Source organism: Streptomyces sp. NPDC057950, assembly GCF_042887295.1.
GTDB classification, from domain to species: domain Bacteria; phylum Actinomycetota; class Actinomycetes; order Streptomycetales; family Streptomycetaceae; genus Streptomyces; species Streptomyces kaempferi.
This window is the reverse complement of sequence record NZ_JBHVPP010000012.1, coordinates 1-41908: the sequence shown is the minus strand read 5'-3', so window position 1 is coordinate 41908 and position 41908 is coordinate 1. Positions and strand designations below refer to the sequence as shown.

Genomic DNA, 41908 nt, shown 5'->3' with positions numbered 1-41908 from the left:
CGCCCCCCCCACACCCCCCCACTGTTCCGGTTTCCGGGTCTGGGCGTGGGGGGGGGGGGGTGGGTGGCCCGCGGACATCGAACCGGACGCCCTGACGTCGACGGCGACATGCCCCTCAGCGCCGACAACAACGAGAGCGCGAAGGCGGACCGCTCTTCGCCCAGCTCAGTGACAGGCGGGCGGCACACAGGCGGTGCCGTCCGCCGGCGGGTCGGACTGTTTCGCGCACAGGTCAGCGGACCGTGGGACGTCCCCCGTCATGAAACAGCTGCCCGTCAGCAGACGACGGTCTTCTGGTAGCGGCCCCAGTTGATCGTGTGGATGAGGCCGTGCTTGTTCGTAAGGGCCTTGCAGCCCATGTCACCGCCGGATTTCACGACGATGTTGACGTGCATCGTCTTGCCGCACGTGTTGTAGAGGGAGACCTGCTGGAAGTCGGGCTGGCTGTACACCGTTCGGCTGATGCAGGCGGGCGCGGTGCCGCCAGAAGCCGCGCTCGCGGCAGGGGCCATGGCCGCGGCGCCGCCGACCAGTGCCGCCGTCGCCGACAGTGCCGCCAGATTCCTATGGATTCCCATGGATGATCTCTCCTTCGATCGGTGAGGGCGGCACGGGGTGGACCGCGCCGCCCGGCTTGCACGATCGAGATTGGCGGCCGGTCACGCTCGGCTGCCAGCCTCGACGGCCAATTGGGGTGTTCGTGAGCCGTCCGCTGGGCTGACCTGCTGGGACAGAGCTGATTGTGAAGGGGTTCTGGGCCGAGGTGGAGCCATCGGATGAGCTGGCCGAAAGGCCCGCTGCGAACGAACCGTTGGGAAACGATGATTTCGACGGGCCCAGGAAAGCCCTTACGGCACAGCCACGAGCCCGCAACGGGCTCAACGCGTATGGGGTGGAACATGTCGCGTTGGAAAGCGCTACCGGCGTCGCTCGACGATCGGGCACAGAAGCTCGTCATTCAGCTGCGCTGGATGAAGGACCGAAGCGGGCTGAGTCTGCTATCGCTGCAGACCAAGACGGGGTACAGCCGATCGTCCTGGGAGCGCTATCTCAACGGAAAGGCGCTGCCGCCGCGGGAGGCGGTGGAGGCCTTGGCGCGTGTGAGTGGTGCGGATGCGACGAGGATCCTGGTTCTGCATGAGGTGGCCGCAGCGGTTTGGCAGCCGTCGCCGACACATCCGTTGGTCGGAGCAGCAGTTGAGCCCTCCGTGTCTTCTGAGCCCAGGCGGGTCCGTCGCGGTGTACTGATCGGCGCCGGCACTGCTGTAGTTCTGGGCGCGCTACTCGCAGGGCTGCTGGTCACCGCTCCTTGGAACGGCGGCTCCTCGGGCGAAAACACGACGGGGACGGCACGCGCCCCCTCCTCGGCTGCGCCGTTCGTGTACCACCCGGGCAAGACGTATCCCTGCCCGCTCCAGCGCCAGAAGGGGCAGTTGTACGCGGGCCACAGCACCGCCCGCGTCAAAGTGCTCGGGCAGGGTTCGCAGGGCTGGGACGTCGTGGAGGTTCAGTGCCTGCTGCAGCACGACGGATTTGATGCCGGCGGCGTGGACGGGGTCTACGGCGCGAACACCGCGCGAGCCGTCAAACTCCTGCAGAAGAAGGCCGGTCTGTACACGGATGGCGTGGTGGGGCGGCACACGTGGCAGGTCCTGAGGAAATGACAGACTCCACGCGACCGGCCTGTGCCCGGCTGGCGCAAGCGCTGCAGGAACTCAAGGCTCGCACCGGGTTGAGCATGGCGGTGTTGGCAGAGCGTACCCAGTACAGCAAGTCGTCCTGGCAGCGCTATCTCAACGGCAATCAGCTCGCCCCGAGCAAAGCCGTCGTTGCCCTGTGTGCCCTGGCGGGGGAGTCCCGGGGGCGGTTGCTGGCCCTGTGGGAGCTGGCCGACCAAGAGTGGAGCGGTCGCGCGCAGCCGGCGGCGCCCACGGTGGTGCCAGAGGAGGGGGACAGGCGGCTGGACACTCGCAGCGTTTCCGCGGATTCGGCTGCTGCCGACCAGGAGAAGAGGTGGAACCTCGGTTGGCGTTGGTGGGCCTTTGCGGCGGCGGTCGTGCTGGGGCTCGCTGCGGCGACAGTGGTGACGGCCATGCCCGGCCCAGGCGCGAAGGCTCCCACCCGGCAGTCTGCGTACTCCGTGCCGCCCGCTCATAGCTGCCAAGGCCAGACGTGCGCGGGTCGAGATCCGTTGATGACGGGCTGTGCGGCGTCCGGAGAGGTCGAGGACATCGGCTCGCGGGAGCCGTACCGAACTTCTATGCGCGCATTGTTGGGCTTCCGGTACAGCGCGCAGTGCCGCGCAGTGTGGGCGATGCTCTGGCGGGCGGACGTCGGAGACGTAATCGAGCTTTCCGGTCAGGGTGGCGGCTCGCAGCGAGGGCAGGTCCACGACATGGACGAAGGCTCCGTCACGACTCCCATGCTCAACGGCAGCGAACTCGGCCGTCTTGAAGCCTGCTATGAACCGTCGGGCGGGCATCCAGAGTGCTTTCGGCTAGGACCTGTCCCTTGATCTCCGCTGTTGGGGATGAGAAAGGACGGCCTCCCACAACAACCACGCGCAGTGCCAGGGTTGTTGGATCTGTTCGAGTCATTGTCAGGAACGATCCTGAGCAGAACTCGCCGGGGGTCCGCCCGGGCCGGGGTTCGGAGAGGTACTCAGCCCGCCGTCGCAACAACCGACCTGGTCAGACCGTCGTGCTCGGCTATGGCCTGAGGTTGTCGAGGGCCGCCCTCGTGATCACGGCGGTTCGTTGGTCCACCCACACCGCCCATCGGCCGCCAGCCATCGACATCAGAGGAACTTTGAGGGCACTCGTCGCGCACGAGTACTTCCTGGGGCACACGTGGCTGTCCCCGTATTCGGATCGGCAGGCGGCGCGGACGAACGAGAGCCAGCTCCGGCAGAAGTCGGCTGTGTCGTCGGCTACCGGTGCCCGCTGGGATTCCCTAGTGCCGCCGGTGCGTCGTGCCTCGCCGACGTCGGCCGTTCCGGACCCCGGATCGAGCCGGATGGGTACCGGCTCGCCCCGTGGCGTCTCGGTCGCGCTTCAAATACAGCACTGTCCCAGCAGGTCAGAAGGCGAGCTGTCCCACGAGGTCCGCGATTCATTTCCTTTCGTGGGCAGTTGGTGCGGGTTTCCTCGAATCTGGGTGACGCAAGCCGGGCGGCCTGGTCCACCCCGGGCCGTCCCCGACCATCAAGTGTGTCGCTGCGGTGTCCGCAGTGGCGGGAGGCCGCTGGGCTCGGTGGCGTGGGTCGGTGCCGGTTCGGCATCCGCTGCGCCCCGCCACCGCAGTCAAAGAGGAACTCTCACAATGCGTCGATCCAGTTCGAACCCCTCTCATCGTTCAGCCTTCGTCCAGCACCGTCCGGATCACGTGACGAGCGTTGTGTGCCATCGCCGGATTCGTCCTCCGGTAGTACGGCAGCGCGATCAGTGCCTGCGAGAGCGTCCGTCCCCGCCCGCGGATCCAAGTCGCGTCGTCCACGCCCAGTCGGGTGCGAAAGACCTCCCTCGCTTCGGCCGGCAGCAGATTCCACGCCGGGAACAGATCGCACGCCGGATCGCCCACGCCCAGGCATCCGAAGTCGATTACCGCGATCAGCCTGCCGTCGGCCACCAGCAAGTTGCCCGGCATGAGGTCGGCGTGCAGCCATACCGGCATGCCGTCCCAGGCCGGGGCCCGCAGCGTCTCCTCCCATACAGTGGCGGCAGCGTCGCAGTCGACGTCCTCCCACGGGTTGCCACGCAGTTCCTCGATCGCTGCCCGGGTCTCCGCGTCGAGGGAGACGACCGGTCCGCCGCGATGGGCCCGCGGCGCGTCCGGCAGGGTCATGCTCCGCATCGCCACCACAAACCCGGCCAGATCCTCGGCCAACAGAGCGGGTTCACTCAGTACCCCCGCCTCGGGATTCTCCCCCGTGAGCCACCGGTACACCGACCACGGCCACGGATACCCCTCGGCGGGCTGCCCGTCTCCGAGGACCTCGGGGATGGTTGTGGGCAGTTGGGGCGCGAGCCGTGGCAGCCACGTCCGTTCCACCGCCACGTCGTTGGCCCCGCCCTTCAGCAGAGGAAGCCGTACCACCATGTCATTGCCCAGCCGGTACATGGCGTTGACGGTGCCGGCGGACGGAAACCGCTCTACCGGCAGTTCGGCCCACTGCGGGAATTGCCCGGCGATCAGGCGCCGCACAAGGGCGTCGTCGACGGGATGCATGCCGGGATGCATGTGCGCTGTGTTCATGGCACTTCATCCGACCGGCCGATGTCGACGGGCGTCAAATGCTTTTGCGGCAGGCACCACGCCCCCAACCCGCCCTGGTCCTGGTCGCGACGACTGACGTCATCAGCGTAGGCGGAACAGTCTCCGGCGCGCGCCTGCTGCCACGGGAGCAACTTGGTCGATGACGGTCACCGGCACCGTCAACGCCCCCTGGCCACGCCGCACCCGCCACCCAGCACATGTCCTACGCCGGCACCGCCGTGTCACACCGCCATGAAGTCAGCGGCGGTCAGGCGGAGTTGCCAGCTGCGCCGGCACCTCGGCGACTACGCCCGGCCGCGGGCAGTCGGGCGGCGGACCCACCAGGGGAACGGTCTGCGAGATCCGGACCGGTCTCTCCTGGCGCGATCCACCAAATCGACACAGTCGTGGCATACGGATCACAGGCTTGGAACTGTCCCTGTCGGCGGCACCCGGTGAAAGCCGCGATGCCGGCCCCTCACATGATCTCCCGGGGATAAAGTCGGCGCTGGCGTAGCGGTGGTCGGCTGAGGGGAGTTGGCGGTGGGTGGAGGGGCCCGTAAGGGTGCCGGTCGGCTCCCGGCGCTGTCCGCGCCGCGGTTCGTAGGCCGGGACGGTGAGCTGGATGCGCTCGGATCGGCGCTCGAACGTACCCCCGCGGTCGTCCTGATCGACGGCGAAGCGGGCATCGGCAAGACCAGGCTGCTGCGCGAGTTCCTTGCGTCGCAGGCGGAGCGGGGGTGTCGCGCCTTGGTCGGTGCCTGCCTGGAATTGCGGGTGCCGTACACGCTCGGGGCGGTGGTGGACGCGGTGCGCGACGGCGTCGACAACGTTGTCGGACTGCGGCTGAGCGGTCTGGGCGGTGCGCTGCGGCCGTTGTTCCCCGAGTGGGCCGATGACCTGCCTCCGGCTCCGGAGACGTTGGAGGACGCCACCGCTGCCCGGCACCGGCTGTTCCGTGCGTTCGTCGAGGTCCTCGGCCGGCTCGACGTCGCCCTCCTCGTGCTGGAGGACGTCCACTGGGCTGACGAGGCGACCCTCGAGTTCCTGCAGTTCCTCGTCTCCCGTCGGCCGCAGCCGGTGAGCTTGGTGCTCACCTTCCGGCGGGACGAAGTGCCGTCGGCCTCCCTCCTGTTGAGGCTGGCCTCGCGGCTGCCCTCCGACGCCCGACTGGTCAGGCTGACGCCGGGACCGTTGGACGTCGCCGAGACCGCCTCGTTCGTCTCGTCGATGCTGGACGGCGGGTATGTCTCGAACGAGTTCGCGGCGTTTCTGCACGCGCGCACCGAGGGCGTACCCCTTGCCGTGGAGGAATCGCTGCGGCTGATGCACGACCGCGCCGATCTGATCCGCCAGGACGGCGGCTGGGCGCGACGGCGGCTGGACCGCATCGAGGTCCCGCCGACGATCCGCGACGCCATGCTCGAACGCGTCCAGCGGCTCCACCCCGATGGCCGCACCGTCCTCTACGCGGCCGCAGTGCTCTCCGGGCCGGCCGACTTCGTGACCCTGCGTGCGGTCACCGGTCTGCCGGAGGAGCGGTTCGCGGCGCAGGCGGCCGAGGCGCTCGGCAACGGCCTGCTGCGCGAGGCCAAGCCCGGTCAGTGGTCGTTCCGGCATTCGCTGGCGTGCGACGCCGTGTACGACGCCATCCCGACCGGGGAGCGGCGGGACATGCACCTGCGGGCGGGCCGGACGCTGGAGCGGTGGCCGCTGCCGCCGGTGGCACAGCTGGCGCGGCACTTCCGACTGGCCGGTGTCAGCGAGGCCGCGTGCCGGTACACCGACGAGGCGGCCGACCTCTGCGTCCAGTCCGGGGACATGGCCACCTCGGCGCTGCTGCTCCACAGCCTGGTCGCCACCGTCCCGCTCCCCGCCGGGATCCTGGTACGACTGGTGACGAAGATCCAGTTTCAGGCGCTGTCCGGCTCCGACCCGTACTCGGCGATCATCGAAGCGTTGCGTTCGGCTCTCACCGGCCAGGCCCTCGCGCCGGTGGGACAGGCGTCCGTCCGTTTCCAAATCGGCCGGGTTCTCATGGTGGCGGGCGAGATCGAGGCGGGCCGCCGCGAGATCCTCACGGCGCTGCCCGATCTGCCGCCGGGGTCCCCGGAGACGGCGCGCGCCCGCGTCCTGCTGGCGCTGCCCCTGGGGAACGCGCGGCCGGTCTCGGAACACCTGCGATGGCTCCAGGAGGCGCCGCCGCTGACGCAGTCGATGGCGTCCCTCGACCGACTGCGCCTGTCCGTGGAACGCGCGTTCGCGCTGCTCATGCTGGGCGAGGAGGCCGGGTGGTCAGCGGCCCGCGAAATCCCGGACGACGTCCTGGATCCGCGGGAAGCGTCCATCGTCGCGATAGGGCATACGAACGTCGGTGAGGAGGCGACGCGGTGGGGACGCTATGACGAGGCCGGTGCACGGCTGGCCAAGGCCCGGACCCTCGCCGAGCGCCATCAGCTCGTGGACTACCTCGACAGCATCGCCTCCTCGCGGGCCCACCTCGACTGGTTCACCGGCGCCTGGTCGGGACTCGCCGAACGGGCCGCGCGTCTGGTCGACGACGACAACGGGGTACGGCTCAAGGACCGGTGCGAGGCGGCGCTCGTCGCGGGCCTGCTACAGGCTGCGGCGGGAGACCGGGAGGCAGCGAAGGAGCGGCTGCGTTTCGCCGGCGGAGACGACCAGCAGCGCATCGAGGCCGCGGCCGCACTGGCCCAGGTGTGCCTGCGCGACGGCGATGTCGACGAGGCACTGCGTCTGACGGACCAACTCGCCGAGATCGTCGTCGGAGGCGGCCTGTGGTCGCGCGCCGTCGAGTTCGCCCCGGCACGCGCCGCGGCCCTGGTCGCCGCCGGCCGGCTCGGGCCTGCCGCGGACGTGGTGAACGCTCTTGAGAGGGCGTTGGGCGACAGAGACGCGGCGGCGCCACAGGCGTCCTTGATCCTTTGCCGTGCGATCCTGGCGGAAGCCGACGGCCGCATCGCGGATGCCGCCGCACTGTTCCTCCGTGCGGCTGCCGCGTGGGAGGCACTGCCACGCCCGTACGACGCTCTGCTCGCCCGGGAGAGCTCCGCCCGCTGCCTGCTTGTGGAAGGCCGGGACGAAGCCGGGCTGTCTCTGCTGTCGGCCGTCACGCGGGCGCTGTCGGAGCTCGGCGCTCACAACGACTCCGACCGGATCGGCCGGTTCCTGGCCGGGCGGGGAGGAGATGTCGTCGCGGTGGCGCGCGGCCGGGGGCGTCCCGGCTACGGCAACCAGCTCTCGCCGCGCGAGCTGGAGGTGGCCCGGCTGCTGACCGATGGGCTGACCAACCGTCAGATCGCTGACGTACTGGTCGTGTCGGCGCAGACCATCGCCAGCCAGGTGAAGTCGGCGATGCGCAAAATGGACGTGAGCTCGCGCACTGCCCTCGCGGTCAGGGTCGTCGAGTCGGGCCTCGTGGGCGAGCTGAACCAACGGACTTCGAGCGACGAGTGAATTCCGCGGAGCGCTCGCGGGACGAAGAAAAGTCGAGGAGCGGGCGGCCGGATTAAATCCCGCATCTGACCGATCGCACGGACAGTCGGCCCTCCCGCACACTCGTCGCCATGCTGCCCGCTGAGCCGCCGACGCCCCTGCCGGAAGAGGACCCGTCCGAACCGGAACTCCGTTCTCGAGCCGAACCGGTGCCGGCCGGACCGCCGCCGGACCCAGCGGGCGCCGCCCCTGCTCACAGCGGCGCCGACGACGTCGCCGAGTACGAACCGCTCTAGGGCCTGCCTGACGATTCCCGTCTGCCCCGCGACGCCATGCACGCACTCGTAACGCACCTGGCACACACCCGAGTACGCCCGGTACGAGGGTCCGAGCCCGGCACGCCGAGGCACGCACCTGACGCGGCGGGGCCGCCCTCAGGGCGACGACGGGGATCGTCAGCCAGGCCCTGGCGCGCAAGCCCGTGGCGCCAGGCGCCGAGTGATCCAGTCCGATGGAGGGGGCCGGCGTTCTCGTGTGCGCGGGCCCCGATCGCCCGCGCTCCGCAGGCCAACACGTCGAACCTCTCCCCAAGTTTCCCGCTGTTCCCTTCCCCTCACAGGAGGCCCATAGATGAGGTCAAGCGCACGAAAGGGCACCGGCAGACGCTGGGGCGCGGTGACCGTCGGTCTGACCGTCTTCGGCATGTTCGTGCCGTCGACGGCGACCCACGCCGCCGAGCCGGTCCGGCAGACGACGCCAGCCGGTCTTGCACAGACGAGCAAACCGAAAGCGGTCGCCGACGAAGGCCTGGCCCGGATCGTCTCCGCGTCCGGCGGATCCGTCCCGGTCACGCTGATCACCGGCGACAGGCTGCGCGTCGGTGTCGACGACGACGGCAAACCGGTCGTCCGTGATACCGAGAGCGCGCCACGGCCCGACGGACTGCCCGTCGTGTTCCACACCCTCACCCGCCAGGGCAAGATGTACGTCGTGCCGGACGATGCCCTCGCGCTGGTCGGCAAGGGGATGCTGGACTGGAGTCTGTTCGACCTGAGTCAACTGGTGACGCTCGTCCAGGCAGGCAAGCGCGACACGGTGCCGGTGCTCGTCACGTACACCGACACGACCGCGGCCGACAAGACGCGCAAGGTCGCAGGGGCCTCCGGCGGGCGGACGCTACCGAGCATCAACGGCCGCTCGTTGAACATCGCCGACGACGGGCGGTGGTGGCAGGAGGTGCGGGGCAAGACGGCCTCCACGCCGGCCGCCGCCCGCTCCGCCGGTTCCCTGACAGGGGTCAAGAAGGTCTGGCTCAACGGCCTGGCCCACGTCGACCTCGAGCAGTCGGTACCGCAGATCGGCGCGCCTGTCGCCTGGGAACGCGGCTACGACGGCACCGGCGTGACCGTGGCGGTGTTGGACACCGGCATCGATGCCACCCACCCGGACGTGTCCGCGAGCATCGCCGGACAGGTCGACTTCACCGGTAGTCCCACGGGCGCCAAGGACGGGCACGGGCACGGCACCCACGTGGCGTCCACGGTCCTGGGCAGCGGAGCCGCTTCCAAAGGGCTGCGCAAGGGCGTCGCACCCGGCGCCAAACTTCTGGTGGGCAAGGTTTGCGACGACAGCGGGCAGTGTCCCGACGACGGAATCATCGCGGCCATGGACTGGGCTGCCCACTCGGGAGCCAAGATCGTCAACATGAGCCTGGGAGGTGACCCCACCGACGGCACGGACCCGATGAGCCAGGCGCTCAACGAGCTCAGCCGTGCCACCGGGACCCTGTTCGTGGTCGCGGCCGGCAACTCAGGCTTCACCCCGCAGAAGGTGGTCGCCCCGGGCTCAGCCGACGACGCCCTGACCGTGGCGGCCGTCGACAAGTCCGACGAGATGGCGTCCTTCTCCAACCGCGGACCCCGAATCGGGGACGGCGCCGCCAAGCCGGACATCGCGGCTCCGGGCGTCGACATCGTCGCGGCCCGCGCCGCCGGTACGACCATGGGCACTCCGGTGGACCAGTACTACACCACGGCCAGCGGGACCTCGATGGCAACGCCCCACGTGGCCGGCGCCGCAGCCATCGTCGCCCAGCAGCATCCGGAGCTGACCGGCCAGCAGATCAAGGCGCTGCTGATGAGTACTGCCACCGATCTGGGGCACGACCTGTACGCCCAGGGCGCCGGCCGGGTGGACCTCGCGACCGCGACCGATCCGCAGGTCATCCCGAAGGGGAACCTGAACTTCGGCCGCTTGACCTACCCGCACTCGCCGGTGACGAAGAAAATCACGTACACCAACCACGATGACAAGGCGATCACGCTGCATCTCGCGGCGCCGGTCTCCTTCGCCGACGGCCGGCCCGCCGCGGCAGGCATGTTCACCCTCGGCACGGACAAGGTCATTGTTCCCGCCAACGGGTCCGCCGAGGTGTCGGTGACACTCGACGGCGGTGTGCTGGGCACCGACGGAGCCTACGGTGGATACAACGGGATGCTCAAAGCCCGGGACGATTCCGGCAAGATTCAGCTGAGCTCGGGCATTCACACCTTCGTCGAAGCCCAGAAGTTCCCGTTGACCCTGCACGTAGTCCCTCCGACCGGTGCCACCGACGTGCGTTACGGCAGCGCCACGTTCACGCCGGTCGACGACCAAGTACACCTGCACGCGGGCCCGACCTACGAAACCGGCGCCGACACCGTGACCGGACAGCTCTTCCGCGGTGTCTACGCGGCGCAGATACCGGTCACCTGGCGCAACGCGGCCGGTGAGTGGCAGCAGGCAGAGCCGATGGCACCGGAGGTCAGCCTCACCAAGGCCACGACGGTCAGCCTGGACCTGCGCAAGGCCAAGCCGCTGAGCGTGCAGTACCCGGAATCGACTGAGACCTACATGACGTCCGATTCCGTCAACCGGGTCTCGGCGACCGGACAATGGGAAACGGGCACGCGGGTCTCACTCGGCTACAGGGTCAGCGAATCGAACTGGTGGATGCTGCCTACGGGCAAGGTGAGCATCGGCACCCTCACCCACGACCTCTACAGCTCGCGGACAACCCCGGTCGTCACCCTGCGGACCACCGGCCGCGGTGTCCCCGCCACCCTGTCCGCCCGTTACGGGACCCCTGACGCCGCGCTGGGCGAGACGCAGATGTGGCTGAACGACGACGGTGATCCAAGCTTCCGCGAAGCCTCGATCCCGGTTCCCCGGCTGCCGGTCAAGGGACACCTCCCGGTGGTCGAGGCGGGCACCGGTTCCGCCGCCGAGCTTGCGAACGTCGACGCCCGGGGCAAGCTCGTGCTTCTGACGCCGACTGACATCTGCCAGGCGACCTGCGACTTCACAAGGCTCCGGGACGAGCGGGTTGCGGCCGCTGCCGCCGTCGGCGCCGCCGGCGTGCTGGTTGCCGCACCGGATCTCACCTCGCTGGGCCGTCCCACGGAGCTCGACCAGTGCCCGGACGGGCCGAAGAGCTGCCCGGCCATCCAGTCCTACGGCCCCCTGCCCATCGTGACGCTGCCCTACGACCAGGCCGAAAGCCTGCTCAAGCGGATCAGATCCGAACGGTCGCCCGTCGAGCTCAGTGTCGGCGGCAGCGTCGTGCCGAAGGTGTACGCCGCCAGGTACCACGACGAGGGACAGATCAAGCCGGACGGCTACCGGGTCGCCAAGGACGATCTCGACCAAGTCGACCTCCACTTCCACGCGGCACAGCCCGGAGACGTCCACCAGCTGGCCTGGATGCAGTTCCTCCGCAACACCCCCACCGCGTCACAGGTCACTCTGCCCAGCCTGCCTACGCGGCAGACCCTCACCACGTTCGTCAAGCGGCAGCACGACGCGATCAGCCGGTTCACCGCATCGTGGGCCGATCGCGGAGCGGACTCCTTCCTGGCGCACAACCGCTCTGAGGCGAACGACCTGGTCCTCACCGGCAAGGACGACATCCACTGGAACGCGGGGCCCTCCGTACCAGGGGCCATTCCTCAGGTGCAGACCAAGTCCGGCTTCTCGGTCGGAGCGGGACCGTGCTCGGGCTGCCGACAGGGCGACACGTTCTACCCGACCATCTACCTGACGGACAGCAGCGGTGGCCGCCAGGCCCTGATCGGCATCGTCAACGACGAATTGATCACGCACGACTTCGCCGATATCCCGGCGTGCGGACCGACTCCGTCGTCCACGTCGCCGAACCTCGACTACACCTGCGACCTCGATCTGCTGAACGCGTCCGGTCACGAGATCGAGCGCCGCACGGAGCATCTCCCCGACGAGAACTACATCAGCCAGTGACGGCACTCGAACCCGCTAAGGAGACCAACACGATGAACACCGGTGTGCCTTCGGCACGGCGCCGCAGAGGATCCCTCATGGTGCTCGTATCCGCGGTGATGCTGGCGCTGGCCGGCTGCAACGGTGGTGACCTCATCGCCTACGACCTGCCGGCGAAGTCCGCCCGGTACACGTTCGAGGCGAAGACCAACGACGTCAAGACGGTCTGGGAGTACACCTCGGCCAAAGCGACCAAGGGGGACGCCCCCAAGGTGAGTCCGTGCATGGGTGACGTGACCGGCAGCAACAAGGCAGCCTGCCGCCCGGAACCGCTGATCTTCCTGCGCTACGACTTCGATCTGGCCCTGGACAACTCCGTCAAGGCCGGGGAGAACCACGACATCACCGTCGTCGGTTACTACCAGCCACGTCTCTCCGCCCTGCCCAAGGTGACCTCCCTGAAGGCTGAGACCACCTTCGACGGGGGCAGCACCTGGCACACGGCAACCACGAGAGCCACTGGGAAGAACACCTTCACCACGACGATAAAGAACCCCCGGCGGAACCAGGCCCCCAAGGGCATCGGACTGAGAATCAGCGCGACCGACAGCCAGGGCAACACCGTCAGGCAGACCATACCCACGGCGTACACGCTGCGCTGACGGCAGCCGCCGCACACGCCTGACAGGACGGGGCGAGACCAAGTCTCGCCCCGTCCGCCCGTCCCCGCCCGGGGCCCACCGGATGAGCGCAAGCCACGCACGCGCCTCGGGGTGCTCTCTGCGACAGGGGGCCGGCGTCCAGTGAGCATCGCGACGATCCGTGCGTACTCGACGGTGTCGCGGACGGGGCGCCGCTGCGGGCGTGGCGGGTGTGGAGAGGAAGCCGATCGCGGCGGGCGGCGGCCTCTTCGCCCGCGACCGCGGCCGCTTCGACCGAGCGAGGCCGGGGGAGTCGCCCGATCCCCTGCGGCCGGTCCACCCACGTGATGCGCTTCAGCCTCTTGCGGAAGCCGCCCGCACCTTCCTGGGTGCCGGACGCGGACCTCGCGGAGGACCTCCCGCAGATGGTGGTCGTCACAGTCGTCCGGCCGGGAGTGGTAGACCATTTTCAGCACTCGCGTCCGCCGGGCTGACGGATCCTCACCGACGTCCGAGTACAGCGGAAAGCGCCACGTTCACCTGCTCACGCGACGCGTCCCCGAAAAGCGACGTTGCGTTGTCGGACGGGAAGACCTCCTCGGCTCGGAACAGGGTCATCAACTGAGGTCTCTCCGCGTGAACTGTTCGCCCCGCACACTGCACCCCAGCTGGGAAGCCTGCGGGCCTCGGCACTCAGACGGCGTAACGACATTCACCGGAGGCGCCACCGGGCGGCGGTGACACAGTGAGCTGTACGTGCTTCCCTGGCAAGTCACCGTGTTGACCCCGGCGTGATCACGGAGCACTCGCCCCTGATGTAACAGGTCCGAGAGGGGAGGGGAGGTGGTGCACGGCCACCGACACAAGGTCTTCTGCTTTCGCGGCTTCGCCGAGGATCGTGCCATCAAGGAGACTGTCGCTGAGGGTGTACCGACCGCCGCGATGTGCGTCCAGGAAAAGCCCGAGGTCGGCCAGGCCCGGGCGCGTACAGGTGGAGAACCGCAACGTCCACATGCTGGTGAACGGGTACAGCGCTCGCAACGCCGGCTCCCGGTATGCCGCCTCGATGAGCGCCTGGAACTCCGGCGCGTCTGCCTCAGCAGCCCGAGTCCGGAGGTGCTGCCACTCGGATTCCGCCAGCTGCGCCGGATCGTGGTCGGGCACCTCGAAACGGCCCGACAGATGCACGAAAGGCGCGGTCCGGCGGATCTCGGTCAACTCGGTTCCTCCATGCCAGGCCTGCGCAGCCCTGACGATCTGCGCGACATCATCGGTGTCCCCGCCGATGAGTTCCATGCCCTGACACGACTCCTCGCCGCGGATCGACCACCTCCGCTTCCAGGTGTACGCGCTGACGGTCAGCCTGTTCCGGAACGGAACGCTGCTCGCCACTGTGGCGCCGTACAGCGGGTTGGACTCTGACACCGCAACGGGGACTGAGAGGCCGTCCACATCCGCGGCGGCTTGGAGGACCGCCGCGAGGCTTCCTTCTGCCAGAACGTCGGGGTAGAACGCAGCTCGATCAGCGGGTGTGGTCATGAAGGAGATACTGCCGCAGCCGCCGCCATACGAGCGCGTGGGTTACCTTCTCTGCCACCGTACCGGCGCGTGGCCGGCTCGCAGAGGTATTGATCGGGTGTCGGGCGCCGTTGTCGTAGCGGGGTGCCAGACTGCCCGCCATGACGTCAATTGATCAAGGTGCGGTGCGGGAGTCGTGGGATCGGATCGGTCTCTGGCTGAGTACCCGTGTCCGGTGGGTTCCACTCAGGCCGGCGGTAGACCCTGGCCGTCTGGAGGCCGTTGAAGCCTCACTGGCTGTGTCACTCCCGGTGGACCTGCGGGAGTGGTGGGCCCTGACCGACGTCAGCGCCGACTACTGGATCCCTGAGTCGTTCGCCCCGGTCTCCTTGGACGAGGCCCTGGAAACCCGGGAGATCTGGCTGCTTGTCGCAGAGCAGGAGGGGCCTGCATTCGACGCGAACGGGGCACCGGAGCCTCGGTTCCTGGCGGAATTCATGCCGATCGCGATGAGCCCGGGTGGTGACGGCCTGATCGTTGACCTTCGGTCTGGCGGGTCTCACGGGGCTGTATTCCTCTGGGACCACGAGCGCTGGGGACTGGGGGTGCCCCTGTGGGACTCAGTCGGCTCGATGCTCCGGGATGTCGCTGCCGCACTCGAAACGCAGACGTCGGTGTTGCTGCGGCATGCTGCTCTCGGCGGCGCCGAGGCGACCTGTGTGGGCGAGGTCGACGAGCAAGGCGACTTGAACTGGAAGCCTGCGGGTTGAGCAGGAACTGGTAGATCAAGAGAACATGACCCGCAACTTGGAAAAGGAACTGCCGGACGGATCATGGCCTCTTATCATCGGCACCGTGATGTCACCTAGGACGGATGCCGCGTAAGTCCCCGCGCCTGGTGCGCGCCAACCGCAGGGATCGCCGGGGGCACGACTCAGTCAGCACGCTACTGATCACCGCCTGCCCGGGGCCACCCACGTGCGGGGCCGTACACACGTACCTCTTTGTCGACGCCCTCGACCTGATCGCGCGCACCCACAACGGCGCAACCGGCGGCCATCCGGGTCGGCTCCTCAGGCCTGGAGGTCCGCTCTGTCCGACCGATCAAGCCAGGAGCGTGGACGTTGCGACCTACGGGCAGGGCTCCGACCCTGTCTCGGTGGTCGGAATCCGGATCCGGCTTCGGAAGCAGACCGTGATCTGGGGCGATCTGATGTACCCAGGGGTCGAGGACCGTGTCGTCGAAGAAGTCCGCTTTGACCTGGCCCAGTACCTGGCTGAGATCAAGCGGGGCTACGCGCGATGGGGCCGCAGTACGTAGGGCGTCGGGGCTGAATTGCACGGTTTGGGCCTGAATTACTGTCAGCGGACCGGCCCGGACCGCAGTGGCGTGACGTTGGCGGCGGTTCCGCTGAGCACGTCGCGCAGTTCCTGGTTCTCGAGCGTGAGTCTGGTGTTCTCCGCGAGGAAGCCGTTGACGTCGTCTCTGAGCCGGGTTATGTCGGCGTTCTTGTTCGTGATGGTCGTCTTGAGGGTGACGATTTTCGTGCGGAGGCGGGTCTCGACCTCGCTGGTGCCGCACTGAGCGGTCCGTTCCGGAGCGGAAGGCACGGTCGACGAATTCGCCCGAGGACACGGCATGCGCCGCTGCCGCTACCGAGAACAGCCGAAAGCACACCTGCAACACATGTTCACGGCCATCGCCGTGAACATCGAACGACTCAGCGGCCGGCCAGCGACCGAGGAGCCCTCTCCGCCGAGACCACCAACCACCTTCCAGATCTTCCTGGACCAGCAGGGGATCCCCCGCTCAAAGTCCTGGCGCACCCTCGGCACCTGACCTCAACCATCCAAGATCCCCGACGGAGTCAAGCTTCAGCGATCGGCGGCTTCGGCCGATTCTTGTTCCATGGACATTTTGCACACGGACCTGCTGGTGATCGGCTTCGGCAAGGGGGGCAAGACGCTCGCCGCCGCCATGGGACGCTCCGGAAAGCGTGTCGCGATGGTCGAGCAGTCCGCCCTGCTGTACGGCGGAACATGCATCAACATCGCCTGCGTACCGACCAAAGCGCTCATCCATCGGGCCTCGCAGCGCCCGGATGACGCCGATCCCAGCGCCTGGTACGAGGCTTCCGTAGCGTCGACGGACGCGATGACGGCAACGATGCGCGACAAGAACTTCCGCATGCTCGACACCCTCGACACGGTAACCGTCGTGACCGGTACGGCGTCCTTCCTCGACGATAGGCGGGTCGAGGTCGTCGCTGGTGAGGATCGTCTGGAGATCACCGCGGAGACGATCGTCATCAATACCGGCGCCGAACCGGTAGTGCCCGACGTCCGGGGACTGCGCGAGAGCGCATACCTCGTCACGAACGCGGACCTGGTGCGCTCACCCACGATGCCGCGCCGCGTGGCCGTCATCGGCGGTGGCTACCAGGGGCTGGAATTCGCGGCGCTACTGAGCCGCTACAACGTCCCTGTCACGGTGCTGGAGAGTAGCGACCGAATTCTGCGCCGGGAGGACGACGACATCGCACAGGCGGCGGAGGCGATCCTGCGTGAGGACGGCATCAACTTCGTCACTGGCGCCCGCGTTACCGAGGTCGTCGATGGAGACGGCGTCGCGACCGTGACCTACCGGACGCATGAGGGCCAGGAGGGAACCATTGAGGCGGAGGCCGTGCTCGTTGGTACGGGACGTTCACCGCGGACCGCCGAGTTGCGCCTGGAAGCCGCTGGTGTCAGTACGGACAACCGGGGCGCCATCGAAGTGGACGAGTACTTGCGCACGAGCCGTCCGCACATCTACGCCGTGGGCGACGTGAACGGTGGCCCCCAGTTCACTTACATCTCTCTCGACGACTACCGCGTCGTCGCCGACCAGATCATGGACACGGGCAAGGGAACTCGGACCACCACCGACCGGGTCGCCGTCCCGTACACCCTCTTCATGACCCCGCCGCTCGGGCGAGTTGGCATGACCGAGAAGGAAGCACGTGCCGCGGGCCGGTCCGTGCGAATCGCGGCAAAGGACGTCGCCGCGCTGATGGCCATGCCCCGCGCGAGCATCGTCGGCGACACTCGCGGAATGATGAAGTTCGTAGTCGACGCGGAGACCGACGAGATCCTCGGCGCGGCTCTGCTCAGTATCGATTCGCAGGAACTGATCAACACTGTGGCGCTGGCAATGCGCACCGGCCTGACCGCCAGCCGACTGCGCGACGGCATCTGGACCCACCCGAGCTCCACGGAGGCGTTCAACGAGGTCCTCGCTGACGTTGTGCGGTGATCTTCCCCTTCCCGGTTCGGGGAAGTCCAGCGGCCCTCCACGCGGCCGGCAGGCCGGCCCGCAACAGGGACACCCACCGCGCCGTGCTCGAGGTGGTCGGGGAGTTCTTCGGACTCTCGCTGCCCAAGGAACAGTTCGTCAGCGGGACGCTGCCCGCCGTCCTGCTGGAGCCGGCGTGATCCGCCGATCACCCACGCACCCCGGATGGACTGCCTCGTCGTCTCCGGCGTCCCTGAGTGAGACACACGTGGTCATGCCGGCCGCGGGCCAGCCTCGCGGTCGGCGACCGGGAGGGAAGACAATGCGGACGCCGGCGTAGCGGGCAGTGCTGGTCTGTCGTCTGACATGCCGGTGATCGACCACGAGTTGGCGTCTCGAAGCCGGTCCCCATCATCGTGAAACGGGCTTATATACCGCGTCGAGGTGCATGAGGGGAGATTCATCTCAGCCGATCCCGCGGCAAGGACAGAACGCCCGGACGTGGGGGCCGGATATGGTTTCCGTTCGTCGAAGTCCTCGCGGAGGGTGTGGGAGAGGGGCTGGGAGAGGCTGTGGCGCACAGGTCCGAGGGCGATCAAGTGGGTGAGGGTGAGCCGGACGCGGCGCTCGTTGATCCTTCGCGGCTGGCGGCTGTGCGTGAGACGGGCTTGTCGGCCGCCGCGGACGCGGGGATGGACCGGTTCGCGCGTCTGGCGGCCGATCTGCTCGGAGCACCGGTGGCGCTGGTGTCCCTTGTCGATGCTGACCGGCAGCTTCTCCCCGGCATGATCGGGCTGGATGATCCGTGGGCGTCGGCGCGGCAGACCCCGCTGACGCATTCGCTGTGCCGACATGTGGTGGGCGGCGGCAGGCCGTTGGTGATTCGCGACGCACGGGCCGATACCCGCACCCGGGAGAGCCTGGCCATTCCGGACCTGGGCGTGGTCGGGTACGCGGGTGTGCCGCTGACGGACAGCGACGGGTATGTGCTGGGCTCGCTGTGTGTGATCGATACCCGGCCGAGGGTCTGGAGCGACCATGACCTGAGTGTGCTGGAGGACCTGGCGGCCGCGTGTTCGGCGGAGCTGCGGCTGAGGGTGGTCTCCCGGCAGCGGGAGACGGCGCGGGCGGAGGCGCGAGAGCTGGCCGGACAGCTGCGTACGGCCTTGGATCGCTCGCAGCTCCTGCTGCGCGCGGCGTACGCGCTGGCCGACACCACCAGCCTGGCCGAGGTCCGCCGGCAGGTCGCCGATCTGGTCACCGGTGGACTCGAGCCACTGTATGTCGGTTTGGTACTGGCCGAGGGCCGTCGACTGCGGCGACTGATCGACACAACCGGCGGCGTGCCGATGGAGAGGGAGTACGAGAACTACCTGCTCACCGACGACTGGCCGACCGCCCGCGCGGCCCGGGAGAACCGCACCGTGATCGTGGCCAGCAGGGCCGAACTGGAGCGTGACTACGCTCCGGAGACGGTCGAGGCATTCTCCAGTCTGGGCCTGGTCAGCGCGGTGTGCGTGCCGCTTCCGGGGACCGACGGGCCGCTGGGCACCCTGGTGCTGGGCTGGGACCACCGGCACGAGATCGACGTTCTGGAGCAGGCCGTTCTGACGGCACTGGCCGGCTACACCGCCCGCGCCGTCGAGCGGGCACTGTCCGTCGATAAGCGGGTGAACGCCGCGCGTCTGCTGCAGGAGGCGATGCTCACCGACCTGCCGGACGTGCCCGGGGTGGAGCTGGCCGCGCTGTACCGGCCGGCCGCGGCGACCGACCTGGTCGGCGGAGACTGGTACGACGCCTACCTGTTGCCGAGCGCCGCAGAGGGAGGCGAAAACTCCCTCGCACCGGCCACCCTGGCGGTCTCCGTCGGGGACATCACCGGCCACGACATGCATGCCGCCACGCTGATGGGCCAGGCCCGCAGCATGCTCCGCCAAGCCGACCTCGACCACCCCGGCCAGGGCCCTGCCCGGTCCGTGTCCGCCTTCGAACACGCCAACGCCCACCTCCGCCTGGACGCCAGCGGCACCCTCATCCACGCCCACCTGCAACGCCGCCCCGCGCCCGACCAGAACGCCTGGGAACTGACCTGGACCAACGCCGGCCACCCGCCCCCGCTCCTGATCGATCCCGACGGCACCGCCCGCCGCCTCGAACAGCACGGCGTCATGATCTACCCCGGCCTGAAAGCCGCGCCCCGCACCGAGCACCGACTGGTCCTGCCGGCGGGCAGTCTGCTGCTGCTCTACACCGACGGCCTCGTCGAGCAGGACCGGCACGACATCGAGCAGGCCACCGGCCGGACCATGCAACAACTCACCGCACAGCGCCACGACCCCCTTCCCACGCTGCTCGCCCGCCTCGCGGACGACATCGCCGGCCCCGCCGCCGCCGACGACATCGCTCTGCTGGCCCTGCGCGTGCCCGGCAGGCCTGGCAGTAAGGCCGGGTCCTGACGCAGCGTCCCTTGGCCCGCGCCCGGCACCGGGACGCGGGTCGGCCCGACTCCCTGCTCCCCGCAGCCGCTGACCCGGATCCTCCTGTTGGTTGGGCCGGGGCGCTGTGTCTTGGGCAGGCAGCCCGGCCGGCGTGCACGACGGCAAGCGATGGGCTGGCTGTCGATGCGATGCTCCCGGGCGCAAGAGGATGGACGATGAGCGGGCGGGGTCCCGGGCCGATCACCGGGCCGGCCCGGGTGCCTGTCTACGTTCCTGGAGAACCAGCAGGCTCACCGTCTGGCAGGCGGCTGACGAGGTCTCCGTGCCGCTGCCGCGGAGAAATACAGCAGGCTCAGTGGTTCGTCTCGACCGATGCTCCCCGCAGAGGTCTATTTGGGAGTCGGAATGACCGTCGATTCCCCGATGCATGTCGAGCTACACGGCGAGACGGAGTCGCGGAACCCTTGCTGCGGAGGGTCAGCCGGCTTCGGGTCCCTGCTGTGGCTAGCCCGCCGCGGCGGGCTCCTGAGCGTCGACGGCGGTGTAGAAGACGGACGACCCCTGCTTCTTCCGCTGGGCATGGTTCTTGGCGACCAGCCCTTCGAGAGTGGTGCGTACGACCGTGGCCTTCACCGTGCGCTCGGGATGGGCTTGGGCCAGCGCGGTGGTGATCTCGGCGGCGGACCGCGGTTCGCTCTGCTGCTTCAGGTATCCGCGGATCACCTCGACGAGAGTCGGCCCAGTGGCGGGCTTGGACGCCTTCGCGGATGAGGCTCCAGCAGGGGACGACTTCGATGACGCCTGCTTCGGCGCGGTCTTCTTGGACGTCGTGGTCTTCGTGTTCGTGGCAGCGGTCTTCTTCGGCTTGCCGGACTTCGAGGCGGCAACGCCCTGGTGAGGTACGGGAACCACGCTTACGCCGGCTTCCTGGGGAACGGGGCTCGCGCCGCCCAGGGCCTGCCGCAGGTTCACCAGCACCGTGTGGTCATGCTGCAGTCCGGCCAACTGCTCCTGCAGTGCCTGGATCTCGCCGCCGATGCGGTCCTGCTCCTTGGTATTGCGTTCGAGGTCGCCCGTGACCTGGGCGGCGTACTGCGACGTCAGTTCCGTGGTGGGGTTCTTGACTTCAGACATGGCTCGAGCCTTTCTGTCAGTCTGCGGGCACAGCAACCGAGGAGGGTGCCGTGTTTGCAGACAGAGAGGTATCTCATCTGAGGTGACTGAATCACCGGCAGGGTAAAGCTACTGCGGTGTGCAGCGGTCCCAGTGATAGTACGCACGAGTGAATGCGAATGTTCGCAGTGAGTGATACTTCACCCACCCGTTCACCGGGAGGAGTTGGATGATGCGAACCGCGTGGCACAGGAACCGCACCCGCGAAGCTGCGTCTGGGGCCACGATCCGGGTGGGTGAACTGGTTGCTTTCACCTCGGCACAGAAGTGGGCCGACCGGGAGGGACGTTCACCGAACCATTGAGGTTGCAGCCCACCACGTCCGTGCCCCGTGCAGGGACGGGCGATTGCAGGACCGTTCAGCAGGCCGGGCCGGCCGACATCTGGACCCTCTTGAGGCGGGCGGAGGATTCCGTGACGGCGGTGTAGCCCGGGTTGTCGCTCGCTCACGCCGCTTGCTGGCAGTTGCCGGGTTCCGTCGGGGAGGCTCGCTCCAGTCACGTGAACGGGGACTCGCTCGTCGCCGAATCGTAGTTCCCCAACTCCTCCGCGTCGGCGAGGACGCCAGGCACTTTCTCCCATGTGCGAGCCCCAGAAGGGGACGAACACTCTGTCGTGATGTCCGAAAGGGCTGAGTCAGAAATGGTGATTGACCTGCGGAGAAGGCCGATCGAGACGCTCGATGACTTCTGGGACGCCGTGGCCGAGCCTTGCGGATTGCCGGAGTGGTTCGGTCGGAACACGGAAGCCTGGCGGGACACGATCCAGACGCGGGGCATCTCCGAGGCCATCGACGGCTACGACGTCCTGGTCGTGCATGTGGACAAACGGGGGGGTGCCTGTCTCCTCGGTCAAGGTGGACGGGGGGGCTGGTCCGGGCGACTGGAACGATGTGCCTGAGCATGCTGATGATCAGGTTGGCGAGGGTGTCTCTGCGGATCTCGCGGTGTTTTTCCGGAACGCTGACGACGGTCGTCCGGTGAAGATCGCTGCTTTCGTGTGTGGGTGCGGCGGCCGGGTGTTCTTCGTGTCGGTGAATGCGTCCGGAGCGCAACGGAAGTGCTCTGGCTGCGGCAGCGGTGCGTTCATCGCGGATGGCGAGGAGTACGGGAACGAGGAGTCCTGATCTGACCTACCACCATGATCTGGAGCTCGTCTTCGGCGATCCAGTCTTCGTCCGATGGCGGTCGAGCTTCCAAGATCCGGCGTTCCGTGCCCGTCGCCGGCCGAGTTGCTGGACGTTGCATGTCATTTGACTGCGCTCGCGCAAGAGCGCCCCGCGGCGCGTGGCTGCGGGGCGCCTTGTGGAGCTCTAGTCGATCGCCTCCCCGTTGCGCGTACCGCCATTGCAGGTGTTGCTGACGAGATCGGGCATTCCTCCGCCCTGCTTGCATTCAGAAGGCGTCACAAAGGAGTGGGCGCCCTGCGCGGTGGCAGTGACGGCGCCTGTGAGGCCGAGTCCGGCGAAGGCTGCTGTGGCGATGACGGTGGCGAGCGTTCGTCGAATGCGCATGTGGTTTCCCTTTCGCGGATTACCTCGATTGGGGCACTTGCCAGCTTGATCTTCACCCATGTGGGTGGCACGCCATGTTGAGCCATTCGGGTGACAGTGCTGTCGGGTGGCGCCGGTGACGTAACCCGCCGGGCGAGCCCCGATGGGCGGTGACAATGCGCCCCGGTCGCGGGGTGCGAGGGCTACAGGCGGAACACCCCCGCCTGTGCGGGGACCACATCCACGCCCTTTGCGGGCCGGAGTCGGCGCCCGGATCACTCCCGCCTGCGCGGGGATGGTCCCCGAGTCCTGAACATGGGTGCTGAAGGGTGAGCCGGCGGGCGTGGACGGCGAGCGCCGCGTCCGGCTGTCTGGGAAGCTGCAGCACTTCGGGGCGGTCACCATCGGCCAGCAGGAAGGCCGCCTGGCCGGCGTCACCGACACCGCCGCCCGCATCATCGGACAGCCCCTTCAGACGGTCGAGAACTTCATCGACGAGCACCGCTCACGGTTCGAGCTCCCCTACGCCGTGCCGACGGTCTGAGGCAGTGTCCCGCGTCGCGGTGCAGCCGATCGAGGATTGCGCCGTCCGTTACGACACCCGTGACGATCACTGTGGTGACGGCAGTTTCCAAGGCGTGCCGCTGAGGCGGGTTGAGTACCGGAACCGGCCGCGACACGTCACCGCGCTGCGCACCTCCGGCCACTTGATCGCCTGCACCGTGTCGCAGAACGCCATCGGGCCCGGGGCGCTCATGGTGCTGGCCTGGACAGTGGATCCGGACCGGTCCGCAGGCCAGCCGCACGCGGCGACATATCCGAATTGCACATTCAGTCGATGTCACGGGTGCCACCCGAAGGAGGAACTCGCGGTGGGCCGGAAGCACCGCATGCGCAGGCAGCCTGCGGTTCTGCCGTCCGCGCGCCCCGTTGTGACGTGCAGGGCCCTCGCCGATGGCTCGTGATCAGCTAACGGTGGCCACGCCCGCCTGCCGCGCGGGAGGAGACGGGCGGATCGGCTTCGAGTGCGCAGATCCGCTCAACGTCCGCACCCTCCCGAGCCCGACTCCTGGCCACCCGGCGCCCTTCGCGTTGCATAGTCATAGCCCACACCCGTGTCGGCGCCAGCGACTGATGGACATGGCGAGTCAGGGGGCTGGGTCGGATTGTGCCCAGCCGGCGCGGTAGGGATGGGTGCCGAAGTGGTCGGCGAAGTCCTGGTCGGCGTGCATGCTGTCCCGTCCGCCCTGGATTCGCGCGGACGCCCAGGTGAGCACCTGCGCCCAGAGCCGGCCGTCGGGGTGCCGCGACCGGCCGGCGGCAGTACTGAAGTCGTGCAGTACCTGTGAGGAGTTGAGCTCGCGGGCGGCGACGGCCGCGCGGATCTCGCGATACTCGGCCTCGGTGCGGAGGCGGTGACACGGGCAGCAATGACCTGCCGGGACCGACCCGCACAGTCCGGCGTCTGTGCCGCTGGCGGTCTGGCCGGTGCATGCGGCGGGATCGGCGTCCGAGCACGTGCACCGGAGGAACGTGCGGACGTTGTACCACTCGAGGTGTTTCCGGTCGCTGCGGCAGAGCAGAGGGGATCGCTCCATGGGCTGCGGCCTCCTGGTCGTACTCGGAGATCTGGGCAGGTCGAACGGCAGCCTTGGCCAACATTCGCGGTCCAAGCACTGGTGTGGTGGGTGCGGCCGTCTGGATGGTCAGGGGTTCAGTGGCGGCCCGGGGCGATAACCCCGTGCGGGTCTAGGGCGCGCTCGAGCCGACCGCGCAGTAGTGCCTCCGGCTTCGTTCCGGTTGGCGTCGTGGGGTGGTCGATGTCAGTGCGGTAGACGGTGAATCCTTCGCGTGTGAAGGCCTCGTGCAGGCGGTCGAGGGTGCGGTGGGCGTCCCGTACCGCCGTCGGGTTCTCGGGTGGGAAGCCGAGGGTGACGACGTGGTCGAGGGCATCGGGGTCGAGCACGTTCATCGTGATCCCCGGCGGTGTTGTCGCTCCCGCGAGGCACTCGCGGGTCAGGGCGGCCGCCCTGCGTACCGCGGTGCCCTCGAACGGAACGATGGGCAGGAACAGCAGCAGCCCGCGGGCCCGGTCCAGGCAGCGCGCACAGTGCCCTGTCTTCCGCAGGAAGAGCGTGTCGTGCGGGTCGGCACCACCCGCGTAGGCATGCTGCACCCATCGGTCGGCGGCCGCGTCCGGCCCAAGGGCCAGCCCCCTCTCCCTATTGCGCAACCGATCGGTGATGATCTCGGTCGCCGCCCGCACCAGGTCCTGGTCCCCGGCCAGACAGACGTGGGCGAGGTAGCGGCCTGGCGTCCCGTACGTCCGTGCGGCCACCGGGTCGTAGATCTTCGCGTTCGGGGGGATCAGTCCCTGCTCGGTCCACTTCCTCAGGGTGTCCACCCCGCGCTCGGGTTTCCGCTCGTCCAGGAGCAGCGGCAGGACGCGGACGGCGGCCGGGCGGGGCAGGAGGCGGACGACGGCCGCGGTGACGACCGCCCAGGAGGACTGGGTGAACAGATGGTTCAGGGAGGGGCCCCGCCCGTGCGGGCGCACCACCGCCCCCGCGGTGCCCGGCCACCAGCCCGTGCGGGCTGTGGTGCCGTCGGCGAGGACGAGTTCGAGGCCGGCCAGGTCCTCCGCCCGCCCCTGTTGCAGGCCGACGCCCCGTTCCAGCACCCCGCCGATCACCGACGTGTGCTGGGAAGAACCGGTGAGGTTCACGATCCGGGAGGTCCCGGTGAGGTGCGCGGCGAGCCGTCCCTGGGTGACGCCCGGTTCCACGATCGCGTATCCGCGGCGGACGTCGGTCTCTCGGATCCGGTCCAGTCCCGAAAGATCCAGGACGATGGCGCCGTCGCGAACCGGAGTGCGCGAGCCCAGTCCCCAGTTGAGACCGGTCGAGACAGGATGCAGGGCGACATCGCCCGTGCCGGCGGCCCGCACCGCCGCCACTACCTGGGCGACTGTCGTGGGCCTGGGCGCCGTGGCGACCGTCCGGGCCTTGAACCGTCCCGTCTCCACATCGGGCCCCTGCTGGAGAGGGACCACGTCGCGGCCCGTGCCCGCGGAGCCGGTGGCGCAGGAGGCACAGACCGCGGCCCGCGCCGGCGCGGGCGCCTGCGTCTGGGGAACACCGGCGGGATGCGGCTCGTCCGCGACGCGGACGCGGGGGTCGGACTCGGAGAAGGACACCGGGGGCTCCTGGATCGTGGGAGTGAGCTTCTCAGCCGCTCGCAGGCCAGCCTTGGACGCCGAGCCGCAGGGCCCAGGTGCCAGAGGGGTGGCGAGAACAATGCACCCACGCGGGTGGCACCAGAGGCTTGGGAGGTTTCCGGGCGAGCCGGCCGTCGAAGTCCATCATGCGTACCGCGGGGCCGGCTTTCGACCTGCGGGGGAGCACACGGCTGGGTATTGGTCAACTTGTGCAGTCCGGGCCGGGTGCGAGTTGCCGCAGCCGCTGGTCCGCGAGTTTTCGTGCCGCCACGACACCGCTCTCGGGCGCCGTACTCTCCACGGACTGAGTACGCGACGTCGGGTCTTCGGCCCGCGTGCGCGGTACGGCCGTCCCGGTACGGGAATCCGGTGCTGAGGGGTTTTGGCCGACGGCGGGTCGGCCGGCACCCTGCCGGGACTGGGCCATCAGGAGGCTGGGTTCGGTGGAGCCGCCGAACCGGTCGCAGACCCACACGTGAGCGTCGTAGAGCTGGCTCACGCCCGCGTGGACGGCCTCGGCCGACCTCGGTGCCATACGGTCCAGCCCGCCGCCGTTCTTCAGCGCGCGCATGACGGACACGAGATGCTGGTGGTCGCGGGTCTGCAGGCCGCTGAATCCGGCGTTCACGGCGGGCGGCACCATCGTGTCCCGAACCTCGCCGTACCAGTGCGGAGGGAAGTCGGCGGCATAGCGCATGCAGGTAGAGGCGCTGCGGCACAGCCAGGTGAATTCCCGCACCGCCTCTTCCTCCCGCGCGGTGCCAGCCGCCTCGTCCACCCCCGACAGGGCCGAACTCAGCAACTGCAGTACGACGAAGAAGCGCTGATGCCCGATCAGCCAGCGCAGATGTGCCGCCGCGGAGGCATCGGCGGGCGCCCACTCGCGGCTCTTGACGGACAGTGACAAGCCGCCGGTGAGGAAGGCGGTGACACCCAGCAGCTCTTCAGGTTCACCGCCAAGTGTGGTTCCGGATGCTGCCAGGTCCATCCGTACGAGCAGATCGCTGACGAGGACAGCCGTGGCAAGGAGAGCGGTGCTGTCCCCCTGGACCCGCTCCACCGCGAAGTGCCGGTCGTGGATGCGGCTGCCGGCCGGAGGCTCGAGGACAACCTGGCCGCCGCCCCTGTGTCCCGTCGCCCAGTCCAGCAGCCTTCGCCGGGCTTCCGCTGCACTTGTGTCGTCGCTCATGGCCGCTTCGTACGTCATGGGTGCCCGTTCGAGCAGGGCGGTCAGGGACCGCCCGACAGCGGCCGTGCCGGCGGACAGTTCGTTGGGGAGCGGGAGCCGAAGCGTGGTCGACTCGTCGAATTTTGTACCTCGAGGCACGGAATCTCCCACAACAGAGTGTTACGTCACGCATTGACGGCACTACTGTAAGTGGTCGCACGGAGTGCTTTGATCCACCGCCTTCCTTGATCGGAAACCACGATGTCGACCATGCCCCTGGCCCCCGGCCTCGCCCCGTCCGCCACCACGCCCGTCCCCACACCCATCCCATTGATGGAACTCACCACCGGGTTCTGGCGGTTCAAAGCGCTGGCCGCCGCTGTCGACCTCGGCCTGTTCACCACGCTGTCCGGGCTCCGCGACGCCAACGCGGCCGAACTGACCGCGGCCCTGGATCTCGACCCCAGGCCGGCCCGCATGCTCCTGGCGAGCTGCACCTCTCTCGGCCTGCTGGTGCGCGAGAACAGCCGCTACCGCAACAGCGACACAGCGGAGCACTTCCTCGTCGAAGGCCGACCGCACTGGTTCGGCGGCTTCGTCCGGTACTCCGACCGGCACGCCTATCCCGCCTGGCACCAGCTGCAGGAGGCCCTGCGCACCAACCGCCCCACCACCTGGGACTCCGCCGCCCAGGAGTCCGCCTTCGTCACGGCGGACCCCGCGATCCTCGAGGACTTCTGGGGAGCGATGTTCACGCTCTCCTCCTTCACCGCCGACGCCCTTGCCGATGCCCACGACTTCACGCCGCACCAGCGTCTCCTCGACGTGGGCGGCGGCACAGGTGCCTTCCCGATCGGCCTGTGCCGCCGCCATTCGCACCTCAAGGCAACCGTCCTGGACCTCCCACGCATCACCGCGATGGCCCGCGAGAGGATCGCCACCAACGGCCTCAGCCACGCTGTCGCCACCCACGACGGCGACTTCCTCACCGACCCGGCCCTCCCTACAGGCCACGACGTGATCCTGCTCAGCATGATCCTGCACGACTGGGACGAGGCCACAGGCCGCGCCCTGCTCGCCAAATGCCACGCGGCCCTGCCGCCGGGCGGCGCGGTCATCATCTGTGAACTCGTCCTCGACGACGACGAGACCGGACCGGCTCCTGCCGCGCTGATGGGCCTGAACATGCTGATCGAGACCCGATCCGGCCACAACTACACCCACGGCGAATACACCGACTGGCTGACCGGTGCTGGATTCACCGACACCATCACCGTGCCACTCGTCGCGGCCGGGGCGAACGCCGCCATCATCGCCCGCAAGCCGTAGCGGCCCGTCGAAGTACGAGTGAGGGGCATGCGATGAAATTGCTACCCAGCAGGCTCCTGGATTCGATCGAGGATCAAGGGCGGAAGACTCCCCCCTTCTTCGCCGGCAGTGGACGGCAGCATGCACGGTAGGTTCGTGTTCTCCGAGGAGGTTCCGGAGAGTGGAGAGGTCACTCATACCGTGACCTTTTTCATCCACTGCTCGAGTGATCAATTTCTGTTTTGGCTTCGCTGTATCGGAGTTGAACAGGTGGGGTGGAGCGGTACGAAGTATGGCGCCGGCATGGGCGTATGACTGACCTGATCACCAATGAGCGGTGTGCATCGCGAAGTCGCAGGTCGCGGGTCTGGTGTGAATGACGAGTGAGGTACTCGCGCCGGTCGGCGGCCAATGACCTCGGTGTAGACCACTGGGTGGGTCCGGTTCCGGTGGGATGCCTGGTTCGGCTGCGCCTGCAGCTTGCCCCCGCCTACGATCCGTCGCCAGGTCGGCACGCCAGGTGATCGTGGGAGGGCGCGGGATGCGGGAGCGGCAGTGGACCACCGCTCGCCGGTGCGAACTGGACGCCCTCGCAAAGGAGTTGGTCAGGAAGATTCAGGAGGTCCAGGTCGAGCGGGACGAACTGGCGATCGCAGAGCGGGTGTTGAACCGCCTGGCTGAGCAGGTCCAGGCCGACGCCGGGACTGTCACTCCGGTATCGGTGAAGGTGGCCGGGCGGGCAGTCCTGCTCATCCCGCAGCGCGTCGACGCGGCCGATGAGGGCGCGCTGCCCGGCGACTACCGCAAGATCCTGACGATCGGGCGGGAGGCCGGCGGCCCGGTGCAGCTCAGGGCCGTTGGCGAACGGCTGGGCCTGTAGGCATCGGTGCGCGGCAAGCTGGAGCCAGGCGAAGATGACCAAGCTCGCCGACCGCGGCTGGCTGCACAAGCGTCCCGACGGCAGGTTCACCGCACGCGCGCAGGCGTAGGGAGGCGTGCGCCGACGGGGCGTAACTCACGAGCCCCGGGTGACAGTTGCGTTTGGTGCTCGCCCGGGATCCACTTCGGGACACCTCCGCTTGCGCGGATCGACAGCGGGGATCTTCGCCCGCTTGGGCGTGAGCGGGACACCTCCGCTCACGCGGAGTCGACAACAGGTCGCACTGTCAGGGTAGGGGCGGGAACGGGACGCCTCCGCTCGCGCGGAGTGGACAAAGGTCGGCGGGCCACGCCCATGTTCGGCTGCGGGATACCTCCGCTCGCGCGGAGTGGACGGCGAGGTCCCCTCCGGCAAGGGCCTGGGAAAATTACGGTCAAGGCGGGCATGGTCGGCGGTGAGGGAAGTCGCTACGCCGAGCGCTGGCAGTTCGGGGACTGTCCTCGCGCGCAAAGCAACTCATACCGCTCCCCACACGCGCGACGATGGTCCCGAGCAGGAGCGATGACCGCGCGGTTCGTATAAACCCGCAGCCAGATATGCGGCAGCTCCCGGACATGGCTCGCGGTCAGGCCGCGTGAAGGTGGGCATTTCTCCACGTGGCGTGCACAGGCTAGTACCGATGTACCTCGAGCTTCGGCAGCGGATGCTGGAAGACAGACCGGTTCCTCGCCCTCGAGGTGATCACAATGACTTCCACTCTTCCCACAGTCGCCAGGGCCGATGGTCCGTCCACCCTTGATGCGTTCCGGGTCACCCAGCAACTGGTGGACTCCGCAGTGCCCGCCGTGGCCGACATTGCGGTCGTCGAGGTCGCAGAGAGTGCTCTCTGTGAGCACACCGCTTTGTCCCAAGCCTGCGCCGAGGTCGGTTTTCGCCGCGCTGCCTTCCGTGGTGTACACCACGCCGAATGCGCCTACCGCATCGGTGAGGCCTGCCCTGTCCCTTCCGGCACGCCCTACCGGCGCAGCATCAGGGACATGAGGCCGCGGATCGTCTCCCAAGTTCCTGAGCGGGCCCCGTGGCTAAAGCGCGACCGGGTCCGGGCTACGGTGATGCGCGAAAACGGGGTGCACTCGCTCATGGTGTTTCCCCTCACTGCGAACCGTTCGGTTCTCGGGCTCGTGGCCTTCTACCGCCGCAGAGGGTCCGCGCCGTTCCGGCAGACCGACCTGCGGGCAGGGGCAAAGCTTGCGCAACAAGCTGCCCAGACCCTCGGTGCCATCCACCGTGACCTGCAAGAGCAGGGGATGGGGCGTCGCTTCCAGCACATCCTGCTGGCGCAGCCGCCCCACCTGACCGCCATCGAAGACGTCAACGGTCACGTGCCCGAGAAGGGCGCTCCCGGCGGATGGTTCGACGTCATCCGCCTCCCCAGCGCTCGAGTGGGGCTGGTGGCGGGATTCTGCGGCGGTCGCGGCATCGCCGCGGCCGCCGCCATGAGCCAGCAGAAGGCACAGATCAGAGCATTGGCGGCACAGGACATGGACCCTGGTGAGGTCCTGACCCGCAGCCTCGAACCATCCGCTCACGAGCCCGACGCGCAGGATCCACCCTCAGCGGAGGTGCACTGCGTGTACGCGGTCTACGATCCGGTGACCCACCGCTGCACCGCGGCCCACACCGGCCTGGCCCGTTTGACGGTAGTCGACGCCGGCGGTGCGCGATCCATTGTTCCCTCCGCCCAGGCGCCCACCGACCTCGAGAGGTGTGATGTCACCGAACTCGACGTTCCTCCAGGCAGTCTGCTGGCCCTGTCTTGTGCCGACCCTGATGAACTTCACCAGAGTGCGCCCGGCGATCACACGCCAACGACGCCAGCTGTCACACTCACAGCCCGAGCACGAGCTACGGAACCTACGGATATTGCGACGTGGGGTCTACCCAACGAACCATCCGCGGTTGCTGATGCTCGTGCCCGAGCAGCCGCACAGTTGACGTCCTGGGGGCTCCCGGATCTGTCCTTCACCGTCACCTTGGTGGTGAGCGAGTTGGTCACGAACGCGATCCGCTACTCCACCGGTCCGATCCAACTCCGGCTGATCCGCGACCACGCCTTGATATGTGAGGTGTCGGACACCAGCCGAGCGGCACCGCACGCCGGTGAACCAGCGCCGAGCGAACAAGGTGGGCGGGGCCTGAGCATCGTCGCCCACCTCACTCAGGGATACGGCACGAGATACACAATGTCCGGCAAGATCGTCTGGACAGAACTGAGCCTCTACGGTGCCGATTCCTGATGCCGTCCATCAAGCGGCGAGGTGGGGGCATCTAGAGACGATCGAGGTCGATGGCCAGGAGAACTGGGGGGAACCTGGAAGTTGTCCTGTGCATGTGCAAGGTAGATCTGTTGGAATGGCGGGCGGTCGCCCCGGCGGGGGAACGACCAGGCGACCGCTCTGGCCTGCCACTGGCGACGACAGCGGCAAGAAGCCACCTTTCGCAAATCCCACAAGGAGAGGCGCCTCACGCATTGTGCACCGTGATGCACCGAAGGTAGTTCCGCGGGGGCGTGGGTGGGGTGAGGAGTTGGGTGCCGGCGGCGGGGTCGTGGACGCTGGCGGCGGTGACGGCCAGCAGGAGGCCGAGCGTGTCGGTGGCGATGTGCCGCTTGCGTCGGATGATCTTCTTGGCGGGGTCGATACCTTGGCTGGTCAGGGGGACGCTTTGGGAGGTTTCGATGCTTTGGTTGCCGATCAGGCAGGCGCCGGCTTCACTGAGGGCTTTCAGCGTTGCGTCTCCGGGCTGAGGACGGCTTTGGTGATGACGCTCATGCGGTTGGGGCTGATGCGGGATCTGTGGAGAAACTGCGGGCCGATCTCTCACAGCGCCGGTGCCCTCTTCGCGACCGGCCCGGCGCAGGGCGGCGTGCCGCCGCATGAGCGCGCCCGCGTACGCAGCTGGCGTGATCTGCGCTGCCACACGCCGTAGTTCCGTGGCGGTCGCCCGTGCCGCCTCGACCGCGCGACGCAGTTCCGCAGGCTCCATGGTGTTCTCGGACGACGTGGTCGTCGTCCACGACTCGGACCGCGTCGCGCTGCGCCTGCTCTCGTGCGATGTACTGGTCCGGGTGGCGCCGCCGGGGCAACTGGACGACTCCGTGTTCGAGGCACTGGAAGTGATCGAACGGAGCCAGGATGCGAAGCGGGCGCAGGCGGCGGTGTGGACCCCTGAACGAAGCAGTCCGCGACTGCCGCCCCAGTTTCCTCTCCTTCACCGACGACCAGACCTTCTGAAGCCATTCGCTATCCAGTCGCCGTGTTCACCACGGGCACGGTTCGCGGGCCGATGTCACGATGCTGCTGGGTGACCGCCCCGCACTGCACACGGCACCCCGCGCCGTACGCGGCCTCAGCCCCCGAGCAGGCCGCGCACGGCGCCAACTCGAGCGAGCCCGCCGCCGCGGAACCGGGCCGCCAACTCCCCGCCCAGCGGCACACTGCTCACACCCAGTCCCCGGCGCAGTGAAGAATCCCTGACCGGCCGGCTCCGGCCGGTTGCGGAGAAGGAAGCTAACCGCCTGCCGAGCCGCGAACGCGCCGCAGGTGAGCACGCGTTCGCGAACTTGAAGTCCTGGCGCCTCTCGCCAAAGTCTGCGTGAACACCCGCCACGCCACCACCCTCCTTCGGGCCCTCCTGGTCCTCGCGAGCACCGAAGTCAAGAGGTGACCGACGATCTCCCCGCGACGACCACGCTCCCGACGGGCGCGAGTGCATCACTCCCGACCCACACCAGCCACATGACCTGCGAAATCAGGATGAAAACTTCTCACGGGCATCGAACCGCCACGGCTGTCTGCCGGGGGGGTGCGCCTGAGCCTGCGGCGCCCGCACGGAGCGCCATGCTCCACGTGCTCCCGCCCCGCTCCAAAAGGGGTGCGGCGTCGTGCATCCCGGCGGTGCGGCCGAGGTGGCCGCGTGTGTGGGTGGCACCCGCTGGCGGCGAGCGCCCCCTATGCCCTGTGTTCAACCCATCGTGGAGTTTAGGTGGATTCGACCCCTGCTGACTGTTCGCCGCCGTGAACATAGCCAACCGAGAGGACTCCGCTTCGACGGAGCTCACGGAACGAGAGGACATGCGTATGCGAGGCAAGCAGGCGATCGGCGCGGGCGTTCTGGCACTGGCCCTGGTGTCGGGACTCGGCTGGGCCGCCCAGGCCACCACCAGCGAATCCGCCACCGGTCAGGAAGTTGCGGCCCAGGCACCGGCACGGGCCGCGGTCGTGGACGGCTATCAGATCGTCCAGCTCCCCAACGCCGGCGTGCCCAACTTCCAGCGCCGCACCCTTTACTGCCCGGCGGGCAAGAAGGTCATCGGGGGCGGCGCCGAGGCCCAGGGCAACGGGGCGGTCCTGGTCGGCAGCTTCCCCACCCCGGACGGCACCGGCTGGATCGCCCTGGGCCGCCAGGACGGCTACTCCACCGTCGGCATCAGCGTGTACGCCATCTGCGCCACACCCTGACCGGCCGACCGACCCTGACGCGGGGGTGCTTCCTGTCGGCCGGCAGGAAGCACCCCCTGCGTTCTGACGATCCGCCGGTCTTGTCGGTCTGCTGGCCGCGGTGGGCGGCGCGGAGGCGGGCGCCCTCGTAACAAGCAGGACGGCCCCGCGTGCGCCGGACCTGGTGAGGCGTGACTTCACGGCGGACACGCTCAACACCAAGTGGTGCCGCGGCATCACGTACGCCGCCGTCGGATCGGACTGGCTGTATCCCGCCACGGTCATCGACATCCGCTCGAGGCGCGTGATCGGCGCCCCGTGCTCGTGGTCCTCGCGTTGCGGACCGCGACCCCGAGCCCTTCGAGCGGCCCGACGCGCTCGATCTCGCGCGACGTGACCTTCAGCACTCGGGCTACGGCCACGGCGTCCACTACCGCCTGGGCCCGCCGCTCGCCCGGTTGGAGGGACAGACTGTGCTCGGTACGCTCCTCAACCATCTCTTCGGCGTCAACTCGCGGTGGATTCGACAGGTTTGAGTTAGTGCGCAGGGCCAATTATGTACGGATTGCGTCCACTTCCAGTGGAGTTCGCCCTGGTCAAATAGGACACGATCGGTGCATTGGCGACCCTTCGGCGGTCGCGCCGAAGCGGTGATTCCGCGTACCGGAAGGGCGACCCTGGGGCCACCGGAAGGTGACGCTCCATCAAATCTGTGATCTTCGCGTGATCGGTACTGCATCGACTTGTAACCAGCGTTCGTGTGTCGCTACCTTCACCTCAACGCGGCACCTGCGCACTCACTCGGCAGGAGCCGCGGTGCTCCCTGCTGTCGCTCGAAAGGCTTTTGCATGCTCTCCGGGAACGGCCGTCACCGTCGCCCTCGCCAGGCTCCGGCTCTCATCGTCGCCGCAGGGGTGACCGGATCGGCGATCGTCATCCCGCTGCTCGCCGCGGCGAGCGCGAACGCGGCCGACGGGACCACCTGGGACCGGGTGGCACAGTGCGAGAGCGGTGGCGCGTGGAGCGCCAACGAAAGCAACGGGTACTACGGCGGCCTCCAGCTCGACCAGGGCAACTGGGAGGCGCACGGCGGCCTTGAATACGCCCCGACGGCCGACCAGGCCAGCCGCTCGCAGCAGATAGCCGTCGCCGAGAAGGTGCTCGCCGACAAGGGCCTCGCGGCCTGGCCGGCGTGCGGGCCGCTCTCGGGGCTCACCAAGGACTCCGGCGGCGTCAGCGTCGACACGGGCGTGGCCGGCGACTCGTCGAGCGCTGGCGGCCACTCCGATTCGTACATTCCGTCCGGCCTGGCGACTTCGCCCGGCGCGTCTTCTTCGAGCGATTCGTCGGGCTCTGGCGACCCCTCCGACGCGGCTGGCAGTGCCGCCACGTCCAGCGCTTCGCAGAGCTCCGACGGCTCGGACACGGCGACCGGCAAGAGTGACGAATCATCCAAGTCGGGACAGGGGGAGGCATCTTCGACCCCCTCCGGATCGTCGAGTTCTGGGGTTGGGCGACACCGCGGTGAGGGTACGGAGAGTACGGCCGACAGTCGGACCGGCAACTCCACGGGGCGCCATGCCGCGAGCCCCGAGGCTGACGCCTCCGACACCGGGTACGTCGGAGAGGTCAGCGGGAACGGCGCCTTTGGCTTCGGAAGCGGATGGGGTGACCTGTCCAAGGTGGACACGGGGTCGGGCGACAGTGGTTTCGGCTCCCTCATTCCGGGTCGAAGCATCGCGGACACGCCCGAAATGGCGCAACAGTAGGGGAAGTTGGCCACCCGGTCGGCTGTGAAATATCCCAACCCCTCCCACATGGCGGGCGCCCCGTCGGACTTGAGTGCACCGACGAGGGCGCCAACGCGGAACTGCCCCGCGGTGGCGAAGCAGTGACTGGGCGGCTCGTGCCGGATCACTGTCGAGATCGAGCAGTTGGACAGACGTGGCAGCCGTGTCGTCCGACTGCCCCGCGCCGGCTCGCATCAGATGTGAACGTGACCGATACCGGCGAGGCCCTGTGACTCCGCCCGTCCCTATGGCGAGGACGCGAAAGCCCAACCCGACGCCGCCGTTGAACTGTCCCGCAAGCTACAAGGCGTCTCCCGGCGGGAACTCGGGATCGCGGTCAAGGCGCTCAACTACCCAACCGACAGAGCGCCTTCGCGTGCACACCGACAGTGCCACCACTGCCTTCGGGGCCCTTGCCTCCGGAGTTCTCGTCCTTGCGTACCTGTGGGTCGGTTACCAGGTGGTGGTGCGCGATCACGTCGTATCCTGCGTGATCTTCCGCGGAATCCCCGTCACCTCCATTTTTACCCTCGAAAAGGTCCTTGGGGCCGAGACTCCCGCCCTCCTAGGCCACGGACGATGGCTCAACGCCGCTCAGACCGAGGGCCAAACGCAAACCCCGCCGGCTGTGCCGCAGCCGGCAACGTCCCCAGAAGCGGTTCCAACGGGCCCTGCCGCCTCGCAGTAACTCTGACCGGCTTGACGTGGCTGTGCCGTCAGGGGACAGCGACCAGCGGGCGTCTTACAAGAACCCCCCAGTAAGGGGCGACCACTTATGAAACACCCGGCCAGGCTGATCGACTCGAAACGCTTGGTCTTGCCTGCCTCCGAGCCCGAGGGGTCCGGAGCTTCCGTTACGCCGTGACAACGTCGTGGGCGTTCGTCGGGTGACCTCTTGACCATGTCGTCAGCCAGGCCCAGTGGCTCCTCACTCCATTCCCAGGCCGCCTCCGGGGTCGCCTGCGAGGTCACCAGGACCTCCTGATGCAGCGGGCGACGGCAGGTAGTCGTCGACGGTCACGGAGTTGTAGAGACGTGCGCTCTGGGTGGTGAGGCGAACGAGGGCGCGGCTGGGGCCTGCGGGCAGGGCGGAGATCAGGCGGGCTCCCTGGGCCAGTCCCCACACGCCGAGGCGGGACATGGGGATCAGGGTCTTCGCCGCGCTCAGCGCTGCCGCGCGGCTGCCGCGCACGTGCTCCGTCATCACACGCTCGTAGGCGGGGAAGGCGCGCTCGTGGTCGCCGCCCGCCCGTGCCAGCTCTCCCGCGAGGACGTACGCACCGACGACGGCCAGGCTGGTACTGCCGCCGACGGCCGGACCGGGGCAGTAGCCCGCGTCGCCGACGAGCGTCACCCTCCCCTGCGACCAGGTGTCCATGCGGAGCTGGGTGATCGAGTCGAAGTAGAACGCGGGAGTGTGGTCGAGTTCGTCCAGCCAGCGGTCAACGTGGGCGTGCATGCCGGCGAACGCACCGCGCAGCAGCTCTTTCTGCCGGGGTACGTCGTGGTGGTGGTAGTCGAGCTCGGGCTCGCTCCGGAACAGGAACAAGGCCCGCGCGTCGCCCAGGTGCGGCGCGCCGTACATGCCGGCAGTGCGGCCGACGCCGACGTGGATGAGGAGCTCGCGGTCGAGGTCGGAGATGTTCGGCAGGGTCAGGACCCCGAGGTAGGCCCCGATGAAGGCGTTGTAGCGGGACTCGTCATCGAAGACGAGGCGCCGTACGTTGGAATGCAGCCCGTCCGCGCCGACGACGAGGTCGAAGCGGCGCGGCGCAGCGTTTTCGAACCGCACCTCTCCGTCGGGCGAGATCGCGGTGATCGAGTCGCCGAAGACGTACTCGACGTCGTCGCGTGCTGCGTCGTAGTAGATCTCGCTCAGGTCGTCACGCATGATCTCGACGTGCCGGTCGGAGGTGCCGCTGAAGATCTTGGAGAGGTCTGCCCGGACGGGACGCCGTGAACCCTCCCGGTAGACGGTCATCCGGTTGGTGCCGGTGGCCCGTTCCTCGACACGAGGGAGCACGCCCATCTTCTCCGAGATGTCCATCGCGGGCCGAAACAGGTCGACCGCGTGGCCGCCGGTCTTCCGCAGAGCCGGCGCGCGCTCGACGACCGTGACGCAGAAGCCGTGCCTGGTGAGCCAGTAGGCCAGAACCGGACCGGCGACGCTGGCACCGGAGACGAGAATCCGCAGGGCACCCCTCCTCCTTTTCATCAGTCCACCCTTACGGCGTGCATCGAGGTGAAGGCCAGCAGAGGGGTAGCGGCCCGTGGAGGATCCTCGAGCAGGGGCGAGTGTCCGAGACCGAGCAGGAACTCGATCTTCGCGCCTGGAACGGCGCGGTAATCGTTGGCGGATGAGGATCGCCATCTGAGGTCATCCTCACCGAAGATCACCAGTAGCGGTTTGCCCAGGACCGTCAGCCGATCCGGCAGCGTCCGCTGCTCCAGGTAGGCGCGGGTGGCCCGCATCGTCGTGGTGAACGTGTGGTGGGTCATTCGGCGCACATCGTCCAGGAGCTCCTCCGGGATCCGGTAGCCCGCGCGGCTGAAACCGGTGCTCGCGATCCGACGGAGCTGCTCGTCGGTCGGCGGCCACTGCGTGGGACCGGTTGCGCCGGGCTCCGGTGCGATGAAGGCGTCCAGGCTGGGTCCGGTGTTGACGAGCGCGAGCGCGGTCACCAGGTCGGGCCGCTGTTCGGCGAGGGCGATGGCGACCACGCCGCCGCTGGAATGACCGACGACCACGGCGTGCTCGACGCCGAGCCGGTCCAGCGCCACGCCTGCCCGATGTGCCTGGTCCGGGATCGCGTAGCTGCGGTCGGCCGGTTTGGCCGACCGGCCGTGCCCGAGCAGGTCGATCCGGATGACGCGGTGAGATCCGGTCAGCAGCGGAACCATCGGGTCCCACGAGCGGGTCGAGGATGCGGTCCCGTGGATGAGCAGGAGTGCGGGGGCGTCGTGGGGGCCGTCCTGGCACACGTAGATGTCGCTGTCGTCCAGCGACAGGGTTGAACTCTCGGGGGTTACGGCGCCGCCGTTCACGTACTGATCACGGTCAGAAACATTCATGAGCCCACTGTCTCCGCCGGGACGAGCCGGTGGATTGGACGAATGTTCCCCTCAGTCGACTCACGTAGCATGAGCTGATGCGGACCTTCGTGCGCGGTGCGGCTATGTGGGGCGTCGAGTGCCCACAACGGCCCAGCCGGGTGGCCGGTGTCACCATGGCCGGGTTCTGTGTAAGTGACCTGGAGGCGCTCCGGATAGTCCCGCACCCGGCCGTGACGTTGCTCCTGGAGTTCGGCGCCGGTTCGCCCGTCCTTGACTGTGCCGCCGGGCGACAGCAGCGGGGGAGCATCGTCGCCGGGCCCGGGCTCGGGTCCGGAGGCGCGGTCCGAGCGCGGGGAAAGAACGTCGAGTGTGTGCAGGTGCGTCTTTCCCCGGTGATCGCACGCGCAATTCTGGGCGTCTCCCCGGCCGACCTCGACGGCGCGGTCGTGTCACTGGGCGACCTGTGGGGCCGGGAGGCGTCACGGATCCGCGAGCAACTCGGCGAAGTCCCGTCGTGGCAGGATCGCTTCGTGTTGACGGACACGCTGCTCGCCCGTCGGCATGAGGCGGGGCCGCCGGTGGACCCGGAGGTGGCCTGGGCCTGGCACCGGATTGTCGTCAGCCGCGGACTGACCCGGGTCGACGGACTCGCGGCCGAGGTCGGGTGGAGCCGTAAGCGGCTGTGGTCCCGGTTCCGGTCGCAGCTCGGCCTGCCGCCCAAGCGCGCCGTGAAGCTGGTCCGCTTCGACCATGCCGCCCACCGCCTGGTCGCGGGGGAAGGCGCGGCCCAAGTCGCGGCCGACACCGGCTACGCCGACCAGTCCCACCTGCATCGGGACGTCACTGCGTTCACTGGGGCAACCCCCGCGACCATGGCCGGCGAGCCGTTTCTCGCCGTTGACAACATCGCATGGCCCACCCGCGGCACAACCGCCACGCATCACGTCACGAGAGAGCTGCGGCTCCCTCGCGCGCCGGAGGTGCGACGACTACCGCTGTGAACGTCGCCGGCCGCCGGGGTCCTGACGGTGAAGCTCACCTTCACGGGCGGCACTTGGTGGAGCCGTAAGCGCACCCCTGATTGCGGCTGGTGACACGGGACGGTGATCACAGCAGGTGGCGCCGAGGTGCGGTGTCGTAATGGGTGAGCGATCGCTCTGCGGAGCTGTCCGTGCTGGAAGGCAGGCTGGCGCGCCTGACCCCGCACGGACACGACACCCTCACCTACAAGCGCATCCGCTCCCGCGCCGCGCTGACTCCCACCGCGACGTCGGCGAGTTCGGCCCGCTCGGGATCCGGCCCGCCGCGGGCTCGGCTGGGCCGAACAAGGGCGTCCCGACCGGCTGCCGGCCACTTGTCACCGCACCCATGGAGTGCGGTACTTCCACGGCTGCTACTCGGTCGGCGACGACACCCCGTGGGGCGTGAACCGCCGCAGGAAGGGCGCCGGGAACACGCCGGTCGCGCTGAAGCCGATCCGCGCCGCCCGGCCTGACGGCGCCCCGATCTACGCGATCCCGGACAACCCGTCTGCCCACAAGCGCGCTGACATCCATCGCTGGGCGAAGAAGCACCAAGCAGAGCTGTGTTTCACGCCGACCTACGCCTCATGGGCGAACCCGATCGAGGCCCACTTCGGGCCGCTGCGGCAGTTCACCGTCGCTCGCACTATCCCAACCCCACGGTGCAGACCCGGGCCCCGCACGCCTACTTGCGCCGGCGCAACGCCAACACCCGCCGCAGCGACGTCCTGGTCGCCGAACGCAAGGAACGCGCCCGCATCCGAAGCGAGAAACGCATCCGCTGGGGCGCACGCCCCCTCGCCACCGCGGCTTGACCAAGCCGGCGAACCTACCCCGTCACAGCGCTAGCTCCCAGTGAATGCGTTGATCAGGTTGTGGGGCGTGCCGGCGCCCAGCATGTCGTGAAGATCGGGGGCCTCGGCGTTGGCCGCGGAACTGCGCACGAACATGGCCTGCTCGTACCCGGTGAGCGCGGTCTCGATGTCGTCGGGGTGCGCGGCGATGGCCTTGCCTAGTTCGGCGCCGTCGTACATGGCCAGGTTGGCGCCTTCGCCGTTGGGGGCCGTCAGATGTGCGGCGTCGCCGAGCAGGGTCACCCCAGGCGTCCGGTCCCACCGGTGCTCGACGGGCAGGGTGTAGATGTGGCGCAGGACCGGCGGGGTCTCGCCGTCGGTGACCAGAGCGGTGAGTTCCGGCGCCCAACCGGTGAATTCCTGGACGATCCGTGCGATGGCCGTGGCGGGATCGGTGAAATCGATACCGGCGAACCAGTCCTGTGGCCTGGCGAGCATCACCCAGGTGTGAAGGTTCCCGCCGCGCTCCCGGTGAGCGAAGATCCCCTTGCCCGGTTCGAGCACCATCATCGCTCCACCGCCGACGTTTTTCGCGCTGGTCGGGTGCCGGGTGTCGCCTTCGAACAGGTGGGTCTCGATGAAGGAGAAACCGGTGTACTCGGGGACCGCACCGGAAAGCAGTGATCGGACCCGGGACCAGGCGCCATCCGCGCCGACCAGCAGGCTCGTGGTGGCGGTGGTGCCGTTGGCGAAGGCCACCTCGTGGCGGCCGTCGCCGACGGCACGAATGCTGCTGGCCTTGTGACCCCACCGGACGGTGTCGCCCGGGAGCGAGTCGAGCAGCATTTGCCGCAGTTCGCCGCGCTGCACTTCGGGGTTGCCACCCGTACCGTCGTCGGGCACGTCGAACAGAACCTTTCCGCCCCGGTCCAGGAGACGCATCGCCTGACGTCCCTCCAGGATGAGCCTGCGGAACTCTTCGGTCAGGCCCGCGGTCTCCAGCGCCGGCTGGCCGTTGTAGTCGCGGATGTCGAGCAGTCCCCCCTGTGTGCGTGCCGCCGCGGAAGTCTCTCCCTCATAAACCGTGGACGGAATCCCGTGGAGGTACAGCACACGGGCGAGCGTGAGACCGCCGAGTCCTGCGCCGATGATCGTGACGTGACTGCTCATGGTGATTTCCTCACATGTTCACGCCTGCCGGATGAACGCCCAGCAGGATCTCCGCACAACCTGCCAGCCCCCGCCGACAGAGCGCCGACACGTCAGCTACACCCGTTCCCGACAACCGACAGCGCACCGACAGACGCACCGACACACCGCGCATGCCCGCAACGCCGGACGGTGCCCTGCTTCCGTCTGTGGGGCGGGAGCATCGGATCTTCAGCGAAGCGCACTGTAAGAGGATGGGCGACAGATACCTCCCTCTCGCATGCCGCAAAATCTATGCTCGCGGAAGTAGACATTGGCTGATCGTCTGGCTATGGTTTCTCTTGTAGCCGAGATCGAGAAAGGCCCGGCAGACACGAACTGCCAGGCAGCACCGTGTACTTGCGGTGCGTTGGGCGGTGCGGTGGTGGAGTTTCGGAGCCAGCGTTGTTGCAGGACGGCGACGGGACTGACGACCGGACCGGGTGGCCCGCAGTGGTCAGGGGCCGCCG

The 41908-nt window shown here is 68.4% G+C and carries 32 protein-coding genes and 5 pseudogenes; 24 read left to right on the top strand and 13 right to left on the bottom strand.

What is annotated here, in order from left to right; all coding sequences use genetic code 11:
- Positions 1 to 275: 275 nt before the first annotated feature.
- Positions 276 to 578: a hypothetical protein gene (locus ACFVTC_RS20650; protein WP_390128953.1), complete on the bottom strand. Its 303-nt coding sequence runs from the start codon at positions 576 to 578 to the stop codon at positions 276 to 278.
- A gap of 321 nt (positions 579 to 899) precedes the next feature.
- On the opposite strand from ACFVTC_RS20650, the gene ACFVTC_RS20645 reads away from it, so the two are divergent.
- Both ACFVTC_RS20645 and ACFVTC_RS20640 read left to right on the top strand, forming a co-directional pair.
- Positions 900 to 1664: a peptidoglycan-binding protein gene (locus ACFVTC_RS20645; protein WP_390128951.1), complete on the top strand. Its 765-nt coding sequence runs from the start codon at positions 900 to 902 to the stop codon at positions 1662 to 1664.
- Positions 1661 to 2515, top strand: a complete 855-nt coding sequence (locus tag ACFVTC_RS20640; RefSeq protein WP_390128949.1) for a DUF2690 domain-containing protein — start codon at positions 1661 to 1663, stop codon at positions 2513 to 2515. Before ACFVTC_RS20645 ends, ACFVTC_RS20640 begins: the two co-directional genes overlap by 4 nt.
- An 839-nt stretch (positions 2516 to 3354) precedes the next feature.
- On the opposite strand, the gene ACFVTC_RS20635 is transcribed toward ACFVTC_RS20640, so the two are convergent.
- Positions 3355 to 4239, bottom strand: a complete 885-nt coding sequence (locus tag ACFVTC_RS20635; RefSeq protein ID WP_390128947.1) for an aminoglycoside phosphotransferase family protein — start codon at positions 4237 to 4239, stop codon at positions 3355 to 3357.
- 558 nt (positions 4240 to 4797) lie between these two features.
- Between ACFVTC_RS20635 and ACFVTC_RS20630 the strand changes: the two genes are divergently transcribed.
- From ACFVTC_RS20630 to ACFVTC_RS20620, 3 genes are all read left to right on the top strand, one after another.
- Positions 4798 to 7731 carry an ATP-binding protein gene (locus ACFVTC_RS20630; protein ID WP_390128945.1) on the top strand — a complete coding sequence of 978 codons (2934 nt, stop codon included), beginning with the start codon at positions 4798 to 4800 and terminating at the stop codon, positions 7729 to 7731.
- A gap of 609 nt (positions 7732 to 8340) precedes the next feature.
- Entirely contained in the window at positions 8341 to 12003 is a 3663-nt protein-coding gene (locus ACFVTC_RS20625) for a S8 family serine peptidase (protein ID WP_390128944.1), read from the top strand.
- Between the two features lie 77 nt (positions 12004 to 12080).
- The gene (locus ACFVTC_RS20620; protein ID WP_390128942.1) at positions 12081 to 12644 is read left to right on the top strand and encodes a hypothetical protein; all 564 of its coding nucleotides are present in this window, start codon (positions 12081 to 12083) and stop codon (positions 12642 to 12644) included.
- A 774-nt stretch (positions 12645 to 13418) separates the two neighbouring features.
- On the opposite strand, the gene ACFVTC_RS20615 is transcribed toward ACFVTC_RS20620, so the two are convergent.
- Positions 13419 to 14162 carry a DUF6193 family natural product biosynthesis protein gene (locus ACFVTC_RS20615; protein ID WP_390128941.1) on the bottom strand — a complete coding sequence of 248 codons (744 nt, stop codon included), beginning with the start codon at positions 14160 to 14162 and terminating at the stop codon, positions 13419 to 13421.
- Between the two features lie 140 nt (positions 14163 to 14302).
- Between ACFVTC_RS20615 and ACFVTC_RS20610 the strand changes: the two genes are divergently transcribed.
- Positions 14303 to 14911 carry an SMI1/KNR4 family protein gene (locus ACFVTC_RS20610; protein ID WP_390128938.1) on the top strand — a complete coding sequence of 203 codons (609 nt, stop codon included), beginning with the start codon at positions 14303 to 14305 and terminating at the stop codon, positions 14909 to 14911.
- Positions 14912 to 15258: 347 nt separating this feature from the next.
- Positions 15259 to 15462 carry a hypothetical protein gene (locus tag ACFVTC_RS20605; RefSeq protein WP_390128936.1) on the top strand — a complete coding sequence of 68 codons (204 nt, stop codon included), beginning with the start codon at positions 15259 to 15261 and terminating at the stop codon, positions 15460 to 15462.
- 41 nt (positions 15463 to 15503) lie between these two features.
- Here ACFVTC_RS20605 and ACFVTC_RS20600 read toward each other — a convergent pair whose 3' ends face one another.
- Positions 15504 to 15752 carry a hypothetical protein gene (locus ACFVTC_RS20600; RefSeq protein WP_390128934.1) on the bottom strand — a complete coding sequence of 83 codons (249 nt, stop codon included), beginning with the start codon at positions 15750 to 15752 and terminating at the stop codon, positions 15504 to 15506.
- Between the two features lie 76 nt (positions 15753 to 15828).
- Between ACFVTC_RS20600 and ACFVTC_RS20595 the strand changes: the two genes are divergently transcribed.
- The 3 genes from ACFVTC_RS20595 to ACFVTC_RS20585 all read left to right on the top strand — a co-directional run bounded on the left by ACFVTC_RS20595 (position 15829) and on the right by ACFVTC_RS20585 (position 19871).
- A complete protein-coding gene (locus tag ACFVTC_RS20595; protein ID WP_390129356.1) occupies positions 15829 to 15981 on the top strand; it encodes a hypothetical protein in 153 nt (50 codons plus the stop codon).
- A gap of 69 nt (positions 15982 to 16050) precedes the next feature.
- The gene (locus ACFVTC_RS20590) at positions 16051 to 17436 is read left to right on the top strand and encodes an FAD-dependent oxidoreductase (RefSeq protein WP_390128931.1); all 1386 of its coding nucleotides are present in this window, start codon (positions 16051 to 16053) and stop codon (positions 17434 to 17436) included.
- A 632-nt stretch (positions 17437 to 18068) separates the two neighbouring features.
- Entirely contained in the window at positions 18069 to 19871 is a 1803-nt protein-coding gene (locus tag ACFVTC_RS20585) for a GAF domain-containing SpoIIE family protein phosphatase (protein ID WP_390128929.1), read from the top strand.
- 486 nt (positions 19872 to 20357) lie between these two features.
- On the opposite strand, the gene ACFVTC_RS20580 is transcribed toward ACFVTC_RS20585, so the two are convergent.
- On the bottom strand, positions 20358 to 20987 hold the full coding sequence (locus ACFVTC_RS20580; RefSeq protein WP_390128928.1) for a BlaI/MecI/CopY family transcriptional regulator: 630 nt from the start codon (positions 20985 to 20987) through the stop codon (positions 20358 to 20360).
- Positions 20988 to 21644: 657 nt separating this feature from the next.
- On the opposite strand from ACFVTC_RS20580, the gene ACFVTC_RS20575 reads away from it, so the two are divergent.
- Both ACFVTC_RS20575 and ACFVTC_RS20570 read left to right on the top strand, forming a co-directional pair.
- Positions 21645 to 21926, top strand: a complete 282-nt coding sequence (locus ACFVTC_RS20575) for a barstar family protein (RefSeq protein ID WP_390128926.1) — start codon at positions 21645 to 21647, stop codon at positions 21924 to 21926.
- Positions 21862 to 22152, top strand: coding sequence for a hypothetical protein (locus tag ACFVTC_RS20570; protein WP_390129355.1), 291 nt, complete (start codon positions 21862 to 21864; stop codon positions 22150 to 22152). The genes ACFVTC_RS20575 and ACFVTC_RS20570 overlap by 65 nt, the downstream gene beginning before the upstream one ends.
- A 186-nt stretch (positions 22153 to 22338) precedes the next feature.
- On the opposite strand, the gene ACFVTC_RS20565 is transcribed toward ACFVTC_RS20570, so the two are convergent.
- Complete coding sequence (locus ACFVTC_RS20565) at positions 22339 to 22539, bottom strand: hypothetical protein (RefSeq protein ID WP_390128923.1); 201 nt, start codon at positions 22537 to 22539, stop codon at positions 22339 to 22341.
- Positions 22540 to 22861: 322 nt separating this feature from the next.
- On the opposite strand from ACFVTC_RS20565, the gene ACFVTC_RS20560 reads away from it, so the two are divergent.
- On the top strand, positions 22862 to 23062 hold the full coding sequence (locus ACFVTC_RS20560) for a hypothetical protein (RefSeq protein ID WP_390128921.1): 201 nt from the start codon (positions 22862 to 22864) through the stop codon (positions 23060 to 23062).
- 604 nt (positions 23063 to 23666) lie between these two features.
- On the opposite strand, the gene ACFVTC_RS20555 is transcribed toward ACFVTC_RS20560, so the two are convergent.
- The 3 genes from ACFVTC_RS20555 to ACFVTC_RS20545 all read right to left on the bottom strand — a co-directional run bounded on the left by ACFVTC_RS20555 (position 23667) and on the right by ACFVTC_RS20545 (position 27062).
- On the bottom strand, positions 23667 to 24116 hold the full coding sequence (locus tag ACFVTC_RS20555) for a hypothetical protein (protein ID WP_390128918.1): 450 nt from the start codon (positions 24114 to 24116) through the stop codon (positions 23667 to 23669).
- A gap of 116 nt (positions 24117 to 24232) precedes the next feature.
- A complete protein-coding gene (locus tag ACFVTC_RS20550; RefSeq protein ID WP_390128916.1) occupies positions 24233 to 25714 on the bottom strand; it encodes an FAD-binding oxidoreductase in 1482 nt (493 codons plus the stop codon).
- A 223-nt stretch (positions 25715 to 25937) separates the two neighbouring features.
- Positions 25938 to 27062 carry a hypothetical protein gene (locus ACFVTC_RS20545; protein ID WP_390128914.1) on the bottom strand — a complete coding sequence of 375 codons (1125 nt, stop codon included), beginning with the start codon at positions 27060 to 27062 and terminating at the stop codon, positions 25938 to 25940.
- 111 nt (positions 27063 to 27173) lie between these two features.
- Between ACFVTC_RS20545 and ACFVTC_RS20540 the strand changes: the two genes are divergently transcribed.
- The 3 genes from ACFVTC_RS20540 (at position 27174) to ACFVTC_RS20530 (ending at position 31388) form a co-directional block, all read left to right on the top strand.
- Positions 27174 to 28232 carry a methyltransferase gene (locus ACFVTC_RS20540; RefSeq protein ID WP_390128912.1) on the top strand — a complete coding sequence of 353 codons (1059 nt, stop codon included), beginning with the start codon at positions 27174 to 27176 and terminating at the stop codon, positions 28230 to 28232.
- A 520-nt stretch (positions 28233 to 28752) separates the two neighbouring features.
- Positions 28753 to 29091, top strand: coding sequence for a hypothetical protein (locus ACFVTC_RS20535; protein WP_390128910.1), 339 nt, complete (start codon positions 28753 to 28755; stop codon positions 29089 to 29091).
- Positions 29092 to 29837: 746 nt separating this feature from the next.
- Positions 29838 to 31388, top strand: coding sequence for a SpoIIE family protein phosphatase (locus ACFVTC_RS20530; RefSeq protein WP_390128908.1), 1551 nt, complete (start codon positions 29838 to 29840; stop codon positions 31386 to 31388).
- A 486-nt stretch (positions 31389 to 31874) separates the two neighbouring features.
- On the opposite strand, the pseudogene ACFVTC_RS20525 reads toward ACFVTC_RS20530, so the two are convergent.
- Positions 31875 to 31958 (bottom strand): annotated as a pseudogene (locus ACFVTC_RS20525) (IS5/IS1182 family transposase); the annotation flags it as partial.
- Between the two features lie 188 nt (positions 31959 to 32146).
- Between ACFVTC_RS20525 and ACFVTC_RS20520 the strand changes: the two are divergent.
- From ACFVTC_RS20520 to ACFVTC_RS20495, 6 genes and pseudogenes are all read left to right on the top strand, one after another.
- Positions 32147 to 32278: pseudogene (locus tag ACFVTC_RS20520) on the top strand (aminoglycoside phosphotransferase family protein); the annotation flags it as partial.
- Positions 32279 to 32454: 176 nt separating this feature from the next.
- A complete protein-coding gene (locus tag ACFVTC_RS20515) occupies positions 32455 to 32616 on the top strand; it encodes a hypothetical protein (RefSeq protein ID WP_390128906.1) in 162 nt (53 codons plus the stop codon).
- Positions 32617 to 33230: 614 nt separating this feature from the next.
- Positions 33231 to 33611 (top strand): hypothetical protein, encoded by a 381-nt coding sequence (locus tag ACFVTC_RS20510; protein WP_390128904.1) that lies wholly within the window; start codon positions 33231 to 33233, stop codon positions 33609 to 33611.
- A 142-nt stretch (positions 33612 to 33753) separates the two neighbouring features.
- A pseudogene (locus ACFVTC_RS20505) lies at positions 33754 to 33903 on the top strand (IS3 family transposase); the annotation flags it as partial.
- Positions 33904 to 33905: 2 nt separating this feature from the next.
- Positions 33906 to 34128: pseudogene (locus ACFVTC_RS20500) on the top strand (cytochrome P450); the annotation flags it as partial.
- Between the two features lie 310 nt (positions 34129 to 34438).
- Positions 34439 to 35359, top strand: a complete 921-nt coding sequence (locus ACFVTC_RS20495; protein WP_390128901.1) for a transglycosylase family protein — start codon at positions 34439 to 34441, stop codon at positions 35357 to 35359.
- Between the two features lie 949 nt (positions 35360 to 36308).
- Here ACFVTC_RS20495 and ACFVTC_RS20490 read toward each other — a convergent pair.
- Complete coding sequence (locus ACFVTC_RS20490; protein ID WP_390128899.1) at positions 36309 to 37595, bottom strand: FAD-dependent monooxygenase; 1287 nt, start codon at positions 37593 to 37595, stop codon at positions 36309 to 36311.
- Entirely contained in the window at positions 37595 to 38452 is an 858-nt protein-coding gene (locus ACFVTC_RS20485; protein WP_390128897.1) for an alpha/beta fold hydrolase, read from the bottom strand. Before ACFVTC_RS20485 ends, ACFVTC_RS20490 begins: the two co-directional genes overlap by 1 nt.
- 77 nt (positions 38453 to 38529) lie before the next feature.
- Here ACFVTC_RS20485 and ACFVTC_RS20480 point away from each other — a divergent pair, with 77 nt between their 5' ends.
- Both ACFVTC_RS20480 and ACFVTC_RS20475 read left to right on the top strand, forming a co-directional pair.
- A complete protein-coding gene (locus ACFVTC_RS20480) occupies positions 38530 to 39435 on the top strand; it encodes a helix-turn-helix domain-containing protein (RefSeq protein ID WP_390128896.1) in 906 nt (301 codons plus the stop codon).
- 271 nt (positions 39436 to 39706) lie between these two features.
- Positions 39707 to 40271: pseudogene (locus ACFVTC_RS20475) on the top strand (transposase); the annotation flags it as partial.
- A gap of 30 nt (positions 40272 to 40301) precedes the next feature.
- Here ACFVTC_RS20475 and ACFVTC_RS20470 read toward each other — a convergent pair.
- The gene (locus tag ACFVTC_RS20470; protein ID WP_390128894.1) at positions 40302 to 41420 is read right to left on the bottom strand and encodes an FAD-dependent oxidoreductase; all 1119 of its coding nucleotides are present in this window, start codon (positions 41418 to 41420) and stop codon (positions 40302 to 40304) included.
- Positions 41421 to 41908: the final 488 nt, after the last annotated feature.

Coding starts and splice junctions, on each gene's coding strand:
- ACFVTC_RS20635 (WP_390128947.1), bottom strand. CDS start 4,239: ATGCATCCCGGCATGCATCCCGTCGACGACGCCCTTGTGCGGCGCCTG.
- ACFVTC_RS20490 (WP_390128899.1), bottom strand. CDS start 37,595: ATGAAAAGGAGGAGGGGTGCCCTGCGGATTCTCGTCTCCGGTGCCAGC.
- ACFVTC_RS20645 (WP_390128951.1), top strand. CDS start 900: ATGTCGCGTTGGAAAGCGCTACCGGCGTCGCTCGACGATCGGGCACAG.
- ACFVTC_RS20540 (WP_390128912.1), top strand. CDS start 27,174: ATGCCCCTGGCCCCCGGCCTCGCCCCGTCCGCCACCACGCCCGTCCCC.
- ACFVTC_RS20625 (WP_390128944.1), top strand. CDS start 8,341: ATGAGGTCAAGCGCACGAAAGGGCACCGGCAGACGCTGGGGCGCGGTG.
- ACFVTC_RS20650 (WP_390128953.1), bottom strand. CDS start 578: ATGGGAATCCATAGGAATCTGGCGGCACTGTCGGCGACGGCGGCACTG.
- ACFVTC_RS20535 (WP_390128910.1), top strand. CDS start 28,753: ATGCGGGAGCGGCAGTGGACCACCGCTCGCCGGTGCGAACTGGACGCC.
- ACFVTC_RS20595 (WP_390129356.1), top strand. CDS start 15,829: ATGTTCACGGCCATCGCCGTGAACATCGAACGACTCAGCGGCCGGCCA.
- ACFVTC_RS20480 (WP_390128896.1), top strand. CDS start 38,530: ATGCGGACCTTCGTGCGCGGTGCGGCTATGTGGGGCGTCGAGTGCCCA.
- ACFVTC_RS20590 (WP_390128931.1), top strand. CDS start 16,051: ATGGACATTTTGCACACGGACCTGCTGGTGATCGGCTTCGGCAAGGGG.
- ACFVTC_RS20470 (WP_390128894.1), bottom strand. CDS start 41,420: ATGAGCAGTCACGTCACGATCATCGGCGCAGGACTCGGCGGTCTCACG.
- ACFVTC_RS20495 (WP_390128901.1), top strand. CDS start 34,439: ATGCTCTCCGGGAACGGCCGTCACCGTCGCCCTCGCCAGGCTCCGGCT.
- ACFVTC_RS20575 (WP_390128926.1), top strand. CDS start 21,645: ATGTCCGAAAGGGCTGAGTCAGAAATGGTGATTGACCTGCGGAGAAGG.
- ACFVTC_RS20620 (WP_390128942.1), top strand. CDS start 12,081: ATGGTGCTCGTATCCGCGGTGATGCTGGCGCTGGCCGGCTGCAACGGT.
- ACFVTC_RS20530 (WP_390128908.1), top strand. CDS start 29,838: ATGACTTCCACTCTTCCCACAGTCGCCAGGGCCGATGGTCCGTCCACC.
- ACFVTC_RS20615 (WP_390128941.1), bottom strand. CDS start 14,162: ATGACCACACCCGCTGATCGAGCTGCGTTCTACCCCGACGTTCTGGCA.
- ACFVTC_RS20610 (WP_390128938.1), top strand. CDS start 14,303: ATGACGTCAATTGATCAAGGTGCGGTGCGGGAGTCGTGGGATCGGATC.
- ACFVTC_RS20640 (WP_390128949.1), top strand. CDS start 1,661: ATGACAGACTCCACGCGACCGGCCTGTGCCCGGCTGGCGCAAGCGCTG.
- ACFVTC_RS20485 (WP_390128897.1), bottom strand. CDS start 38,452: ATGAATGTTTCTGACCGTGATCAGTACGTGAACGGCGGCGCCGTAACC.
- ACFVTC_RS20555 (WP_390128918.1), bottom strand. CDS start 24,116: ATGGAGCGATCCCCTCTGCTCTGCCGCAGCGACCGGAAACACCTCGAG.
- ACFVTC_RS20565 (WP_390128923.1), bottom strand. CDS start 22,539: ATGCGCATTCGACGAACGCTCGCCACCGTCATCGCCACAGCAGCCTTC.
- ACFVTC_RS20510 (WP_390128904.1), top strand. CDS start 33,231: ATGCGAGGCAAGCAGGCGATCGGCGCGGGCGTTCTGGCACTGGCCCTG.
- ACFVTC_RS20580 (WP_390128928.1), bottom strand. CDS start 20,987: ATGTCTGAAGTCAAGAACCCCACCACGGAACTGACGTCGCAGTACGCC.